Origin of the sequence: Sphingomonas sp. CD22 (assembly GCF_034556155.1) — a bacterium.
GTDB lineage: Bacteria > Pseudomonadota > Alphaproteobacteria > Sphingomonadales > Sphingomonadaceae > Sphingomonas.
This window is the reverse complement of the sequence record NZ_JAYDYX010000003.1, coordinates 112,806-170,476: the sequence shown is the minus strand read 5'-3', so window position 1 is coordinate 170,476 and position 57,671 is coordinate 112,806. Positions and strand designations below refer to the sequence as shown.

At 70.3% G+C, this 57,671-nt stretch carries 50 protein-coding genes (2 of these 50 cut by a window edge); 23 read left to right on the top strand and 27 right to left on the bottom strand.

Annotated features, from left to right (window positions below):
• Nucleotides 1-458: the 5' portion of a GDSL-type esterase/lipase family protein gene (locus tag SFC76_RS07120; RefSeq protein ID WP_322848794.1), read on the bottom strand. The gene continues 139 nt to the left of window position 1, outside the view; the window shows 458 of its 597 coding nt (coding positions 1-458); its start codon is at nucleotides 456-458; its stop codon lies off the left edge, out of view.
• A 103-nt stretch (nucleotides 459-561) separates the two neighbouring features.
• On the opposite strand from SFC76_RS07120, the gene SFC76_RS07115 reads away from it, so the two are divergent.
• The gene (locus tag SFC76_RS07115; RefSeq protein WP_416222401.1) at nucleotides 562-885 is read left to right on the top strand and encodes a hypothetical protein; all 324 of its coding nucleotides are present in this window, start codon (nucleotides 562-564) and stop codon (nucleotides 883-885) included.
• A complete protein-coding gene (locus tag SFC76_RS07110; RefSeq protein WP_322848792.1) occupies nucleotides 882-1,952 on the top strand; it encodes a spore photoproduct lyase family protein in 1,071 nt (356 codons plus the stop codon). Before SFC76_RS07115 ends, SFC76_RS07110 begins: the two co-directional genes overlap by 4 nt.
• Before the next feature lie 160 nt (nucleotides 1,953-2,112).
• Here the strand turns inward: SFC76_RS07110 and SFC76_RS07105 are convergent, their stop codons facing one another.
• Nucleotides 2,113-4,611, bottom strand: coding sequence for an ABC transporter permease (locus SFC76_RS07105; RefSeq protein WP_322848791.1), 2,499 nt, complete (start codon nucleotides 4,609-4,611; stop codon nucleotides 2,113-2,115).
• Nucleotides 4,608-5,270, bottom strand: a complete 663-nt coding sequence (locus SFC76_RS07100) for an ABC transporter ATP-binding protein (RefSeq protein WP_322848790.1) — start codon at nucleotides 5,268-5,270, stop codon at nucleotides 4,608-4,610. The genes SFC76_RS07105 and SFC76_RS07100 overlap by 4 nt, the downstream gene beginning before the upstream one ends.
• Before the next feature lie 29 nt (nucleotides 5,271-5,299).
• On the opposite strand from SFC76_RS07100, the gene SFC76_RS07095 reads away from it, so the two are divergent.
• The 10 genes from SFC76_RS07095 to SFC76_RS07050 all read left to right on the top strand — a co-directional run bounded on the left by SFC76_RS07095 (nucleotide 5,300) and on the right by SFC76_RS07050 (nucleotide 19,922).
• Complete coding sequence (locus SFC76_RS07095; RefSeq protein WP_322848789.1) at nucleotides 5,300-5,995, top strand: arylesterase; 696 nt, start codon at nucleotides 5,300-5,302, stop codon at nucleotides 5,993-5,995.
• A 57-nt stretch (nucleotides 5,996-6,052) separates the two neighbouring features.
• Nucleotides 6,053-6,304 (top strand): glutaredoxin domain-containing protein, encoded by a 252-nt coding sequence (locus SFC76_RS07090; protein WP_038662469.1) that lies wholly within the window; start codon nucleotides 6,053-6,055, stop codon nucleotides 6,302-6,304.
• 269 nt (nucleotides 6,305-6,573) lie between these two features.
• Complete coding sequence (locus SFC76_RS07085; RefSeq protein ID WP_322848788.1) at nucleotides 6,574-9,753, top strand: helicase-related protein; 3,180 nt, start codon at nucleotides 6,574-6,576, stop codon at nucleotides 9,751-9,753.
• Between the two features lie 197 nt (nucleotides 9,754-9,950).
• The gene (locus SFC76_RS07080; protein WP_322848787.1) at nucleotides 9,951-10,502 is read left to right on the top strand and encodes a DNA-3-methyladenine glycosylase; all 552 of its coding nucleotides are present in this window, start codon (nucleotides 9,951-9,953) and stop codon (nucleotides 10,500-10,502) included.
• Nucleotides 10,503-10,654: 152 nt separating this feature from the next.
• Nucleotides 10,655-10,906: a hypothetical protein gene (locus SFC76_RS07075; RefSeq protein WP_322848786.1), complete on the top strand. Its 252-nt coding sequence runs from the start codon at nucleotides 10,655-10,657 to the stop codon at nucleotides 10,904-10,906.
• 119 nt (nucleotides 10,907-11,025) lie between these two features.
• The gene (gene glgX, locus SFC76_RS07070) at nucleotides 11,026-13,137 is read left to right on the top strand and encodes a glycogen debranching protein GlgX (RefSeq protein WP_322848785.1); all 2,112 of its coding nucleotides are present in this window, start codon (nucleotides 11,026-11,028) and stop codon (nucleotides 13,135-13,137) included.
• Nucleotides 13,134-14,828 carry a malto-oligosyltrehalose trehalohydrolase gene (gene treZ / locus SFC76_RS07065; RefSeq protein WP_322848784.1) on the top strand — a complete coding sequence of 565 codons (1,695 nt, stop codon included), beginning with the start codon at nucleotides 13,134-13,136 and terminating at the stop codon, nucleotides 14,826-14,828. Before glgX ends, treZ begins: the two co-directional genes overlap by 4 nt.
• 379 nt (nucleotides 14,829-15,207) lie before the next feature.
• Complete coding sequence (gene malQ, locus SFC76_RS07060; RefSeq protein ID WP_322848783.1) at nucleotides 15,208-17,115, top strand: 4-alpha-glucanotransferase; 1,908 nt, start codon at nucleotides 15,208-15,210, stop codon at nucleotides 17,113-17,115.
• Nucleotides 17,112-19,412 (top strand): malto-oligosyltrehalose synthase, encoded by a 2,301-nt coding sequence (gene treY, locus SFC76_RS07055; RefSeq protein WP_322848782.1) that lies wholly within the window; start codon nucleotides 17,112-17,114, stop codon nucleotides 19,410-19,412. Before malQ ends, treY begins: the two co-directional genes overlap by 4 nt.
• A gap of 108 nt (nucleotides 19,413-19,520) precedes the next feature.
• On the top strand, nucleotides 19,521-19,922 hold the full coding sequence (locus SFC76_RS07050) for a hypothetical protein (protein ID WP_322848781.1): 402 nt from the start codon (nucleotides 19,521-19,523) through the stop codon (nucleotides 19,920-19,922).
• On the opposite strand, the gene SFC76_RS07045 is transcribed toward SFC76_RS07050, so the two are convergent.
• The 3 genes from SFC76_RS07045 to SFC76_RS07035 form a co-directional block, all read right to left on the bottom strand.
• Nucleotides 19,879-20,073: a hypothetical protein gene (locus SFC76_RS07045; protein ID WP_322848780.1), complete on the bottom strand. Its 195-nt coding sequence runs from the start codon at nucleotides 20,071-20,073 to the stop codon at nucleotides 19,879-19,881. The two genes, SFC76_RS07050 and SFC76_RS07045, sit on opposite strands and share 44 nt — an antisense overlap.
• 141 nt (nucleotides 20,074-20,214) lie before the next feature.
• Nucleotides 20,215-20,631 carry a cupin domain-containing protein gene (locus SFC76_RS07040; protein WP_322848779.1) on the bottom strand — a complete coding sequence of 139 codons (417 nt, stop codon included), beginning with the start codon at nucleotides 20,629-20,631 and terminating at the stop codon, nucleotides 20,215-20,217.
• A 64-nt stretch (nucleotides 20,632-20,695) separates the two neighbouring features.
• Nucleotides 20,696-20,914, bottom strand: coding sequence for a hypothetical protein (locus SFC76_RS07035; protein ID WP_322848778.1), 219 nt, complete (start codon nucleotides 20,912-20,914; stop codon nucleotides 20,696-20,698).
• A 188-nt stretch (nucleotides 20,915-21,102) separates the two neighbouring features.
• On the opposite strand from SFC76_RS07035, the gene SFC76_RS07030 reads away from it, so the two are divergent.
• From SFC76_RS07030 to SFC76_RS07000, 7 genes are all read left to right on the top strand, one after another.
• The gene (locus tag SFC76_RS07030) at nucleotides 21,103-29,592 is read left to right on the top strand and encodes a BapA/Bap/LapF family large adhesin (RefSeq protein WP_322848777.1); all 8,490 of its coding nucleotides are present in this window, start codon (nucleotides 21,103-21,105) and stop codon (nucleotides 29,590-29,592) included.
• Nucleotides 29,593-29,745: 153 nt separating this feature from the next.
• Complete coding sequence (locus SFC76_RS07025) at nucleotides 29,746-31,011, top strand: TolC family protein (protein ID WP_322848776.1); 1,266 nt, start codon at nucleotides 29,746-29,748, stop codon at nucleotides 31,009-31,011.
• Nucleotides 31,008-33,152 (top strand): type I secretion system permease/ATPase, encoded by a 2,145-nt coding sequence (locus tag SFC76_RS07020; protein WP_322848775.1) that lies wholly within the window; start codon nucleotides 31,008-31,010, stop codon nucleotides 33,150-33,152. Before SFC76_RS07025 ends, SFC76_RS07020 begins: the two co-directional genes overlap by 4 nt.
• Nucleotides 33,149-34,336: an HlyD family type I secretion periplasmic adaptor subunit gene (locus SFC76_RS07015; RefSeq protein ID WP_322848774.1), complete on the top strand. Its 1,188-nt coding sequence runs from the start codon at nucleotides 33,149-33,151 to the stop codon at nucleotides 34,334-34,336. Before SFC76_RS07020 ends, SFC76_RS07015 begins: the two co-directional genes overlap by 4 nt.
• On the top strand, nucleotides 34,333-34,800 hold the full coding sequence (locus SFC76_RS07010; protein WP_322848773.1) for a MarR family winged helix-turn-helix transcriptional regulator: 468 nt from the start codon (nucleotides 34,333-34,335) through the stop codon (nucleotides 34,798-34,800). Before SFC76_RS07015 ends, SFC76_RS07010 begins: the two co-directional genes overlap by 4 nt.
• 14 nt (nucleotides 34,801-34,814) lie before the next feature.
• Nucleotides 34,815-35,027, top strand: coding sequence for a hypothetical protein (locus tag SFC76_RS07005; protein WP_322848772.1), 213 nt, complete (start codon nucleotides 34,815-34,817; stop codon nucleotides 35,025-35,027).
• 72 nt (nucleotides 35,028-35,099) lie between these two features.
• Nucleotides 35,100-35,273, top strand: coding sequence for a hypothetical protein (locus tag SFC76_RS07000; protein WP_322848771.1), 174 nt, complete (start codon nucleotides 35,100-35,102; stop codon nucleotides 35,271-35,273).
• Between the two features lie 127 nt (nucleotides 35,274-35,400).
• On the opposite strand, the gene parE is transcribed toward SFC76_RS07000, so the two are convergent.
• Nucleotides 35,401-37,383 (bottom strand): DNA topoisomerase IV subunit B, encoded by a 1,983-nt coding sequence (gene parE / locus SFC76_RS06995; RefSeq protein ID WP_322848770.1) that lies wholly within the window; start codon nucleotides 37,381-37,383, stop codon nucleotides 35,401-35,403.
• Nucleotides 37,384-37,571: 188 nt separating this feature from the next.
• Between parE and SFC76_RS06990 the strand changes: the two genes are divergently transcribed.
• Nucleotides 37,572-38,408 carry an outer membrane protein gene (locus tag SFC76_RS06990; protein ID WP_322848769.1) on the top strand — a complete coding sequence of 279 codons (837 nt, stop codon included), beginning with the start codon at nucleotides 37,572-37,574 and terminating at the stop codon, nucleotides 38,406-38,408.
• Between the two features lie 509 nt (nucleotides 38,409-38,917).
• Here the strand turns inward: SFC76_RS06990 and SFC76_RS06985 are convergent.
• Nucleotides 38,918-39,646, bottom strand: a complete 729-nt coding sequence (locus SFC76_RS06985) for a GcrA family cell cycle regulator (RefSeq protein ID WP_322848768.1) — start codon at nucleotides 39,644-39,646, stop codon at nucleotides 38,918-38,920.
• A 64-nt stretch (nucleotides 39,647-39,710) separates the two neighbouring features.
• Here SFC76_RS06985 and SFC76_RS06980 point away from each other — a divergent pair, with 64 nt between their 5' ends.
• Both SFC76_RS06980 and SFC76_RS06975 read left to right on the top strand, forming a co-directional pair.
• A complete protein-coding gene (locus tag SFC76_RS06980; protein ID WP_322848767.1) occupies nucleotides 39,711-40,565 on the top strand; it encodes an ABC transporter permease in 855 nt (284 codons plus the stop codon).
• Nucleotides 40,523-41,842, top strand: coding sequence for a serine hydrolase (locus SFC76_RS06975; protein ID WP_322848766.1), 1,320 nt, complete (start codon nucleotides 40,523-40,525; stop codon nucleotides 41,840-41,842). The genes SFC76_RS06980 and SFC76_RS06975 overlap by 43 nt, the downstream gene beginning before the upstream one ends.
• Here the strand turns inward: SFC76_RS06975 and SFC76_RS06970 are convergent.
• The 4 genes from SFC76_RS06970 to SFC76_RS06955 are packed head-to-tail and all read right to left on the bottom strand — an operon-like array spanning nucleotide 41,828 to nucleotide 44,758.
• Nucleotides 41,828-42,376, bottom strand: coding sequence for a GNAT family N-acetyltransferase (locus SFC76_RS06970; protein WP_322848765.1), 549 nt, complete (start codon nucleotides 42,374-42,376; stop codon nucleotides 41,828-41,830). The genes SFC76_RS06975 and SFC76_RS06970 overlap by 15 nt on opposite strands.
• Entirely contained in the window at nucleotides 42,373-43,161 is a 789-nt protein-coding gene (locus SFC76_RS06965; RefSeq protein ID WP_322848764.1) for a LysR family transcriptional regulator, read from the bottom strand. Before SFC76_RS06965 ends, SFC76_RS06970 begins: the two co-directional genes overlap by 4 nt.
• On the bottom strand, nucleotides 43,158-43,556 hold the full coding sequence (gene apaG, locus SFC76_RS06960) for a Co2+/Mg2+ efflux protein ApaG (protein WP_322848763.1): 399 nt from the start codon (nucleotides 43,554-43,556) through the stop codon (nucleotides 43,158-43,160). The genes SFC76_RS06965 and apaG overlap by 4 nt, the downstream gene beginning before the upstream one ends.
• A complete protein-coding gene (locus tag SFC76_RS06955; RefSeq protein ID WP_322848762.1) occupies nucleotides 43,553-44,758 on the bottom strand; it encodes a trans-sulfuration enzyme family protein in 1,206 nt (401 codons plus the stop codon). The genes apaG and SFC76_RS06955 overlap by 4 nt, the downstream gene beginning before the upstream one ends.
• A gap of 354 nt (nucleotides 44,759-45,112) precedes the next feature.
• Between SFC76_RS06955 and SFC76_RS06950 the strand changes: the two genes are divergently transcribed.
• Nucleotides 45,113-46,345 carry a phospholipid carrier-dependent glycosyltransferase gene (locus SFC76_RS06950; protein WP_322848761.1) on the top strand — a complete coding sequence of 411 codons (1,233 nt, stop codon included), beginning with the start codon at nucleotides 45,113-45,115 and terminating at the stop codon, nucleotides 46,343-46,345.
• A 154-nt stretch (nucleotides 46,346-46,499) separates the two neighbouring features.
• Here the strand turns inward: SFC76_RS06950 and SFC76_RS06945 are convergent, their stop codons facing one another.
• The 15 genes from SFC76_RS06945 to SFC76_RS06875 all read right to left on the bottom strand — a co-directional run.
• Nucleotides 46,500-47,597 (bottom strand): glycosyltransferase family 2 protein, encoded by a 1,098-nt coding sequence (locus SFC76_RS06945; RefSeq protein ID WP_322848760.1) that lies wholly within the window; start codon nucleotides 47,595-47,597, stop codon nucleotides 46,500-46,502.
• Entirely contained in the window at nucleotides 47,594-48,637 is a 1,044-nt protein-coding gene (gene leuB / locus SFC76_RS06940; RefSeq protein WP_322848759.1) for a 3-isopropylmalate dehydrogenase, read from the bottom strand. Before leuB ends, SFC76_RS06945 begins: the two co-directional genes overlap by 4 nt.
• A 28-nt stretch (nucleotides 48,638-48,665) precedes the next feature.
• Nucleotides 48,666-49,397 carry a DNA repair protein RecO gene (recO, locus tag SFC76_RS06935; RefSeq protein WP_322849085.1) on the bottom strand — a complete coding sequence of 244 codons (732 nt, stop codon included), beginning with the start codon at nucleotides 49,395-49,397 and terminating at the stop codon, nucleotides 48,666-48,668.
• Nucleotides 49,398-49,451: 54 nt separating this feature from the next.
• Nucleotides 49,452-50,333: a GNAT family N-acetyltransferase gene (locus tag SFC76_RS06930; RefSeq protein WP_322848758.1), complete on the bottom strand. Its 882-nt coding sequence runs from the start codon at nucleotides 50,331-50,333 to the stop codon at nucleotides 49,452-49,454.
• Entirely contained in the window at nucleotides 50,330-51,280 is a 951-nt protein-coding gene (locus SFC76_RS06925) for a polysaccharide deacetylase (protein WP_322848757.1), read from the bottom strand. The genes SFC76_RS06930 and SFC76_RS06925 overlap by 4 nt, the downstream gene beginning before the upstream one ends.
• 42 nt (nucleotides 51,281-51,322) lie before the next feature.
• Entirely contained in the window at nucleotides 51,323-53,245 is a 1,923-nt protein-coding gene (uvrC, locus tag SFC76_RS06920) for an excinuclease ABC subunit UvrC (RefSeq protein WP_416222395.1), read from the bottom strand.
• A gap of 88 nt (nucleotides 53,246-53,333) precedes the next feature.
• On the bottom strand, nucleotides 53,334-53,753 hold the full coding sequence (locus tag SFC76_RS06915; protein ID WP_322848755.1) for a hypothetical protein: 420 nt from the start codon (nucleotides 53,751-53,753) through the stop codon (nucleotides 53,334-53,336).
• A 73-nt stretch (nucleotides 53,754-53,826) separates the two neighbouring features.
• Nucleotides 53,827-54,147, bottom strand: coding sequence for a DMT family transporter (locus SFC76_RS06910; RefSeq protein ID WP_322848754.1), 321 nt, complete (start codon nucleotides 54,145-54,147; stop codon nucleotides 53,827-53,829).
• 217 nt (nucleotides 54,148-54,364) lie between these two features.
• Entirely contained in the window at nucleotides 54,365-54,997 is a 633-nt protein-coding gene (locus tag SFC76_RS06905) for a hypothetical protein (RefSeq protein ID WP_322848753.1), read from the bottom strand.
• Nucleotides 54,990-55,484, bottom strand: coding sequence for an ATPase (locus SFC76_RS06900; protein ID WP_322848752.1), 495 nt, complete (start codon nucleotides 55,482-55,484; stop codon nucleotides 54,990-54,992). Before SFC76_RS06900 ends, SFC76_RS06905 begins: the two co-directional genes overlap by 8 nt.
• A 64-nt stretch (nucleotides 55,485-55,548) precedes the next feature.
• On the bottom strand, nucleotides 55,549-55,776 hold the full coding sequence (locus tag SFC76_RS06895; protein ID WP_038662560.1) for a F0F1 ATP synthase subunit C: 228 nt from the start codon (nucleotides 55,774-55,776) through the stop codon (nucleotides 55,549-55,551).
• Between the two features lie 42 nt (nucleotides 55,777-55,818).
• Nucleotides 55,819-56,610 (bottom strand): F0F1 ATP synthase subunit A, encoded by a 792-nt coding sequence (locus tag SFC76_RS06890; RefSeq protein ID WP_322848751.1) that lies wholly within the window; start codon nucleotides 56,608-56,610, stop codon nucleotides 55,819-55,821.
• 36 nt (nucleotides 56,611-56,646) lie between these two features.
• Nucleotides 56,647-56,967 carry an AtpZ/AtpI family protein gene (locus SFC76_RS06885; RefSeq protein WP_322848750.1) on the bottom strand — a complete coding sequence of 107 codons (321 nt, stop codon included), beginning with the start codon at nucleotides 56,965-56,967 and terminating at the stop codon, nucleotides 56,647-56,649.
• Between the two features lie 254 nt (nucleotides 56,968-57,221).
• Nucleotides 57,222-57,593, bottom strand: coding sequence for a YdbL family protein (locus SFC76_RS06880; protein ID WP_322848749.1), 372 nt, complete (start codon nucleotides 57,591-57,593; stop codon nucleotides 57,222-57,224).
• A 1-nt stretch (nucleotide 57,594) separates the two neighbouring features.
• On the bottom strand, nucleotides 57,595-57,671 hold the end of the coding sequence (locus SFC76_RS06875) for a YnbE family lipoprotein (protein ID WP_322848748.1). It continues 127 nt past the right edge of the window; only the last 77 of its 204 coding nucleotides appear in the window; its start codon lies beyond the right edge, outside the window; the stop codon is at nucleotides 57,595-57,597.

The following is a 57,671-nucleotide window of genomic DNA, read 5'->3' as shown; positions in this document are numbered from 1 at the left end:
GGAAAGAAGGCGCAGGTCGCCGCACCATGCTGCTCCGCCACCGCGGCGTGGATGCCGGCATAGCCCCGCGTCCGCTCGGCGAACACAGCGGGCGGCTCGATCGTGGTCATCAGCACGGCGATGCCGCACCGCGCGAACTCGGTCAGCATCGCATCGAGATTGGCGCGCATCCGCGCGGGCGCGATGCCCAGCAGCACGTCGTTGGCGCCGATCTGGACGATGGCGAGATCGGGCCGGTGCGACAGGCCGGCGAGCGTCCGCGGCAGCCGCGCGAGCGCATCCTGCGACGTGTCGCCCGACCGACCCGCGGCGATCACCGCCGCATCGGGCCAGTCGCTCCGCAGCGCCTGTTCGAGCCGGGCCGGAAAGGCATCGGCGGCCGCAAGGCCGTAACCGGCGATCAGGCTATCGCCATAAGCCAGCAGCAGGGGTTCGGCGGAAACCGGCGATGGAATCATCTCATGTCCTTGGAAGATCGTCCGTGATGTAGGCGGCGCCGGCGATCTTTCCACCTTGCGCCAATGGCTTGCGACGCGCGGCGGGTTGGTGCGTTGGACCCCGATGCGCGATGCCGACCCGCCGACGACCCCCGATGGCCGCTATATCGTGGTACGCGGACGCCTCTGGCGCCGCAGCAACCCCGCGCTCGGCGAAGATCGCCGCGCGGCGCTGGTCGCCGATCTGATGCAGGCCCGCCGCGACGTCGGCGCCGCGTTGCGCGCCGAGGATGCCGCTGCCGAGCGCGACGCCCGCAGCCGCGTCGACGCCGCCAAACAGGCGCTGGGCGAGCGCGGCCCGGTGTGGTGGGACGACGGCACGCCCGATCTCAACCGCCACATGGCGGCGAATACGCCGTACGCCGCCTGGTTCGAGGCCCTGCCGTGAGCGACATCCCGGCGACGCGCCCATGGCTGCCGCGGCGCGTCCTGATCACCCGCTCGGCGCTGGCGTGGGAGCACGGCCACGCCATTGCGGCGCGTGCGGAGGCGCTGGGCATCCCCGTCGAGCGGCTCGCCTCCGACCGGCTGGCGCTCGGCCTGCCCGACGAGGCCGCCGCCGCTTATGCCGCCGCCAAGAAGACGCTGGCGGTGGTCGTCGCGCCGCCGGGCAAGCTGCGCCTGCAACCGATCGCGCCCTCCGCCGACTGGCGCGTCGACCTTGCCGAGGGCTGCCCGGCGCATTGCAGCTATTGCTATCTCGCGGGCTCGCTGAAGGGGCCGCCGATCACCCGCGCCTATGCCAATCTGCCCGCGATCGTCGCCGCGCTGCCGCAGTATCTCGGCGAGGGAACGGTTACTTCGCGGTCCGCGGCGCGTGCCGACGAAGGGACGACCTATGAAGCGAGCTGCTACACCGATCCGCTCGCGCTCGAACATCTCACCGGATCGCTGTCGGCGCTGATCGCGGCGTTCGGGGCATGGCAGGCGCCGGTACAATTGCGCTTCACCAGCAAGTTCGACGCGGTCGAGCCGTTGCTCGCGCTCGATCATCAGGGGCGGACGCGGATGCGCGCCTCGATCAACCCGGCGCGCTTCGCCCGGTTCGAGGGCGGGACGAGTCCGGTTGCGGCACGGCTCGCCGCGCTCGCGCGGATGGGCCGCGCCGGCTATCCGATCGGCCTGACGATCGCGCCGATCATCGCCGCGCCGGGTTGGGAAGACGCTTATGGCGAGCTGCTCGCGCAGGCCGGTGCCGCGCTCGCCGGGGTGGCGACGGACTGCACGATCGAGCTGATCACCCACCGCTACACGCCGGGGTCGAAGGCGGTGCTGGACAGCTGGTATCCGGCCTCGAAGCTCGACATGGGCGCCGAGAACCGGGTGGAGAAGCGGACCAAATTCGGCTCGCTCAAATATGTCTACGACGCCGAGACAATGGGCACGATGAAGCGCTTCTTCGCGGCGGAGGTGGCGCGGCACCTGCCGCAAGCGCGAGTGCTATACTGGACATGACCAATTCCTCCCCCGCTAGGGGGAGGGGGACCGTCCGGCGCAAGCCGGATGGTGGAGGGGGAGGAAAGGGCGGGAGCCAAATAACGAAGCTCCCGCCCTTTCCTCCCCCTCCGTCACCGCTAAGCGGTGCCACCTCCCCCTTGCGGGGGAGGAATTGGGGTCACACCTCCCGCAGCGCCCGCGCCGGCCGCACGCTCAATATCGGCCACGCGCCCGCCAGTCCGATACCCAGCGTCACCCCCAGCCCCGCCAGCAGCGTCACGCCCACCGCGACCGGATCGGGCGCCCAGGCGAAGTCGAACATCCGCACCACGACATACCACGCCCCGCCCAGCCCGAGCGCCAGCGCCACCACCGTCACCACTGCGCCGAGCAGCAGATATTCGAGCGCCTGCGCCGCCAGCAACTGCCCGCGCGTCGCCCCCAACGTGCGCAGGATGACCGCGTCGTAGGTGCGCGCCTCGCGCGCCGCGGCGATCGCGCCGATCAGCACCGCGATCCCCGCCGCCACCGCGACTCCCGCCGCCGCGGCGATGGCCGCCGCGACCTGCCCGACGAGATCGCGCACCTGCGCCAGCACGCCGCGCACCTCGATCACCGACACCGACGGGAAAGGTGCCAGCAGCGCGCGCGTCACCCGCCCCTCGCGCCCCCGCGGCAGGTCGATCGTCGCCGCCAGATTGTGCGGCGCGTCCGCCAGCGTGTTGAGCGAGAAGACCAGCACGAAGTTGAACCCCAAAGTATCCCATTGGATCTGCCGGAACGACGCGACGCGCGCGGTGCGCTCGACGCCGAGCAGGCTGACCGTCAGCGGATCGCCGATCCGGAGGTCGAGCGCCTTGGCGAGCCGCGCGTCGACCGAGACCAACGGCGGCCCGGCATAGTCCTTCGGCCACCAGCGACCGGCGGCCAGCGTGCTCCCCTCGGGCAGGGCCGCGGCATAGGTCAGGCCGCGTTCGCCACGCAGCGCCCAGGCGCCCTCGGGCAGCGTCTTGAGGTCGGCGACGCGGATGTCGCGATAGCCGGTGATCGTGCCGCGCAGGATCGGCACCGTCTTGACCACCGCCGCCGGCACCGCCGCACCGACGATACGGCGGAACTCCGCCGCGCGCGGCCGCGGTACGTCGAGCGCGAACAGCGCCGGTGCGCGCGCCGGCACGGTGGTGGCGATATTGGCGTCGATGCTGGTGCGGATCGCGGCGAGCAGCACGAACAGCGTCAGCCCGAGCCCCAATGCCACCACCAAGGCTTCGGTGCGCGCGCCCGGCCGGTGCAGCGCGGCGATGGCGAGGCGCAGCAGCGGCCGGCGCGACCGCGGCAGCCGCCCCGCCGTCGCGCGCACCAGCCGGCCGAGCCCGGCGAGCAGCAGCAGCGCGCCCGCCACCGCGGCGAGGAAGCTCGCCGCCATCGCCGGCTGCGCCGAGGTGGCGATCGCCAGCGCGACCGCGGCGCCGCCGGCGACGAGCGCGATCCCCCGCCCCCGCCACGACGCCGCGCGCATCGGTGCGAGCGCGCCGCGGAGCAGCCCCGCCGCCGGCGTCGCCCCCGCCGCGGCGAGCGGCGGCGCGGCGAAGGCGATCGCGATCAGCAGGCCATAGGCCGCCGCGCGCAGCAACGGCCACGGCGCGATCGTCAGGTCCGGCACCACCGGCAGCGCGCCGGCGAGCGCCTTGCCGAGCAGCGGCACCGCCGCGATGCCGACCGCCAGCCCGCCGGCGATCCCCACCAGCGCCGCCGCGCCGATTTCGATCGCATAGAGGCGGGCGACATCGGCGCTGGTCGCGCCGAGCACCTTGAGCGTCGCGATCCCGCCGCGCCGCCCGGCGAGGAACGAGGCGACGCCATTGCCGACGCCGATCCCGGCGATCGCCAGCGCGGCGAGCCCGACCAGCGTCAGGAATTCGCCCATCCGGTCGACGAAGCGCGATGCCCCCGGCGAGGCCCGTTCGCGCGTCTTGCTCTCCCAGCCGGCGGTGGCGAAACGCGCCTCGAAGGCCTTGGCGATCCGCGCCGGGTCGCTGCCGGCCGGCAGGCGCAGGCGATAGCGCGTCTCGTAGAGGCTGCCCGGCTGGACCAATTGCGTCGCCGGCAGCGTCGTCATCGCGATGATCGCGACCGGGCCGAGCGTGAACCCCTCGCCGAGCCGGTCGGGCTCGTCGGCGATGATCCCGCCGACGGTCAGCCGCGCCGCGCCTACCATGATGCGCGCGCCGGGACGCAAGCGCAGCCGCTCGGCGAGCGCCGGCGCGATCCACGCCTGCCCCGGCGGCGGCGCGCCGACATGCCGCCCGCCCGCCAGCGTCACCCGCTCGTAGAGCGGATAGGCGGTATCGACCGCCTTCAACTGGATCGGCGCGGCGCTGCCGCCGGCGACCGCATTGGCCTGCATCCGCACCGTCTGCGACACCGCGCCGGCGCGCGCCAGCGCCGCATGCTCGGCCTCGCTCGCCGATCGCTGCGACACCGCGAATTCGACGTCGCCGCCCAGGATCACCGCACCCCGCGCCGCCAGTTCGCGACCCACCGCATCGGCGAGCCCGCCGATCGCCGCCAGCGCCGCGACGCCCAGCAACAGGCAGACGACGAGCAGCCGCAACCCCCGGAAGCGCCAGTCGAGTTCGCGCCGCGCCAGCCGCCACGCCGAGGCCCAGCCGCTCAAACGATCCGTCCGTCGGCGAGCGTCACCACCCGGTCGCAACGTTCGGCGAGGCTGCGATCGTGGGTGATGACCACCAAAGTCGCACCGATCGCCGCGCGGCGCACGAACAGCAGGTCCATGATCGCGCTGCCGGTCGCGGTGTCGAGATTGCCGGTCGGCTCGTCGGCGAAGACCAGCGGCGGCCGCGGCCCGAGCGCCCGCGCGATCGCGACGCGCTGCTGCTCGCCGCCCGACAATTGCGAGGGGTAATGATCGAGCCGGTGGCCCAGGCCGACCGCCGCCAGCTCCGCCGCCGCCCGCTCCCACGCATCCGCCGCCCCGGCCAGCTCCATCGGCACCGCGACATTCTCCTGCGCGGTCATCGTCGGCAGCAGGTGGAAGGCCTGGAGCACGATCCCGATCCGGCCACGCCGCGCGCGCGCCAGCGCATCCTCGTCGAGGCGGCCGAAGTCGAGCCCGTCGACGGTTACGCGCCCGCCGCTCGCCCGCTCCAGCCCGGCGAGCACCGCCATCAGCGACGATTTGCCCGATCCCGAGGTACCGAGCAGCGCGACGCTCTCCCCGCGCCCGACGGAGAGGTCGATACCGCGCAGGATCGCGGTTTCGCCGAGCGTCAGCGTGACATCGCGCGCGTCGATCACCATAGCGGGTTCGGTCATATCGGGAGGACAAGGCCTTGAAGGGGCTGATGATACGCTATGCGGCAGCGGCCGCGCTCGGCCAAGCCCTGATGCTCGCCGGCTGCGACCGGCCGGCGCAGACGCCGACGCCGGCACCCAGCGCGACCGCGACCGCGACGGCCCGGCGGCCGGCCGGCCCCGAACGGCTGGTACTCGCCTTCGGCGACAGCCTCTATGCCGGCTACGGCCTCGATCGCGGCCAGAGCCTGCCCGATGCGGTGCAGGCACGGCTGCGGCGCGACGGGATCAACGCGACGATCGTCAACGCCGGCGTCTCGGGCGATACCACCGCGGCGGGGCGGCAGCGGCTCGGCTTCGTGCTCGATAATCTGCCGCGCAAGCCCGACCTCGTGCTGCTCGGCCTCGGCGGCAACGACGTGCTGCGCCAGCTCCCCGCCGCCGAGACGCGCGCCAACATGACCGCGATGCTCGACGCATTGCACGAGCGCGGCCTGCCGGTGGTGCTCACCGGGATGAAGGCACCGCCCAATCTCGGCGCGGATTACGTCGCCGCCTTCGACCGCATCTGGCCCGATCTGGCGAAGCGCGACCAAGCCGGCCTCTACCCCTTCGTCCTCGACGGCGTGATCGGCGATCCGAAGCTGATGCAGGCGGACCGCGTCCACCCCAATGCGACCGGCGTCGCGCGCATCGCCGACCGGCTCACCCCGCTGGTCGCCGCCGGACTCAAACCCGGCGGCTGACGGAACGCACGCGACGCTGCCGCGCTATAGCCGCGAGTGTTCCCGAAAGGACCCGACATGGCCGACAGCCGCACCGCCACTTTGTACCGCATGGTTCTGCCCGACCACATCTGCCCGTTCGGCGTCCGCGCCAAGCAGATCCTGCAATCCGAAGGCTTCGAGGTCGACGACCAGATTCTCCGCTCGCGCGAAGAGGTCGAGGCGTTCAAGGCCGAGCATGACGTCGCCACGACGCCGCTGGTGTTCATCGACGGCGAACAGATCGGCGGCAGCGACGATCTCGAACGCTATCTGGCCCAGGTCGACTGACCCGAGCGGCCAAGCCCGATCGACGTTGATCGGCGCCGCGCCTGCGACACCCTTCAGTTCGTCACCCCGGACTTGATCAGGGGTGACGGAGAAGCGCAGCTTTGACTTCCATCATCGTCCGTAAAACGGCGAGGATATGCCGGCCCGCCCCGCCAAGTCCTTGAGTCGCGGCCGCAAATATCATCCACAGTTTTCGCACTGGCGGGGAAGGAACGTCGCCGCCGACCGGCCGTTCGGCAGCATTCCCTATCGAAAGGCAACATAGGTCTATGCCGGCCAAAGCCAGCCCTTCCCTCGCCGCCCCCCTGCTGGCTCCCGAACCGCCGCTCGCCGACCCGCTCGGCATTGCCGAAACCGCCGCCGCGCTCGCCGAACGGCTCGCTGCCGGCGATCTCCTCTACGCCGTCGCCGACGAACCGCGTGGTGTCGCGCTCAGCCATGCGCTCGCGCTCGCGATGCCCGACGCCGAGGTGCTGTTCTGCCCCGGCAGCGACGCATTGCCCGGCGACGCCGCCCCCGCCTCGCCCGGCAACGTCGGCCAGCGCGTCTCGGCGCTACGCCGCATCCGCCTGCTGCTCGACGCGGCCGAGCGGCCGCGCATCGCCTGCATCACCACCGGCGAGGCGCTCGCCCGCGCCTATCCCGCGCCGCAATCCTTCGCCGCCGCCCCGCCGCGCGTCGATGCCGGCGCGCCGATCGATCTCGAGGCGCTGTTCGCCAGCCTGACCGAGATCGGCTACACTCCGGACGAAACCGTCGACGAGCCCGGCGAGATCGCGCTCCGCGGCCAAGTGCTCGACGTCTTCCCCGCCGATGCCGGCCTGCCGCTGCGCGTCGAGGCCGGCGACGGCCACGTCGTCAGCCTGCGCTGCTTCGATCCCGGCGACCAGCGCACCACGGGGGACATCGACACGCGCGAACTCGGCCGCGTCGCCGAACCGCCGCTCGCCGACGAGGGCGTGCCGCTCTGCGACCACCTACCCGACGCACGCATCGGCTTCGAACCCGCCGCCGACGCCCGCCGCGCGCGCTTCCTCGCGCTTGCCGCCGACGCCGCCAAGCGCCGCCCGACCCGCGCGATCACCGACACGCTCGGCGACGCCCGCTGGCGCAAGGCGGTCGCCGACCGCGCGATGCCGCCGCTGGCGCGAGCCGGCGACCCGCCGCCGCGCTTCGTCGAGAGCAAGGCGCCGATGCGCGCCTTCGCCAAGGCGGCACGCGCCGCGATCGACGCCGGCGACCGGCTCGCGATCCTCGGCGGCCCGCGCGATCTGCGCTTCCTGCAACGGCGCATCGCCAAGACGCTCAAACTGCCCGTCGCCGAAGCCGGATCGTGGCCGGCGATCGTCGCCGCCGCGCCGGGCAGCGTCCACACCCTCCCGCTCGCCGCCGATCGCGGCTTCCACCGCGACGGCGTGCTCGCCATCGCCGCCGCCGACCTGCTCGGCAGCCGTGCCGAGCGCGACGATCCCACCACCCCCGTCGCCGACACCGGCCTGTTCGATTATGGCGAGATCCGCCTCGGCGACGTCGTCGTGCACGAGGAACACGGCCTCGCCGTGGTCAGCGGCCTGCAACCCCTGCCCGACGATGCCGGCGACGCCATCGCGCTGACCTATGCCGACGACGGCGTCCGCCTCGTCCCCGTCGCCGAGGCCGACCGCATCTGGCGCTACGGCGCCGATGCCGAGGCGGTGACGCTCGACAAGCTCGATGGCGCGAGCTGGCTCAAGCGGCGCGGCGCGATCGACGCCGCCATCGCCGAAAGCGCGCGCGGCCTCACCGCGCTCGCCGCCGAACGCGACCGCTGCGCCGCGCCCAGGCTCGTTCCCGACATCGCCGCCTACGAACGCTTCGCGGCGGGCTTCGCCTTTACCGAAACCCCCGATCAGGCACGCGCGATCACCGCGGTGCGCGACGATCTCGCCTCGGGCAAGCCGATGGACCGGCTCGTCATCGGCGACGTCGGCTACGGCAAGACCGAGGTCGCGCTCCGCGCCGCCGCGATCGCCGCGCTCGCCGGCCATCAGGTCGCGATCGCCGCGCCGACCACGGTGCTCGCGCGCCAGCATCTCGAAAGCTTCGCCGCGCGGTTCGAAGGGACCGGCGTGGTCGTCGCAGGCCTGTCGCGCCTCACCGCCGCCGCCGACCGCAAGCGGATCAAGGCGGGTCTGGCCGACGGATCGGTGCACGTCGTCGTCGGCACCGGCGCGGTCGCCGCCAGGGGCATCGCCTACAAGGACCTCGCGCTCGTCATCATCGACGAGGAACAACGGTTCGGTGCCGCCGACAAGACGCGGCTGCGCGACCTCGGCGCCGGCCACGTGCTGACGCTCAGCGCGACGCCGATCCCGCGCACGCTCCAGACCGCGCTGATCGGGCTCCAGCAGCTCTCGGTGATCGCCACGCCGCCGGCGCGGCGCCAGCCGATCCGCACCGTCGTCGGCGCGTTCGACGCGACCGTCGTGCGCACCGCATTGCTGCGCGAGCGCACCCGCGGCGGCCAGAGCTTCGTCGTCGTGCCGCGGATCGAGGACATGGCACCCCTCGCCGAGAAGCTCGCCAAATCGGTGCCCGAGCTCGATATCGTCCAGGCGCACGGCAAGATGCCCGCCGCCGAGATCGACGAGGCGATGGTGCGTTTCGCCGGCGGCGACGGCGACGTGCTGCTCGCCACCAACATCATCGAGGCGGGGCTCGACGTGCCGCGCGCCAATACGATGGTGATCTGGCGCGCCGACCGCTTCGGCCTGTCGCAGCTCCACCAGTTGCGCGGCCGCGTCGGTCGCGGCATCCGCCGCGGTCAGGTCCTGTTGCTCACCGACCCCGAGGCGACGATCGCACCGCGCACGCTCAAACGGCTGAAGACGCTGGAGGCGTTCGACCGGCTCGGCGCGGGATTCGCGATCAGCGCGCGCGATCTCGACATGCGCGGCGCCGGCGATCTGCTCGGCGAGACGCAGGCCGGTCATATGAAGCTGATCGGCATCGATTTGTACCAGCATCTGCTCGAAAGCGCGCTGCGCACCGCACGCGGCGAGACGGTGGAGCGCTGGAGCCCCGAGCTGCACCTCGGCATCGACGGCCGCCTGCCCGACGACTGGATGCCCGAACAGGAGCTGCGCGTCACCACCTACGCGCGGCTCGCCCGCATCGAGGACGTCGACGGCCTCGACGCTCTTACCGACGAGCTGGAGGACCGGTTCGGCGACCTGCCCGACGCGGTGCGGCTGCTGCTCGCCATCGCCCGCATCCGCGTCGCCGCGCGCGCGGCGGACATCCAGCGCATCGACGCCGGACCGGCCGCGATCGCGCTCACCCCGCGCAAACCGATCCCCCCGCCCGAGGGCTTCAAGGAGAAGAACGGCCGCCTGATCCTCGCCGAGCGGATCGAAGACGCCTCCGCCCGGCTCGAGCGGGTCGAGACGCTGCTGGAGGAATGGGGCTGACCCGCTGATCTTCTGCCCATGGCCGAAATCGCAGCGATAGTCCGCACGGGATCAGCCCAGTGCTCCTGCTTTCGCAGGAGCACTGGGGGCCTGTCGCAGAGATATTAGGTGGGCCGGGCTCCTTCCAATAAGTCCTTCCCTTGCAGGGAAGGAGACACGCTTGCGCCGCAACGCCTCCCCCGCCTAACCCCATCGCGATGCCGCTACCCCCAGCCTTCTTCGACCGCGACGTCGCGAGCGTCGCCCGCGACCTCATCGGCGCGACGATGCGGATCGACGGCGTCGGCGGCACGATCGTCGAGACCGAGGCCTACGACGCCGACGACCCCGCCTCGCACAGCGCGAACGGGCCGACGACGCGCAACGCGGCGATGTTCGGTCCCGCCGGCCACGCCTATGTCTATCGCAGCTACGGCATCCACTGGTGCCTCAATTTCGTCTGCCGTCCGGGCAGTGCGGTGCTGATCCGCGCGCTCGAACCGACCGACGGCATCGCGACGATGATCGCCCGCCGCGGGCTCGCCGATCCGCGCCTGCTCTGCGCCGGACCGGGGCGGCTCTGCCAGGCGCTCGGCGTCGACAAGGCGCTCGACGGCGCCGCGCTCGACCTGCCGCCGTTCGCGCTGGCCGCCGCCGGCGCCGCCATCCCGACCCACGCCGGCACGCGCATCGGCATCACCCGCGCCGTCGAGACGCCGTGGCGCTTTTGCGCGGTCGGCTCGCGCTTCCTCAGCAAGCCGGCGCGCTGATCCCGAGCTTCGGCGCCAGAAACCAGATGTTGGCGCGCCACGCGGCGCAAATCGCCCCGAAAACGCCCGCCGCCCTCCTATGAGGTGTTTGGCATGCATAATGCACTGCTACGGGTACAGCCACATCGGGCTGTGTCCTTGGGAGGAACATCATGCTCATCACCACCATCGCCGCCGCGCTCCTGTCCGCCACCGCCGCGCCGCAGCCCGCCTCGACACCCACCGCATCCGCCACCCCCGTCGCGACCGCAGCGGCCGCCGCCGCCGCGACGCTGGCGCGCCCGGACTATAACCCGCGCGTCTGCCTGGTCGACGACGTCACCGGTTCGCACATCCGCCGCCGCGAGTGCAAATCGCTCAGCCAGTGGCGCGCCGCCGGCTTCGACCCCCTCGCCAAGCGCTGACCCGAGCAGGCGCGCCGGCCCGACCGCCGGCGCGCCGCGCGCGCGTGAATTTTCGGTCGGGAGCTTCCATGCTGCACCTGCGTTTGGCGCAGCGAGATCAATATGGGGGTTCCTAAGACGTGCATTCCTTGCCCGACCGGCTCGAGCCGGGCTCGCCGTATCCGCTTGGTGCGACCTTCGACGGTCTCGGCGTCAATTTCGCGGTCTTCAGCGCCAATGCCGACCGTATCGAACTCTGCGTCTTCGATCCCTCCGGCAAGCGCGAGTTGCAGCGGATCACGCTTCCCGAATGTACCGACGAGGTGTTCCACGGCTATCTGCCCGATGCCGCGCCCGGCCTGATCTACGGCTATCGCGCGCACGGCCGCTACGAGCCCGAGAACGGCCATCGCTTCAATCCCAACAAATTGCTGCTCGATCCCTATGCCCGGCGGCTGCACGGCCAGATCAAGTGGACCGACGCGCTGCACGGCTACAAGGTCGGCCACGCGCGCGAGGACCTGAGCTTCGACAAGCGCGACAGCGCGCCGGCGATGCCCAAGGCGGTGGTGGTCGACGATCATTGGGACTGGTCGCGCGACACCAGACCGAACACGCCCTGGTCCGAAACCGTGATCTACGAGGCGCACGTCAAGGGCCTGACCAAGCTGATGGAGCTGGTGCCGCCGCGCGAACGCGGGACCTATGCCGCGCTCGGCCATCCTGCGGTGATCGCGCATCTCAAGCGGATCGGCGTCACCGCGCTGGAACTGCTCCCCATCCAGACCTTCACGCAGGACCGCTTCCTGCAAGAGAAGGGCCTCAAGAATTATTGGGGCTATAACACGCTCGGCTTCTTCGCGCCCGAACAGGCCTATATGTCGACCGACAGCCAGGACGAGTTGCGCCGCGCCGTCCACCGCCTGCACAAGGCGGGGATCGAGGTGATCCTCGACGTCGTCTACAACCACACCTGCGAAGGCTCGGAGAAGGGACCGACGCTGTCGTGGCGCGGGCTCGACAATGCGAGCTATTACCGGCTGGTCAAGGATCAGCCGCGCTATACGATCAACGACACCGGCACCGGCAACACGCTCAACCTCAGCAACGCCCGCGTCGTCCAGATGGTCGCCGATTCGCTGCGCTATTGGGCGACGAGCTTCGGCATCGACGGCTTCCGCTTCGATCTCGGGCTGACGCTGGGGCGCGAGGACGACGGCTTCGACCCCGGCGCCGCCTTCTTCGACGTGGTGCGGCAGGACCCGGTGCTCGGCCGCCTCAAGCTGATGGCGGAGCCGTGGGACGTCGGCCCTGGCGGCTATCAGCTCGGCAATTTTCCGCCCGGTTTCGCCGAATGGAACGACAAATACCGCGACACCGTCCGCCAGTTCTGGCGCGGCGACGCCGGCCAGCGCGCCGATCTTGCCGCGCGGCTCGCGGGGTCAGGTGACCTGTTCGACCGCCGTGCGCGGCGGCCGTGGGCAAGCATCAACCTGCTCTCGGCGCATGACGGCTTCACGCTCGCCGATACGGTGATGTACGAGGAGCGCCACAACGAGGCCAATGGCGAAGACAATCGCGACGGCCACGACAACAACCATTCGCGCAACTGGGGCCACGAAGGCCCGACCGACGATCCCGCGATCAACGACGCACGCGGCCGCGTCCAGCGGTCGATGCTGACGACGCTGCTCGCCTCGCTCGGCACGCCGATGCTCGTCGCCGGCGACGAATTCGGCCGGACGCAACAGGGCAACAACAACGCCTATTGCCAGGACAACGAGATCAGCTGGCTCGACTGGCAGGCGGCGGCGAGCGAGACGGGCCAGACGCAGATCGACTATGTCGCGCGCCTCACCGATCTTCGCCGCCGCTACCCCGTGCTGCGCGCCGCGACCTTCCTCTACGGGCAGGATTCGCCCGGCCACGGCATCAACGACGTCGAATGGTGGGACGAGCGCGGCGAGCGGCTGAGCCCCGAGGACTGGCAGAATCCGGAAGGCCGCGCGCTGATGATGCGCCGCGCCAGCCGCAACGACGCCGGCGAGGTCGAGGCGATCTCGCTGCTGCTCAACGGTTCGCCCGATCCGGTGACCTTCCATCTGCCGCCGCCGCATGCCGGCCGTATCGTGCTGATCGACAGCGCCAAGCCCGACCAGGGCGAAATCGCGATCGAGGACAGCTACGAGGTGTCGCCGCAGAGCGCGGTGCTCGTCACCTGGACGCTGCGCTTCGAGGACGACGCGGCATGAGCCGCCGCTGGGGCGCCGAGCTGCGCGACGACGGCCGCACCCGCTTCGCGCTCTGGGCGCCGGCGCGCGACGCGGTGATGCTGGAGATCGACGGCGGCGCGACGATTCCGATGACCGCGGACGGTGACGGCTGGTTCGCCGCCACCGCCGACGCCCCCGCCGGCACGCGCTACCGCTTCCGTATCGGCGACCTCGCCGTCCCCGATCCGGCGAGCCGCGCGCAATCGGGCGGCGTCCACGGCTGGAGCCTCGTCATCGACCCCGCCTACGTCTGGAGCGTGCCCGACTGGCGCGGCCGGCCGTGGGAAGAGACGGTGCTGATCGAGCTTCACGCCGGCGTCCTCGGGGGCTTCCGCGGCGTCATGGACCAGATCCCGACGCTCGCCGCGCTCGGCATCACCGCGATCGAGCTGATGCCGGTCAACGCCTTCGGCGGCACGCGCAACTGGGGCTATGACGGCGTCCTGCCTTATGCCCCCGCCGAGGCCTATGGCCCCCCCGCCGACCTAAAGGCGCTGGTCGACGAGGCGCATGCCTTCGGCCTCTCGGTCTTCCTCGACGTGGTGTACAATCATTTCGGCCCCGACGGGAATTACCTGTCGGCCTATGCCCCCGAATTCTTCGACGCCGACGTCCACACCCCCTGGGGCGGCGCGGTCGCGGTGAAGCAGGCGGCGGTGCATCGCTTCTTCGTCGACAATGCGCTGATGTGGCTCGGCGAGTATCGCATTGACGGCCTGCGCTTCGACGCGGTCCACGCGATCGACGATCCCGACTTCCTCGATGCGATGGCGGCGGAGATCCGCGCCGCCTTCCCCGACCGCCACATCCACCTCGTCCTCGAAAACGAGCGCAACGACGCCGAACGCCTCCGCGAGGGCGCCTATGACGCGCAGTGGAACGACGATTTCCACAACGTCGTCCACGTCCTGCTCACGGGCGAAACCAGCGCTTATTACAGCGACTTTGCCGACAATCCCGCCGAGCGGCTCGCGCGCTGCCTCGCCGAGGGGTTCGTCTATCAGGGCGAGCCATCGGCCAATCACGACGGCACGCCGCGCGGCACGCCGAGCGCGCATCTGTCGCCTACGCGCTTCGTCGCCTTCCTCCAGAACCACGACCAGGTCGGCAACCGCGCGCTCGGCGAGCGGCTCACCGTCCTCACCGACACCGCCCGGCTGCGCGCCGCGACCGCGCTGCTGCTGCTCGGGCCGCAGATGCCTTTATTGTTCATGGGCGATACGGAGGGCAGCGAGACCCCGTTCCTGTTCTTCACCGACTTCCACGACGACCTGGCCGACGCGGTACGCGAAGGCCGGCGCAGGGAATTCGCCAAGTTCGAAGCCTTCGCCGATCCCGCGGCACGCGAACGCATCCCCGACCCCAACGCCCCCGACACCTTCGAACACTCGCGACCCGAGCCCGGGCCGGACGCCCACGGCTGGAGGACGCTGATCCGCGACCTCATCGCGCTGCGCCAGCGCGCGATCGTGCCGCATCTCGCGGGCGCGCAGGCCATCGGCGCCGAAGCCACCGGTGAGGCGGCGGTCACCGCCCGCTGGCGGCTCGGCGACGGTAGCATCCTGACGATCGCGCTCGATCTCGCCTACGATCCGGCACCGCTGCCGGAAGGCGAAGGCGAACTCCTCCACGCCGAAGGCGAACGCTTCCGCGCCTGGATCGCGAAATGATCGGCGCGCAGAGGCGCGGAGGACGCAGAGGGGTCGCGGCCGGGACCGGCGGCGGGACTCCCGATAAGCCGGAACTGATTCACGCGGAGGCGCGGAGGCGCGGAGCAGGCCAGCATCCGCGGCAGCCCTCTTCTTCCCTCCGCGCCTCCGCGCCTCCGCGTGCACCGAACTTCATCGAGACACATGATAGGGCCACGACATCGGCCAAGCCGCACGCCCCCCTCCGCGTTCTCCGCGCCTCTGCGCGAATCCACCTCTTCTGTACCCCGGCGAAGGCCGGGGCCCAGTTGGGGGACGCAAAGGACAAAGCGCATCACGTCATAACCGCGGCCGCCCCGATCGGGCCACGGCCTTCGCCGGAATACCAAGGGCCGATGCGATGACCGACCTCGTTACCGAAGCCGCCGCCGCCGGGCTGCAGGTCGAATGGGAGGATGCCGACGGCCGCCAGCATCGCGTCGACGACGCGGTGCTGCGCGCGATCCTCGATACGCTCGACACGCGCGTCGACGGCGTGCCGTTCGTCACCGGCGACACCGGCCGCCCCATCGCCACATCCGCCGAACCCGGCGCGGCACGCCTGATCCTCGAAGACGGCACCACCCGCGCCGTCACCATCGCCGCGGACGGCACGATCCCCGCGATCGCCGAACCCGGCTATCACCGCCTCGACACCGCCACCGGCGCGATCACGCTCGCCACCGCCCCGCCGCGCTGCGTCGCGCCCCCGCCCGGCCATGGCTGGGGGCCGGCGGTGCAGATTCCCGCGCTGCGCGGGTCGCGCCTGGCGCCCTACGGCGACCTCGGCACGCTCGCCGAAGCCGCCCGCGCGATCGCGAACGCCGGTGCCGATACGCTCGCGATCAGCCCGACGCATGCGCTCTTCCCCGCCGACGCCACCCGCTTCAGCCCCTATGCGCCATCGAGCCGCCAGTTCCACCACGCGCTGCTCGCCGACCCCACGCTCGCCGGCCTGTCCGACACCGGTCCCGCCGGCGGCGCGCTGATCGACTGGCAGACCGCCTGGCCCGATCGCCTCGCGCAGCTCCGCACCGCCTTTGATCACGCCCCCGCCGGGCTTCGCGCCCGCTTCGATGCCGATCGCGCGACCCGCCCCGACTGGGACGAACACGCCCGCTTCGATGCGCTCCACGCGCATGTCTTCGCCACGACCGGGGCCAGCGGCTGGCAGGACTGGCCTGCCGAATATCACGACCCCGCCGGCCCCGCGGTCGCCCGCTTCGTCGCCGACCACGCGCAGGACGTCGCCTTCCACGCCTTCCTGCAATGGCTCACCGACGCCAGCCTCGCCCAGGCACAGCAAGCCGCCCGCGACGCCGGCATGCGCATCGGCCTGATCGCCGATCTCGCCGTCGGGATGGACGCGGGCGGCAGCCACGCATGGAACCGCCGCGACGACCTCCTCACCGGCCTGTCGATCGGCGCGCCGCCCGATCCGCTCGGGCCGCAGGGGCAGAATTGGGGGATCACCGCGCTGTCCCCCTTCGCGCTGCGCCGGACCGGTTTCGACGGCTTCATCCGCACCGTCCGCGCCGCGCTCCGCCACGCCGGCGGGCTGCGCATCGACCATGCGCTCGGCCTCAAGCGCCTGTGGGTGATCCCCGACGGCGGCAAGGCCAGCGACGGCGCCTATCTGGCGATGCCCTTCGCCGACCTCCTCCGCATCCTTGCGCTCGAATCGCACCGGGCGAAGGCGATCGTCATCGGCGAGGATCTCGGCACCGTTCCCCCCGGCTTCCGCGACACGATGGCGGACAAGGGCATGCTCGGCATGCGCGTCCTCCCCTTCGAACGCGACGACACGGGCTTCACGCCCTCCACCGAGTGGGACGCGCAGGCGGTGGCGATGACCGGCACGCACGACACCGCGACGCTGGCAGGCTGGTGGACCGGCCGCGACATCACCTGGAACCACAAATTGAAGCGCAGCAGCGGCGACGAATTCGCCGACCGTCTGCGCCGCATCGGCGAGAAGAAGGCGCTGTGGACCGCCTATCGGGGGGCGGGCGTCGCCGCCGGCCCGGTTCCCAACGATGCCGCCGCCGCGATCGACGCCGCGATCGCCTTCACGCGTCAGGCGCCGTGCCCGCTGACCATCGTCCCGCTCGAAGACCTGATCGGGATCGAGGAACAGCCAAATTTGCCCGGCACCACCGACGAACATCCCAACTGGCGCCGTCGCATGCCCGACACGACCGAAGCGCTGTTCGCCCGGCCCGAGGTCGCGCGCCGCACCGCCCTCCTTTCAGCAAAGAGCCAAGCATGACGCCCCGCGCCACCTATCGCATGCAGTTCCACGCCGGCTTCACCTTCGCCGATGCCGAGGCGCTGGTGCCCTATCTCGACCGGCTCGGCATCAGCCACCTCTACGCCTCGCCGATCACCGTCGCCGCCGCGGGGTCGACGCACGGCTATGACGTGATCGATCCCACCCGCATCAACCCCGAACTCGGCGGCGAAGACGGCTTTCGCAGCCTCGTCGCCGCGCTGAAGGCACGGGACATGGGCGTGATCATCGACATCGTGCCCAACCATATGGGCGTCGCCGGGGGCGGCAACGCCTGGTGGAACGACGTGCTCGCCAACGGTCAGGCGAGCCCTTATGCGCGCGCTTTCGATATCGACTGGTCGCAACCCCTGCTGCTGCCGGTGCTCGGCGACACGCTCGCCGCGACGATCGCCAACGGCGACCTCGCGATCGAGGGCGACGCGATCGTCGCTTACGGCGAACACCGCTTCCCGCTTCGCCCCGACGTGCAGGAAAGCGACCTTGCCACCCTGCTCGGCCGCCAGCATTACCGGCTGGCAAGCTGGCGCGTTGCCAACGACCGGCTCAACTGGCGCCGCTTCTTCACCGTCAACGACCTCGCCGGCGTCCGCATCGAGGACCCCGCAGTGTTCGAGGCGACGCACGCCCTCTATTTCCGCCTCTACGACGAAGGGCTGATCGACGGCGTCCGCGTCGATCATGTCGACGGGCTCACCGATCCGATCGGCTATTGCCGCACGCTGCGCGAGCGACTCGGCGCCGACGCCTGGATCGTCATCGAAAAGATCCTCGGCGCGGGCGAAGGCCAGCCGGTGGACTGGGGCGTCGACGGCACCAGCGGCTACGACTTCATGGAACAGGTCGCGACGCTGATCCACGAACCGCTCGGCGCGCTGCCGCTCGAGGAATTGTGGCAGGAGGTCAGCGGCCGCTACCAGGGCTTCGAGGCGGAGGAGTTCGAGGCGCGGCAGGATTTGCTCGCGTGGCAATTCTCCGCGCAGCTCGACGCCTGCGTCGCCGCCTTCGTCGCGCTAAGCGACGACGAGGCGGTCACCCCGGCGATGCTGCGTCGCGCGATCGAGCGGCTGCTCTGGGTGTTCCCGGTCTACCGCACCTATGGCACCGGCGACGCCGCCGCGCCGCAGGACGCCGCGATCCGCGGCCTCGTCCGCGAGCGCGTGTCGTGGCTGATCCCGCCCGGCGAAGCGCATGTCGTCGACCGCATCCTCGCCTGGCTCGCCGGCGAAGGGCCGCAGGGGACTTCGGGCGAAGCCGCCGACGCGGTGCGCCGCTTCCAGCAGCTTTCCGCGCCGATCGCCGCCAAATCGGTTGAAGACACCGCATTCTACCGGTCGGGGCGGCTGCTGTCGCGCAACGACGTCGGCTTCGACGCCACGATCCTCGGCATCCCCGTCGACGCCTTCCACCAGATCGTCGCCGATCGCGCCCGCGACGTGCCACACGCGATGCTGACCACCGCGACGCACGACCACAAGCGCGGCGAGGACGTCCGCGCCCGGCTCGCGGTGTTGAGCACGATCCCCGACGCGTGGCGCGCGCGCGTCGAGGCGTGGGAGGCGCTGTCCTGGGGCTGGGACCATGACGTCGACGGCGGCGACCGCTACATGCTGCTCCAGACGATCGTCGGCGCCTGGCCCGCCGAGGGCGCGGACGGCGACTTCGCCGACCGGCTGAAAGCGTGGCAGCAGAAGGCGTTGCGCGAAGCCAAGCTGCGCTCGTCCTGGGAAGCCCCCGACGAGGACTATGAAGCCGCCGCCGCGGCGCTGATCGACGCCTATCTCGCCGATCCCCGCTTCATCGCCGACGTCACCGCCTTCGTCGCCGAGATCGAACCTGCGGCGCGCGCCAATACGCTCGTCCAGACGCTGCTGCGCTATACGTTGCCCGGCGTGCCAGATCTCTATCAGGGTACCGAACTCGCCGACCTCAGCCTCGTCGACCCCGACAACCGCCGCCCCGTGGATTATGCCGAACGCGCCGCGTTGCTCGGCGACGATTCAGCGCCGGCCAAGCTGCGGCTGATCGCCGACCTGCTCGCGCGCCGCCGCGCCGATCCGGCGCTGTTCGCCGACGGCGACTATCGGCCCGCCACGGTCGAGGGCAGCGACCGCATCCTCGCCTTCACCCGCAGCGCCGGCGGCCGCAGCCTGCACGTCGCCGCGCTCGTCCGCGGCACCGCGGTGCCCGACGCGACGATCCGCTTCGCCGACGGCAGCACCCGCAGCGCCGCGGACGCCTTCGCGCAGGACGCGATCTGGTATGAACTCGCCTGATTGCGACAGCGTTAACTAAGTATTTGATCCACAACAGTTGTTATAGGTTGTTTCACCGCCCCGGCTCCGGCACGTAGGCGTCAGTTAGACAAGAGAGGACGGAAGGCCATGCGGCAATCGCGCCTTGTAGACTTCTGGGCAAGAGCGATCGCCGCCCGCTCCCCGGTGATGCTGGAGCAGTTGCGCGGCGCGGCGCGGGATCTGCTTGCCTCGCGCAACGCGCTGCGCTCGGTGATGCCGGCCGAGTTCGTCAACAACCCGCCGATCGACCTGCTGTACGCGCTGTTCGTCGCCGACGACCATACGATGACCATGCCGCCGCTGATCACCGCGACGGGGGTCTCGGCACCGGTCGCGCGCCGCTGGATCGACGTTTTGGTCGATCGCGATCTGGTCGCCGAGCACGGCGGTGCGATCACCCTGACCGAGGCGGGCTTCATGATGGCCGCCGACGCCTGTCAGGCGATCATTGAGTCGCAGACGGGCGCCGCGGGGGCGACCCTGAACTGAAGCGCAGCGCATCGGCCCGGCGCGTTACCGTGTCGAGCGCCTGCTCCAGCTCGGCCGCGGCCAGCGTCTCGTCCGCCGCGACGGCCAGCTCCAATGCCTGCGAGATCAGCTGCCGCGCCTCGTCGAGACGGTCGGCATTGTCGATAGCCATGCGCGAACCTCCGCTCCGATCGACACCCGTGCCGCGCGGTGGTGGATGCAACCAAGCCCGCTAAAAATCAAATGCCAATCGCTACCATCGAAGGGGTTGAGTCCCCCGATGGCGCGACATCTCTGAAGATCGTGTCCGGGCTTAATGCCCCACGGCATCCTTCACCGCGTCGACCGCCTTGGCGAGCAGCCCCTTCTCGGCCTCTTCCGCCTCGGCCTTGGTCTTGAAGGCGGCACCCTCCGGCTCCGCCGGGGGCGCGTAGACCGAGAACAGCTTGAGCGCGCCCGCGCCCTTGTTGACGATATTGTGCTGCGCGCCTTTCGGCACCACGACGAGGTGGTTGGGCGTCGCCGTGGTCGAATGGCCGTCGATCACCACCTGCGCCTCGCCGTCGACGATGAAGGTCGTCTGGTCGGCGGGATGCGTCTCCATGCCGATCTCCTCGCCCGCGGGGATCGCCATCAGCACGATCTGCACCTTGGCATCGCGATAGACCTCTTTCTGCCAAAGGTCGTTGCGACCGGCGAGTTCGACCATGTCCTTGTTGAAGATCGCCATTACCAAATTCGCTCCCATCCGTGCGTTCGCAGCATTGGACGAACGAGCGCCCGGCACGTTCCGCTCAATCCCACACCAGCCGCCAAAAGCTGCGCCACGCCCGCCACGGTCCGGGCACCGGCATCGCCACCGGCATCGGAGCCGGGCCAAGATCGGCGCGCCGCGTCGCATAGATGGCGGCAAGATGATGATGCACCCGCCGCGCCCGCTTGCACTGCGCCCGCCGCGCCATGTGCAATTCGTGCAATTCCCGGCGGCGCAAGTATTCGGCTTCGGGATTCATGGTCCTCGCCCCTCTCCTCTCTGTTCATCAGGCTAGAGTGTGGCGCGGAACCTACAACAGGATTTCAAACCGATATCGGTATCGAAGCAGCTTCGGGGTTTGACCCGACTTTACTAGCATAGAGCAAATCGCACCTCGGTCCAATACGGACAAATTCGTACAGCGAAGTGCCAGTAGAGGAATAGGCCATGAACGTCGAAGTGATCTCGAAGGCGAACGGCACCGTGAACCAGGTCGCGGGCAACAGCGTCGACCTCGACGCGCCGAGCATCGTCCGCCTCGATCTCACGCGTGCCCAGATCGCCGGCATGGATCGCCAGGGCCAGGATCTCGTCATCCGCCTCGTCGACGGTCAGACCGTGCGCATCGCCGATTTCTACCCCGCCAATGCCACCACGCCCAACGATCTCGTGCTGCGCGAACCCGACGGCCATCTCTGGGTCGCGCACGGCAGCGGCGGCGCAGCGCGGTTCGCATCGCTCCGCGATCTCGCCGATCTCACCGCAACCGCCAGCGAGGGCGGTTCGTCGCTCGCGCTTCCCGCGATGCTGCTCGGCGGGGCCGCGGCGGCGGGCGGCATCGTCGCGATCGCCAGCGGCGGCGGCAGCGACGCCACCGCCGCCGGCAGCGGTGCCCCGACGCCCGATACCGATACCGGCACCGGTACTGGCACCGGCACCGGCACGCCCGACACCACGCCGCCCGCCGTGCCGGTCGCCTCCGTCCGTGGCGACGGCAGCGCGATCACCGGCCGCGGCGAGGCCGGCGCCACCATCACCGTCCGCGATGCCGCCGGTACGGTGATCGCCACCACCACCGTCTCGGCCGACGGCAGCTATACCGCGGTGATCACCCCGGCGCGCATCGACAACGAGCGGCTCACGATCACCCAGACCGATACCGCCGGCAACGTCTCGCCCGCCGTCGTCATCCAGGCGCCCGACCTCACCGCGCCGACCGTCCCCACCGCCGCGGTCGATGCGACCGGCGCGACCGTCTCCGGCCGCGGCGAGGCGGGTGCCACAGTCACCGTCCGCGACGCCGCGGGTACCGTGCTCGGCACCGCTTTGGTCGCGACCGACGGCAGCTACACCGTCACTTTGTCGACGCCCCAGGCCAATGGCGGCGCGCTGAGCGTCAGCCAGAGCGACGCCGCCGGCAACCTCTCGCCGACCGTCGCGGTCGCCGCCCCCGACATCACCGCCCCCGTCGCACCGACCGTCGCGGTCGACGGCACCGGCACCGTCGTCACCGGCACCGGCGAACCCGGCGCCCGCGTCACGATCACCGATCCGGCCGGCACCACGCTCGCCACCGTCACCGTCGCCGCCGACGGCAGCTACAGCGCGACGCTCGCCACCGCGCAGGTCAACGGCGAGCGGCTCGACGCGCGCCAGACCGACGCGGCCGGCAACGCCTCGGGCACCGCCAGCACCGTCGCCCCCGATCTCACCGCACCGGGCCAACCGACCGCGGCGATCACCGCCGACGGCGCCTCGGTCAGCGGCGCCGGCGAGGCGGGTGCGCGCATCACGATCGTCAACGCCGCCGGCACCGTGCTCGGCACCGCGCTGGTCGGTGCCGACGGCACCTATACCGTCGCGCTGACCCCGGCGCAGGCGAATGGCGAGACGCTGACGGTGCGCGAGAGCGACGCCGCCGGCAACCAGGCGACGCCGCTGGCGCTGACCGCGCCCGACATCACGCCGCCCGCCGCGCCGGTCGCCACGCTCGACGCGACCGGCACCACCGTGACCGGTACCGGCGAGCCCGGCGCCACGATCGTCGTCCGCGATGCCGCCGGCACCGCACTCGGCTCGGCGACGGTCGGCGCGCAGGGCAGCTATGCGGTCGTCCTCGCCACGCCGCAGGTCGACAGCCAGAGCCTCGCGGTCACCCAGACCGACGCCGCCGGCAATGCCTCGCCGGCGACGCCGCTCACCGCGCCCGATCTCACCGCCCCCGCCGCGCCGACCATCGCCCTCGCCGCGGACGGCGCCAGCGTCAGCGGCGTCGGCGAGCCCGGCGCCGCGGTCACCATCCGCGATCCGCTCGGCACGGTGATCGCCACCGCCACCGTCGCCGCCAACGGCACCTATGCCGCCACGCTGTCCACGCCGCAGATCGACGGCGAGGTGCTGAGCGTCCGCCAGGCCGACGCCGCCGGCAACGTCTCGCCCATCGCCACCGCCACCGCGCCCGACCTGATCGTCGACGTCCTTCCCGCCGCGCCGACCGCGGCGGTGACCGGCGACGGCACCGCAGTCACCGGCGTCGCCGCCGGCGGCGCGGCGATCACGCTATATGACGCCAACGGCGTGGCGATCGGCACCGGCACCGCCGCCGCCGATGGCAGCTACAGCGTCGCGCTGACCCCGGCGCGGCTCGACGGCGAGACGATCCGCGTCACCCAGGCGGATGCCACGGGTGCGGTGTCGCCGCCCGCCACCGCGATCGCACCCGATCTCACCGCCCCCGCCGCACCGACCGCGGCGATCGACGCCAGTGGCCAGATCGTAACCGGCACCGCGGAGGCGGGCGCGACCGTCACCGTCCGCGACGCCGGCGGTGCCGCGGTCGGCACCGCCACCGCCAATGCCGCCGGCGAATATGCCGTGCAGCTCGGCACGCAGCAGGCCAATGGCGGCACGCTCGCCGTCACCCAGGCGGACGGCGCCGGCAACGTCTCGGCCGCGACCGGCCTCGCCGCGCCCGACATCACCGCGCCCGCCGCGCCGTCCGCCACCGTCGCGACCGACGGCAACAGCGTCACCGGCATCGGTGAGGCCGGCGCGACCGTCACCGTCCGCGACGCCGCCGGCAATCCGCTGGGCACCGCGGTCGTCGCCACCGACGGCAGCTACAGCGTCGCGCTGACCACGCAGCAGGGCAACGGCCAGACCGTCACCGTCACCCAGGCCGATCCCACCGGCAACGCCTCGCCCGCGACGACCATCGCCGCGCCCGACTTCACCGCCCCCGGCGCACCCACCGCGTCCGTCGCCGCCGGCGGCAGCACCGTGATCGGCACCGGCGAACCCGGCGCGACCGTCACCGTCACCGCCGCCGACGGCACCGTGCTCGGCACCGACACCGTCGCCGCCAACGGCAGCTATGCGGTCACGCTCGCCACGCCGCAGGCGAACGGCGAGGCGCTCACCGTCGTCCAGGCCGATCCGACCGGCAACACCTCGCCGCCGCTCGCCTTCGCCGCGCCCGACCTCACCCCGCCGCCGGCGCCCGCCGCGACGCTCGACGCCAGCGGCCGCATCGTCACCGGCACCGGCGAGATCGGCGCGACCGTCACCGTCCGCGACAGCGCCGGCGCGCTGCTCGGCAGTGCCATCGTCACCGCGCAGGGCAATTATTCGGTCACGCTCGCCACCCCGCAGGTCGATCGCCAGACGCTCGTCGTCGGCCAGGCCGACGGTGCCGGCAACGCCTCGCCCACCGTCGCGCTGACCGCGCCCGACATCACCGCGCCGCTCGCCCCCACCGCGACGGTCGGCGGCGACGGCCTGTCGGTCACCGGCACCGGCGAGGCGGGCGCGACCATCTCGATCCGCAATCCCGTCGGGCTGGAGATCGGCACCGCCATCGTCGCCGGCAACGGCAGCTATACCGCGACGCTGTCGACCGCGCAGGTCGACGGCGAGGTGCTCACCGTCCGCCAGACCGATGCGGCGAACAACGTATCGCCGGTGGTCAACGCCACCGCGCCCGACATCGCCCCCGGCGTCATCCCGATGCCGCCGTCGGCCACCGTGACCGGCGACGGCAGCGCGGTGACCGGCCGCGCGATGGGTTCCGCCGCGATCACCGTCTACAGCGCCACCGGCATCGTCATCGCCACCGGCACCGCGGCAGCCGACGGCAGCTACAGCGTCGCGCTCGCCACGCCGCGCGTCAACGGCGAGACCGTGTTCGTCACCCAGACCGATGCGATCGGCGCCTCGCCGCCGACCACCGCGATCGCACCCGACCTCACCGCCCCGACGGCACCGACCGCGACGCTCGATCCGACCGGCGCGGTCGTCACCGGCACCGGCGAGGCCGGCGCGACCGTCGTCGTGCGCGACCTCAACGGCGCGTCGCTCGGCACCGCCATCGTCACCACCGCCGGCAGCTATGCCGTCACGCTGTCCGCGCCGCAGGTCGACGGCCAGGTGCTCGCCGTCACCCAGGCGGACCGCACCGGCAACGTCTCGCCCGCGATCCCGCTGGTCGCGCCGGACTTCACCGCGCCGCCCGCCCCGGTCGCCAGCGTCGGCGTCGACGGCACCTTCGTCAGCGGCACCGGCGAGCCCGGCACGATCGCCATGGTGCGCGATGCCGCCGGCAACCTGCTCGGCACCGGCACCGTCGACGTCACCGGCGGCTTCAACGTGCAGCTCGCCACCGCGCAGGTCGACGGCGAAAGCGTCCGGGTGACGCTCACCGACGCGACCGGCAACGTCTCGCCGACCGTCACCGTCGTCGCGCCCGATTTCACCGCCCCCGCCGCGCCGACCCTCGCGATCAACGGCGACGGTACCGTGGTGACCGGCAGCGGCGAGGCCGGCGCCCTCGTCACCATCACCAACGCCGCCGGCGCCGCGCTCGGCACCGCGACGGTGGCGGCGGACGGCAGCTTCACCGTCACGCTCGCCACGCAGCAGAACAACGGCGGCACGCTGACCGCGACGCAGGAGGATGCCGCCCGCAACGTCTCGCTCCCCGGCACCGTCACCGCCCCCGATCTGATCGCGCCGGTGGCGCCGACCGCGATCGTCTCCACCGACGGCACCACCGTCACCGGCGCGGGCGAGGCCGGCGCGCGGATCGTCGTCACCGACCCGGCCGGCACGCCGATCGGCGTCACCATCGTCGCCGCCGACGGCAGCTATGCCGTCACCTTGTCCACGCCGCAGGCCAACGGCGAGCGGCTGCTCGCCACCCAGACCGACGGCGGCGGCAACGTCTCGCCGCCGGTCGCGGCGCTCGCCCCAGACATCACCCCGCCCGCCGCCCCGACGCTCGCCATCGCCGGCGACGGCACGCTCGCCAGCGGCGTCGGCGAGGCCAATGCGACCGTCACGGTCAGCGGCCCCGGCGGCTTCACCGCCACCGTGACGGCCGACGCCAACGGCAATTTCAGCGTCCCGCTCACCCCGGCGCGCCTGAACGGCGAAGGCTTCACCGCGATCCAGGTCGACGGCGGCGGCAACCCCTCGCCCGTCGCGACCGCGACTGCCCCCGATACCACCGCGCCGCTCGCCCCCAGCGGCACGGTCGCCGGCGACGGCGCCAGCATCTCCGGCCTCGGCGAGGCGGGCGCGACCGTCACCGCCACGAACGCCGCCGGCACGGTGCTGGGCAGCGCCGTGGTCGCGGCGAACGGCAGCTTCACGATCCCGCTTTCCACCGCGCAGATCGACGGCGAGCCGCTGACGATCCGGCAGGCGGACCCCGCCGGCAACGCGTCGCCCGGCACCGGGCTCACCGCGCCCGACCTCGTCGCCCCCGCCGCCCCCACCGCGACCGTCGCAATCGGCGGCGCCAGCGTCAGCGGCCTCGGCGAAGCCGGCGCGACCATCGTCGTCACCGCTCCGGGTGGCGGCGAGCTGGGCCGCACCGTCGCCGCCGCGGACGGCAGCTATACCGTGGCGCTCTCCAGCCCGCAGACCAACGGCGAGCTGCTCGGCGTCAGCCAGAGCGATGGCGGCGGCATTTCGCCGGTCACGCCGGTCGTCGCGCCCGACAGCACCGCCCCGCTCGCGCCGGTCGCGACGGTGACGGGCGACGGCGGCTTCGTCACCGGCACCGGCGAGATCGGCGCGACGGTGACCGTTACCAACGCCGCCGGCACCACGATCGGCACCGGCGTCGTCGGCGGCGGTGGCACCTATGCCGTGCAGCTCACGACCGCGCAGACCGATGGCGAGACGCTCACCGTCACCCAGCGGGATCCCGCCGGCAACGTCTCGGCGCCCGTCGTCGCCACCGCACCCGATTTGACCGCACCGGCAGGTCTCACCGCCGCCGTCTCGACCGATGGCGCGTTGGTCACCGGTGTCGGCGCGGCCAACGCGGCGATCACCGTCACACTCAACGGCGTCTCGCTCGGCACCGCCACCGCCGACGCCACCGGTGCCTATTCGGTCACGCTCAGCACCGCGCAACGCAACGGCGAATTGCTCAACGTCGTCCAGGCGGACGGGGCCGGCAACGCCTCGCCGCCGGTGCTCGCGCTCGCCCCCGATCTGACCGCCCCCGCCGCGCCGACCGCGACGGTGGTCGTCGGCGGCACCCAGGTGATCGGCAGCGGCGAACCCGGCGCGACGGTGACGATCCGCTCCGCCGGCGGCGTGGACCTCGGCACCGCGCTCGTCGCCGGTTCGGGCGCGTATCAGGTCACGCTGACGACGCCGCAGCGCAACGGCGAGTCGCTGACCGCGATCCAGACCGACGCCGCCCGCAACGTGTCGGCCGGGATCACCGTCGTCGCGCCCGACATCACCGCGCCGGCGGCGCCCGCGGCGCTGGCGGTCAACGCGACCGGCACGACGCTCAGCGGCACCGGCGAGATCGGTGCCCGCGTCGAGGTGCGCAGCGGCACGAGCGTCCTCGGCAACGGCGTCGTCGGCGCCGACGGCACGTTCACCGTCAACCTGCTCACGCCGCAGGTCGCCGGTGCGACGCTGGCGGTGACGCTGGCCGATGCCGCCGGCAACGTCTCGGGCGCCGCGACGGTGGTCGCGCCGTTCGATATCCAGGCGTTCGGCAACGCCGCCAATGCGACGATCGACCTGCTGCCGGTGGTCGCCGCCGCGCCCACCGCGGTCGGCAGCGCCAATTACCTCGCCCTGGTCTCCGCCGGCGCGCTCAACCTGCAGGCGCAGGTGTTGGGCACGCCCAGCGTCCGCTTCACGGTGCAGGACGGCCACAATCTCGCCGCCAGCTTCACCTATGACGCGACGCTCAACATCGGCGTCACCAGCGGCTATAGCGTCGTCGTCCAGCGCTTCGACGGCACGCAATGGGTCGCGGTCAACGGCGCACCGGGCGGCTCGCTGCTCGACCTCAGCCTGCTCAACGGCAATCTCACCGCCAGCCAGACGCTCGCATCGGGCGAATATCGCGCCTTCCTCACCTATCAGAGCGGCCTCGGCGTCGGCGCCGGCCTGCTCGGCAGCCTCGCGGTCAGCGGCACCGACATCGATTATACCGATGTCGGCGGCGTCCGGCCCGTCGCCGCCACCGGCAACGTCATCACCGACCCCGGCGTCGGCGGCGCGGTCGACGTGGTTTCGCCGGGCACGCACGTGACCAGCGTCACCAACACCGTCACCGGCGCGACGATCGCCGTCACCGCAGACGGCACCGTCGTCGACGGCGAATGGGGCACGCTGGTGATCAACCTCAACGGCAGCTACACCTACACGCCCGACGTAAACGCCGCGGCGATCGGCCATACCGACGTCTTCAGCTATGCGATCATCGACCCGAGCGACAATGAGGTGGAGAGCGCCAATCTGTCGATCACCGTCGGCAGCGGCGCGATCACCGGCGCCCCGGTCGCCGTCGCCGACGTCGCGTTCGCGCCGGTCACCTATGCCAACGTCGTCGAGACGGCAGCACCGATCACCTACAGCTTCACCACGACGCCCGCGGTACAGCTGCCGCTGCTGCCGGTCGCGGTCGGGTCGCACGGTGAGCGGACCGATACGTTCGTCGTCGCGCCCAACACCGATGCCGACATCACCATCCGCGCGTCGACGGCGGCCCTGCTCAGCGTTGCTCCCAATTATACGCTGACGCTGACCAATCTCACCGCCGGCACCACTCAGACGATCACCAACCTCGCGCTGGCCGGCGTCGGCGGTGCCAGCACCAGCTTCACGCTGAACGACCTGCCGGCGGGCAATTACCGCTATACGCTTGCCGCCGACGCGGTGGTCGGATCGGGCTTCTCCACCACCGTCACGCTGGCGCGGACGACGACGCTGCTCGACAGCCATGTCGTGGTCAGCCCGGCGCCGGTCGAGGGCAGCCTGCTCGCCAACGACGACGCCCATTCCAGCTTCGTCGCGGTCCGCGTCGGCACCGGCAACACCTTCACCGAGGTCGGCAACACCCCGCTCGTCATCAACGGCGCGCACGGCACGCTCACCGTCGATGAGGTCGGCCATTACGTCTACCAGCCGAGTGCGACGCTGGCTTACTCGATCACCGACCTGACCGATTCGTTCACCTACCAGTTGGTGCAGCCCAACGGAGTCGCGGCGACCACGACTCTGAACGTCACGATCGACGTGCCCGGCGACAATGCCTCGGCGATGGTCCATTATGCCGTCGCGCCGGTGTACAGTATCGAACCCGATGTGGTTTCACTGGATACGCACGCAATGACCGCCGACGCCCATCTCGCCACCGCGCCCGCGGTCGCCGCGACGGGCGACGGCACGGCGATCGGGCTCGCCACCTACCAGCTGTTCGAAGGCCGCGGCGAACTCGAAGATGTGCTCTCGCACTATCTCGCCACGCAGCAGAATGGCATCCACGCCGATGCGTTGAGCGCCGATCACAGCGCCGCGGTGGCGCCGGTCGCCGCGGCGGTCGTCGCCGACCCGCTCGACTATCTCGCGACGCTCGATGATCAGACGCATCATGGAACTACCGTCAATCATGTTGTTTAAGCACCTCAAACCGCGTCTAAAGTATTGATGGCGAAAGAGTGAAATCTACTCTTTGTTAAGCAACCGGGCCTCTTTTGCACGGCAAGAGAGGACCCGGTTGCAATGCTTTCCCCACGACGGTTACCCGGATTATTGGTCGCGACGGGCGCGGTGATGGCCGTCGCCCTCGCCGGCAGCGGCATGGCCGCGGATGCCCCCGCCCCCGTACCGGTCACGCTGGAAAGCGCCGCGCGCGACGCCGTCGCCTGGCATCCCTCGGTGATCGAGGCGGCGGGCACGCTCGCCGCCAGCGGCGAGGACGTCGCCGCCGCGCGCGCCGGCTATCTACCGACGATCAGCGGCGGGCTCGGCAGCGGCTATGACAGCCGCGTGTCCGGCACCTGGTCGCCCCGCCCGCAATTCAGCGCGTCGCAGATGCTCTTCGATTTCGGCAAGGTGTCGAGCGACGTCGCCGCCGCCCGCGCCGGCACCCGCGCCAGCCGCGCCGAGATGCTGCTCGCGGTCGATACGCTGGTCCGCGACACCGCTTATGCGATCATCGAATTGCAGCGCGCCACCGCGCAGCGGATCATCGCCCGCGACCAGGCCGATCGCATCCGCCAGATCAGCGAACTCGTCGGCCAGCGCTCGACGATGGGCGCCGCTACCCGGTCGGACGCCTTGCAGGCGCAGGCCCGCGTCGAGGCGGCCGAAGCCAGCCTCACCCAGGTCGAGGCGGAGGAGCGGCGCTGGACCAGCAACCTCGCCTTCCTGCTCGGCCATCCCGCGCCCGCCGGCGTCTCCGCCGACGTGCCCGGCTGGCTGATGCAGGGGTGCGCCGGCCCCGCGCCGTCGTGGCAGAGCGTGCCCGCGGTCGCCGCCGCCGACGCCGAGACCGAGCGTGCCGCCGCCAACCTGCGCCGCAGCCGTGCCGACCGCTATCCGACCGTGTCGTTCGGCGGCGACGCCTCGACCGACGTCAACTCGCCGTTCGGCGACCGCAGCATCTACAATTTCGGCCTGCGCGTCTCGAGCAACATCTTCGCCGGCGGGCTCACCAAGGCGCGGGTGCGCAGCGCCGCCTATCGCCTCGACGCCGCCGAGGCGAGCGCGCGGCGCATCCGCAACGAGAGCAGCCAGCAGCTCGCCGAGGCGCAGCAGCAGATCGACAGCCTCTCGCGCCTCGTCACCACTCTGGCCTCGCGCGAGGACAATATGCGCGAGACCGGCCGCCTCTACCGCATCCAGTATCTCGAAATGGGAACCCGCACCTTGGTCGATCTGCTCAACGCCGAACAGGAGCTGCAACAGGTGCGCTTCGACGCGGTCAACACCACCCAGAATTTGCGCCGCCTGCAAATCGACTGCCTGTACGTCTCGGGCCGGATGCGCGACGCCTTCGGCCTCTCGGGCACCTCGGTGCGCGGGGTGACGCTGTGACCGCCGCGATCGCCCCGGCGGCGTCCACCGCCGTCGACGGCTGGCTCGAACTGCTCGCCCGCGTCGCCCGCCACTATCGCCTGCCCGTCTCCGAACAGCGCGCGCGCCTCGCCGCGCAATGGGATCTCGGCGGCGACGAGAACGCGCGCATCCTCGCGCTCGCCCGCGCCACCGGCCTCACCGTCCGCTTCTCGACGCCGCAGGAGGTCAAGCTCAGCGGCTGGCGGCTGCCGATGATCGTCCGCCTCGCCGATGGCGAGATCGCCCTGATCGACGGCATCGACGGCGACGAGCAGGCGCGGTTGGTGTTGCCCGGCGACCGCGGCGGCCAGACCCGCCTTTCCCTCGCCGAGCTGCGCGCCGCCGCCACCGGCTTCGTCGTGCCGCGGCCGTCGCGCTCCTCGCCCGACGCGCGCGTCGACACCTATATCCGCCCGTTCGAGGATCATTGGCTGCGCCAGATCCTGATGCGCGACGCCCCCGCTTACGGTCATGTCATGGTCGCCTCGGTGGTCACCAATCTGCTCGGCCTCGCCGGCGTGCTGTTCTCGATGCAGGTCTACGACCGCGTCGTGCCCGCGGCGTCGATCCCGACGCTGACCATCCTGTTCGTCGGCGTGCTCGTCTCGATCGCGTTCGACTTCGCCTTGCGCCGGTTGCGCACCAACATCGTCGACGTGCTCGGCAAGCGCGCCGATCTGCGCATCTCCGACCGCGTCTTCGGCCACGCGTTGCGCGTCCGCAACCAGTCGCGCCCGGCCTCGACCGGGACCTTCATCGCGCAGCTCCGCGACCTCGATCAGGTCCGCGACATGCTGACCTCGACCACGATCGCCACCGTTGCAGACCTCCCCTTCTTCCTGATGTTCCTCGGCCTGCTCTGGTATATCGGCGGCATGCTGGCGCTGGTGCCGGTCGTCGCGCTCGTCCTGCTCCTGCTGCCCGGCCTGCTCGCCCAGCGCCGGCTGCGCATGCTGGCGACCGAATCGATGCGCGAATCCTCACTGCGCAACGCGATGCTGGTCGAGGCGGTGCAGGGGATCGAGGACATCAAGTCGCTCCAGGCGGAGGAACGCTTCCACCAGCAGTGGAACCACTACAATGCCGTCGCCGGCGAGGCGCAATTGCGCCTGCGCGGTCTCACCAACGGCCTGTCGGTGTGGACGCAGAGCGTGCAGAACGGCGTGTATGCCGCGATCATCTTCGTCGGCGCGCCGCTCGTGATTTCGGGCAGCATCACCACCGGCGTGCTCGTCGCCACCTCGATCCTCGGTTCGCGGATGATGGCGCCGATGGCGCAGGTGACGCAGTTGCTCGGCCGCTGGCAGCACGCCAAGGTCGCGATGGGCAGCCTCAACCAGATCATGGCCTTGCCGGTGGACAGCGCCGACGCCGACCATCGCATCCCGCTGCCCGCGGTCACCGGCGCCTTCACGCTGCGCTCGGCGGTCTTCACCTACGCCGATCCCAACGCGCCGCCCGCGCTCACCGTCGCGGGGCTGGAGATCGCCGCGGGCGAACGGATCGCGCTGCTCGGCCGCAACGGCGCCGGCAAGTCGACGTTGCTCCAGGGCCTGTCGGGCATGCTGCAACCCGTCTCGGGCGAGGTACTGCTCGACGGCCTCGCGCTGCACCAGATCGACCCCGCCGACGTCCGCCGCGACGTCGGGCTGCTCACCCAGTCGAGCCGGCTGTTCCACGGCACGCTGCGCGAGAATCTGACGCTCGGCGCGCCGTCGGCGTCGGACGCCGAGATCATGGCGGTGCTCGCCATGGTCGGCGCCGACGCGATGCTGCGCCGGATGCGCGACGGCCTCGGCCATGTCGTGCAGGAGGGCGGCCGCGGCCTGTCGGGCGGGCAGGTCCAGGCGCTGCTGCTCGCGCGGCTGCTGCTCCGCCAGCCGATGGTCGCGCTGCTCGACGAGCCCACCGCGGCGATGGACGAGGCGACCGAACGCCACTTCATCCAGCGCCTCGGCGAATGGGGCCGCGACCGCACGCTCGTGGTGGCGACGCACCGCATGCGGATGCTCGATATCGTCGAGCGCATCGTCATCATCGACCAGGGCGGCGTCGTTCTCGACGGCCCGCGCGACCAGATCCTCGCCACGATGCGTGGCACACGGAGTGCGGCGGCATGACCAGCATCACCGCTGACGACGACCATCTGTTCGGGGGCGACGGCGAGGCCACCCGCGTCACCGCCACCCGCCTGATCTGGCTGCTCGCCGCCCTGTTCGTCGCCGCGCTCGGCTGGGCGTGGTTCGCCGACCTCGACGAGGTCGCGACCGGCGAGGCGCGCGTCGTGCCGACCAGCCGCGAACAGGTGCTGCAATCGCTCGAAGGCGGCATCCTCGCCAAATTGCTCGTCCACCAGGACGACATCGTCAAACCCGGCCAGTTGCTCGCGCAGCTCGACCCGACCCAGGCCGGTTCGACCGTCGAGGAGAGCGCCGCGAAATATCGCGCCGCGCTCGCCAGCGCCGGCCGCCTGCAGGCCGAGGCCAATGGGACGCCGCTGCGTTTCTCGCCCGAACTCGACCGCTTCCCCGAGCTCAAGGCGGCGGAGACCAGCCTCTACGAGACCCGCCGCCGCAGCCTGCAATCCTCGATCGGGCTGATCGACCAGAGCCTCGCGCTGATTGGCCGCGAAGTGTCGATCGGCCAGTCGCTGATCACCGTCGGCGCGGCGAGCAACGTCGAGGTGCTGCGCCTGCAACGCCAGCGCGCCGAACTGGAGCTCAAGAAGGCCGACCTGCGCTCGCAATATATGGTCGAGGCGCGGCAGGATCTCGCCAAGGTCATGGAACAGGTCGATTCGCTCGGCCCGGTGATCCGCGGCCGCTCCGATACGCTGAGCCGCCTCACCCTGCGCTCGCCGGTGCGCGGCGTGGTCAAGAACATCGAGGTGTCGACGATCGGCGGCGTCATCCCGCCCAACGGCAAGGTCATGGAGATCGTCCCGCTCGACGAACGCCTGCTGATCGAGGCGCGCATCCAGCCACGCGACATCGCCTTCATCCGTCCCGGCCAGGCCGCCAAGGTCAAGGTCACCGCCTACGATTATTCGATCTACGGCGGCCTGGAGGGCGTCGTCACGACGATCTCTCCCGACACGATCCGCGACGAGGTGAAGCCCGATGTGCTCTATTACCGCGTCTTCGTCCGCACCAAATCGGATTCGCTGACCAACAAGGCCGGCCGCCGCTTCCCGATCACCCCCGGCATGGTCGCCACCGTCGACATCCACACCGGCAGCAAGACCGTGCTGCAATATCTGCTCAAACCCCTCAACCGTGCGCAGGAGGCACTGCGCGAACGATGAGCCCGCCCCTCGACCACGCCGCCTTCGCCGGCGCCACCCCGCTCGACGGCGATCCCGCCGCGACCTTCTCGCCGACGTTGCTCGCCCGGGCGCGACAGGCCCGCCAGCTTCGCGCGCGGATGAGCCATTTCCTGCCGCGCGACCTGCTCGTCGATCCCGCCTGGGACATGATGATCGACCTGTTCGTCGCCGCCGGCACCGGCGAGCGCCTGTACGTCAAGGATCTGACCTTGATGTCGGGCGAGAGCACGACCAGCGCGATGCGCCGCATCGACCGGTTGCAGGAGGCCGAACTGCTCTCGCGCCATCCCGACCCGACCGATCATCGCCGCGTCCGCGTCCGGCTTACCGGCAAGGGCTATACCGCGATGGCGGCGATGCTCGAACATCTGTTCGACACGCCCGACGGGACCGAGGCCCCCGCCGATCCGCGCACGTTCCGCCCCGGCCCGGTGCGGCGCTAGACGGAGCCGACGGCATGACCCAGCCCCCCGCCCCCGACCATCTCACCGATTTGCAGACCGCGTTCGAGGACGGCCGCCTGTCCGGCGTCGACGGCAGCACGCGCGATTGCCCGTTCGATCATCGCTCGGTGCTGATCCTCGCCGCCTGGCACGCCGGCTTCTCGCACGGCCGTCTCCAGGCCCGCGGTCTGCCACCGCTGCCGCAATGGCCGCCAGATCGGGGTTAACCGTTCGTCTTATTTAACCTATTTAAGTGGTTAACGGGTGGAACGGCGATAATCGGTTGGAGTTGGACGCGGATGATCGATCCCGCCGACTCTGTCTTCGCCTTCGAGGAAGGGGATCACCTCACCCGCATCCACCTCAAGCTCGCGCTCGAGGACATCGGCTTCGTCGTGTGCGAGGAGGACGAGACGATCCACCTGCTCCACAAAGCGGACTGCGACACACGGGACGGCGCCGACCGGCGCTAAGCGCGATCGACATTCATCGTCGTAGACAAATTCCTCCCCCGCCCAGGGAGAGGAATCGTCATCTCCCCTGACGTCTTCCACCGGACGCGACGGGTGGACCGGGCGACCAATCCGTCCGCCCGCCCGATCAGGCGTCGATCGCCTCCTCGTCCAGCCGCGCCGCATTCTCTTGGATGAACGCGAAGCGGTGCGCCGGATTGTTGCCCATCAGCCGGTCGACGAGGTCCTTCACCCCGGCGCGCTCCTCATATTCCTGCGGCAGCGTGATGCGGATCATGCCGCGCGTCTTGGGGTCCATCGTCGTCTCGCGGAGCTGGCCGGGATTCATCTCGCCGAGCCCCTTGAACCGCGACACCTCGACCTTCTTGCCCTTGAACGCGGTCTTCTCCAGCTCGGCGCGATGCGCATCGTCGCGCGCGTACAGCGACTTCGCCCCGACCGTCAGCCGATAGAGCGGCGGCTGCGCCAGATACAGATGCCCGCGCCGCACCAGATCGGGCATCTCCTGGAAGAAGAAGGTCATCAGCAGCGTCGCGATATGCGCGCCGTCGACGTCGGCGTCGGTCATGATGACGACGCGCTCGTAACGCAGCTGGCTCGCGTCGCAATCCTTGCGCGTCCCGCAGCCCAGCGCCTGGATCAGATCGGCGATCTCTTGATTGGCGACGATCTTGGCGCTGGTCGCGCTGGCGACGTTGAGGATCTTGCCGCGGATCGGCAGGATCGCCTGCGTCTTGCGGTCGCGCGCCTGTTTCGCCGAGCCGCCCGCCGAATCGCCCTCGACGATGAACAGCTCGGTGCCCTCGTTGCCGTCGTTGGCGCAATCGGTCAGCTTGCCGGGCAGGCGCAGCTTGCGCGCGCTGGTCGCCGTCTTGCGCTTGACCTCGCGCTCCTGCTTGCGGCGCAGCCGCTCGTCCATCCGTTCGAGCACATAGCCGAGCAGCGCCTTGCCGCGATCCATATTGTGGCCGAGCCAATGGTCGAAATGGTCGCGCACCGCTTTCTCGACCAGCCCGGCCGCCTCCGGGCTGGTCAGGCGATCCTTGGTCTGGCTCTGGAATTGCGGTTCGCGGATGAACACGCTGAGCATCAGCTCGCTGCCGACCATCACGTCGTCGGCGGTGATCTCCTTGGCCTTCTTCTGGTGGATCAGGTCGCCGAACGCGCGCAGGCCGCGCACCAGCGCCTGGCGCAATCCCTGTTCGTGCGTCCCGCCATCGGGGGTCGGGATCGTGTTGCAATACCAGCTATAGCTGCCGTCGCTCCACAGCGGCCATGCGACCGCCCATTCGACGCGCCCCTGTTCGCTCGGAAAATCCTGACTGCCCGCGAAGAAGTCCGACGTCGCGCATTCGCGGGTTCCCACCTGTTCCTTGAGGTGATCGGCCAGCCCGCCGGGAAACTGGAACACCGCCTCGGGCGGCGTGTCCGTCCCCTCGACCAGCTCGGGCGCGCAATGCCAGCGGATCTCGACCCCGGCGAACAGATACGCCTTGGACCGCGCGAGCTGGTAGAGCCGCTTGGGCTTGAACGCGAGTTCCGGCCCGAAGATCTCGGTATCCGGCGTGAAGGCGACCGAGGTGCCGCGCCGGTTGGGCGCCGCGCCGACATGCTCCAGCGGCCCCTGCGTCAGCCCGCGGCTGAACCGCTGGCGATAGAGCTGCCGCTCGCGCGCCACCTCGACCACGGTATCCGACGACAGCGCGTTGACCACCGAGACGCCGACGCCGTGCAGGCCGCCGCTGGTCGCATAGGCCTTGCCGGCGAACTTGCCGCCCGAATGGAGCGTCGACAGGATCACCTCCAGCGCGCTCTTGTCGGGGAATTTGGGATGCGGATCGACCGGAATGCCGCGGCCGTTGTCGGTGATCGTCAGCCGGTTGCCCGGTTCCAGCGTCACCTCGATCCGCGTCGCGTGGCCGGCGACCGCCTCGTCCATCGCATTGTCGAGCACTTCGGCGGCGAGATGGTGCAGCGCGCGCTCGTCGGTGCCGCCGACGTACATGCCGGGGCGGCGGCGGACGGGTTCCAGCCCCTCCAGCACCTCGATCGAAGACGCGTCGTAATTGCTGTCGGGCGCCGCGGCGGACGCGAAAAGGTCTTGGGCCATCAGCGGGAACCATAAGGGAACATCGCCGCCGATACCAGCGCCGGACCGCACCTGCCCGGCCGCGCGATGTTGCTCGGATGTGTCTGCGCTGATGCATGAAAACCACACTTTATGTGAATGCAGATGCTGATGCATATCAACGACATCCCGTACGTTCCTAGGGTGCTGCACACACTCCGGGAGAGACTATGCGTACCACCCTGCTGCTCGGCGCCCTCGCCGCCGCCACCTTCGCCACCGCCGCCCAGGCGCAGGACGCCGGCGATCCGGCCCCGTTCTCGGGCATCTACGTCGGCGCCGCCGGCGGCTATGACGTCCAGCCCAACGACACCGGTTCGACGATCCTGTTCGACCGCGGCTCGAACGGCAGCTTCGGTGACACGGTGATCGCGAACGGCGGCAACGCCTTCGCTCCCGGTTTCTGCAACGGCCGCGCCCGCGCCGCGACGCCGCTGCCGGCAAGCTGCGCCAACGACAAGGACGGCTGGTCCTATTACGGTCGCATCGGCATGGATTCGCAGGCGGGCAACATCGTGATCGGTGCGCTCGGCGAATTCGGCAAGACCGAGATCACCGACAGCGTCAGCGGCTTCTCGACCACGCCGGCCAATTACGTGATGACCCGCGAAGTGAAGTGGGAGGCCAGCATCCGCGGCCGCGTCGGCTATGCGCCCGGCACGACGCTGTTCTACGGCACCTTCGGTCCGGGCTATGCCAATATCGACCGCAGCTTCACCTCGACCAACACCGCGAACGCCTTCGCCCAGTCGGGCAAGCGCAAGCAGTTCGGCATCGTCGGCGGCGGCGGCGTCGAGCAGAAGCTCGGCGAGCATTTCTCGATCGGCATGGAATATACCTATCACCAGTATAACGACGACGACGCCCGCGTCCGCGTGACCCAGGGCACCGCGCCCGCGACCAACCCGTTCGTCGCGGTCGCCGGCGGCACCTCGACCGACTTCCGTCGCTCGGACGAGAAGTTCCGCTGGCATTCGCTGCGCGCGACCGCGGCGTTCCGCTTCTAGGCGCGGCGCCCACGCCCGACAGCCGAAGGGGGCTGGCTTCGCAGTAAGCCGGCCCCTTTTGCCGTGCGCGGCGCAGCGAGGGAATGATCGCCTGTCCTACACGGCGGGCGCGTGATATCTCCCGTGGTGACGCTCTTTCTCATCGCCGCACCACGATCACGACAGATTTGGAAACGATGGAAGTGGATCGTTTCCGTTAAGGTGTCCATGTTGTCCATGTCGCCCAACACCCAAGCACGTACCCCGGCGCAGGCCGGGGCCCAGTTGGGTGAAGCTTTGCAATAACTTACAACGGCCTTCCCAACTGGGCCCCGGCCTGCGCCGGGGTACACACGGTACTTTGCAGGGGCCTCGAACCAGTCCGACGCGACGGCCTTTGTGGATAACCCGTCCAACCGCAGCCACGGCGAGGCAGCGACGTACCGCGCCCGCGCCATGCCCCCCCCGGCCACGAAAAAGGCCGCCCCCCTCGCGGGAAGCGGCCTCCTTCACACCCGAGTCGCGATGCGTCAGCGCACGCGCGGGCCGCCGAACGGCAGCGGCGGCGGCGGACGGCGGTCGCGGCGCGGCAGCTGCGCCTGATAGGCATGGCCGCAATGCGCGACGCAATACGGGAAACCGGGGTTCACCTTGTCGCCGCAGAAGTGGAAGTCCGGCTCGCCGGGATGGCCGAGCGGCCATTTGCAGATCCGGTCGTTGAGATCGAGCAGCGTCGTCTTGCCGGCGATCTCGGGCGACGGCTTGGCGGGCACCAGCCGGCGCGGCGGCGCCGGGGTCGACGGCGGCTGCTGCTCGCCGGGCGACTGGCGGACGAACCCGCCCGGCCCGACCGAACGCAGGATCGGCTGCGGCTCGCGCTTGGGCGCGGCGACGACTTCGTCTTCCTCCTCGTCCGCATCGTCCTCGATCGCGTCATCCTCGTCCTCGTCGGGATCGGCCGCGGCGGCGACCGGCTCCGGCGCGGGCGCCGGGCGCGGCGGGGCCGGCGGCGCGGCGACCACCGGTGCCGGCGCGGGTTCGGGCTCGGCCTCGGGCAGCGGCACGACCGGCGCCGGGGCGGCGGCGGCCGGCTCGTTCGGCTTCACCGGCGACGGGCGCGACTGGAGGCCCAGGCGATGGGCCTTGCCGATCACCGCGTTGCGGCTGACGCCGCCCAGCGCCTCGGCGATCTGGCTGGCGGTCTGCCCCGCCTCCCACATCGTCTTGAGCGTGTCGATCCGCTCGTCGGTCCAGGACATTATCACGTTCCTTACACTTGCGCCGGGTTGCGGGCGGCTGCGGCTGCGGTTACCCGCTTCACCCATGAGCAGCCAGCCCCCAATCGGCGAGATCCAATCGGCAATCCGGTCCGCACCCGGCGTCCCGGTGATCCGGAACGTGAACTGGGGCGGCCTGAAGACCCTCTATGTGAAGGAGGTGCGCCGGTTCTTCAAGGTCCACCTCCAGACGGTGTGGGCCCCGGCGATCACCACGTTGCTGTTCCTCATCGTCTTCACCATCGCGACCGGCGCGAAAAGCCCGGTCGTGGTCGGCGGCGTCACCGTCCCCTTCGCCGATTTCATCGCCCCCGGCCTGATCATCAGCCAGGGGATGATGGGCCCCGCCTTCGCCAACGCCAGCTTCTCGCTGCTCGTCGGCAAGATCCAGGGGACGATCGTCGATTACCTGCAACCGCCTCTGTCGACGGCGGAATTGCTCGCCGCGCTGGTCGGCGGCGCGATGACGCGGGCGTTCATCGTCGGCTTCATCTGCTGGTGCGCGATGGCGCTCTATCCCGGCGTCCACGTCACCCCGACGCACCCGCTGGCGATCCTGTGGTTCGGCCTGCTCGGCGCCGCCTTCCTGTCGTTCCTCGGCGTGCTCACCTCGATCTGGGCGGAAAAGTTCGACCATGCCGCCGCGGTGACCAATTTCGTCATCGCGCCGCTGTCGCTGCTGTCGGGCACCTTCTACTCGGTCGACCGGCTCGCCCCCGCCTTCCGCGCGTTCAGCCACGCCAATCCCTTCTTCTACATCATCTCCGGCTTCCGATACGGCTTCCTCGGGACCGCCGATTCGCCCATCATGGTCGGCAGCATCGCGATCCTCGCGGTGGATATCGCACTGGGGGTATTATGCTATCAGCTGCTCAAGCGAGGCTGGAAGCTCAAGAACTGATCGCGCTGGCGGCGACGGCGCTGATCGCCCTGACGCCGCTCGCCGCATCGGCACAGACGCCCCCCGCCGTGGCCGCGACACCGGCGGCCGATCCCGCCGTCCGCACCCGCGCCACCGCGCTGATCCCGGTGCTCGCCGGCCGACCCGGCTACGACGCGCTGTTCACCGCCGCCTTCCGCCATGCGGTGCCGTCCGCGCAATGGACCGCCCTCACCGCGCAACTGCGCGCGACGCTCGGCGAACCGCGGAAGGTCACCCGCCTCGATCCCGTCGGCCGCTGGGCGGCGACGGCGGTGATCGACTATGACCGCGGCGCCGCGTCGCTGCGCCTGTCGCTCGACCCCGCCGCACCGCATGCGATCGCCGGCCTGCTGATCACCGGCACCGAGTTGCGCGGCGACACGCCCGCCAAGGTGCAAGCCGACCTCGCCGCTTTGCCCGGCATCGCGCAGTTCGGCGTCTACGCGCTCGACGGACCGCAACCCGCACCGCAAGCCGAAACCCGCGCCGACACCCCCGCCCCGCTCGGCTCCGCGTTCAAGCTCTGGGTCCTCGCCGAGACGGCGCGGCAGGTCGCGGCGGGCACGCGGCACTGGGACGACGTCGTGGCGGTCGGGCCGCCGTCGCTCCCCTCCGGCATCCTCCAGGCCTGGCCGCGCGCCACGCCGGTGACGCTCCAGACGCTGGCGACGCTGATGATCTCGATCAGCGACAATACCGCCACCGACACGCTGGTCCGCCTGCTCGGCCGCCGCGAGGTGGATGCGATGGCGGCACGTTTCGGCGCGACCGACCCGGTCCTGACGACGCGCGAGGCGTTCGCGATCAAGGCCGACCCGACGCTCACCGCCGCCTGGATCGGGCGCGACGCCACCGGCCGCCGCGCCCTGCTGCAAACCGAAGCCCCGCGCCTCGACGCCGCCCGCCTCGACCCGCTGATGTTCTCCTCGGGTCCGCTCGCCAGCGAGACCGTCGAATGGTTCGCCGCCCCGCGCGACATGGCGCGCCTGCTCGCCCATCTCCGCGACGCCGGCCCGGTGGTGCGCGATATCCTGTCGATCAACCACGGCGTCGATCCCGCAACCGCCGCGCGCTTCGCCTATGTCGGCTTCAAGGGCGGCTCCGAACCCGGCATCATCGCGCTCAACGTGCTGGCGCAAACGAAGACCGGCCGCTGGTACGCGGTCTGCGCGAGCTGGCACAGCGCCGACGGCGCGGTCGACGAACCCCGCCTGATGGCGCTGGTCACGCGGACGCTGGGGCTATTGGCGTCCTGACGGGGCGGCGTCGCGCTCGATCCACTCGCTGCGCAACATCCCGTAGATCAGCGTATCGCGGACCCCGATATGCGTCTCCCATTCGCCGCGCAGCCGCCCCTCGCAGGTGAAGCCGATCCGCTCCAGCAAGCGCGCCGAGGCGACGGCATCGGGATCGATGTCGGCGAAGATGCGCCGCATGCCCTCGCCGAACATCTGCGCCACCACCGCCTCCACCGCCTCGCGTGCCACGCCGCTGCCCCAGGTCGCCGGCGCGAAGAGATAGCCGATCTCGCCCACCCCGGGCCGCTTCTCGCCGATATAGACGAACCCGATCGCCGCACTCCCGCCCGTCCGCACCGCCGCCCAGACGCGCTGCCGGGCTCGCATGTCGGCGAAATATCCGCGCAGTTCCTCGACGGCGGCGAACGGCCCGCGCGACCACCAGCGCATCACCGCGGGGTCGCTCATCGCCGGAAACAGCGCCTCGGCATCGTCCGGCGTCAACCGCCGCAGCGTCAGCCGCGCCGTCGTCAGCGTCGGCGTATCGCTCACCCGGTCAGCGCGTCGACCAGCGCCCGCACCTTCGCCTGCCGCCATTGCGGCAGCGGCGCGACCAGCCAATAGCCGAAGCGCGACGGCTGCGGATCGCCGACCACCGCGACCTTGCCGTTGGCGATATCGCGCGCGGCGAGCAGCTCGGACACCGTCGCGCGGCCGAGCCCCGCCACCGCCGCATCGATCGCGAGGCCGGCATCGGCGACGCGGACCAGCGCATGCCCCTCGCCACCGGGGCAGCCCGGCCAGGCGATCAGCGTCTCCGCCGCACCGGGCGCGGCGATCGTCACCATGCCCTCCGACTCCAGCGCCTCGCCCTCATGCTCGCCCGGCCCCTCGCCCCAGCGGATCGCCAGGTCGAGGTTCGCTTCGGTGAAATCGACCGCATCGTCCGCCGCGATCAGCACGAAGCGCAGCTCACCGTCGCGCTGCGCGACCTCGGCGAGCCGCGGCATCAGCCATTTCTCGGTCAGGTCGCGCGGCGCGGCGATGGTCAGCGACTTGGACGACTGGCCCGCCTGCATCGCCCGGACCGCCTCCTCGAACTGGAGGAAACCGTCGCGCAGCGCGCCGAGTCCCGCCTCCGCCTCGGGGGTCAGCTCAAGGCCGCGCGTGGTACGGCGGAACAGCACGACGCCCAGCGTATCCTCCAGCGCGCGGATCTGCTGGCCGACCGCCGCGGGGGTCACCGCCAGCTCGTCGGCGGCGCGGGTGAAGCTCAGGTGGCGCGCCGCGGCATCGAGCACGCGCAACCCGTTGAGCGGCAGATGCGTGCGCTTCACGATTCGACCGCCGAGGCGAGCAGCGTGAATTTGGGGATGGCCGCGTCGAAGCAGGTGCCGTCCTCGTCGATCATCCGATAGCTGCCCTGCATCGCCCCGCTCGGCGTCTGCAACGGGCAGCCCGAGACATAATCGAAGCTCGCACCCGGCGCGATCAGCGGCTGTTCGCCGACGACGCCCTCGCCCTCGACCGAATGACGCGCGCCGCGCCCGTCGATGATTACCCAATGGCGGGTCAGCAATTGCACCGACCGCGCTGATTCGTTCTCGATGCGGATATGATAGGCCCAGAACCAGCGGCCGCGGCGCGGCTCCGACTGTTCGGGGAGATAGCTCACCGAGACGCGTACCGTCACGCCGTCGGTCGTCGCGGCATGCGGGAAGAATTCCTTCACAGACCGACCTGCCGCAGCGCCTGGTCGAGGTCGTCGATCAGGTCCTGCGGGTCCTCCAGCCCGACGTTGAGGCGCAGCATGCCCTCGCCGATCCCCATTTCGATACGCTTGTCCTCGGCGACGCCGGCGTGCGTGGTCGAGGCGGGATGCGTCATCAGCGAGCGCGAATCGCCGATGTTGTTCGAGATGTCGATCAGCGCCAGCGCATCGAGCAGGCCGTGCGCCTGTGCGCGATCGGCGACCTCGAACGCGAAGATCGGGCCGGTCGCCGACATCTGGCTCATCGCCAGTTCGTGCTGCGGATGGCTGGGCAGGCCGGGATGGAGGATGCGCGGCACGCGCCCTTCGAGGAAGCGGCCGACGGTGACCGCGCTCTGCGACTGGCGCTGGATGCGCAGGTCGAGCGTCTCAAGCCCCTTGAGCACCACCCAGGCGTTGAACGGCGACAGCGTCGGGCCGGTGTTGCGGGTGAAGGGAAGCAGGGTGTTGTCGATGAAATCCTTGCTGCCGCACACCGCGCCGGCGAGCACGCGGCCCTGCCCGTCCATCATCTTGGTCGCCGAATAAGCGGTGACGTCGGCGCCGAAGTCCATCGGCCGCTGGAGCGCCGGGGTGGCGAAGGCATTGTCGACGACGCTGACGATGCCGCGTTCGCGCGCGATGCCGCACACCGCGCGCAGATCGACGATATCCATCGTCGGATTGGCGGGCGTTTCGAAGAAGAAGACCTTGGTTTCCGGCCGCACCGCGTCGAGGAACGCCTGCGGATCGCGCGCATCGACCTGCGTCGTCGCGATGCCGAACTTGGGCAGCAACGTGTCGGTCAGCCAGCGGCACGAACCGAAGGCGGCACGGCCGCCGACGAGATGATCGCCGGCCTGCAACTGGCACAGCAGCGCCGCGGTCATCGCCGCCATGCCGGTCGCCATCGTCCGGCACGCCTCGGCGCCTTCGAGCAGGGCGATCCGCTGTTCGAGCATCTCGACGGTCGGGTTCTGCAGGCGGGAATAGGTCATCCCCTCCTGCTCGCCGGCAAAACGCGCCGCGGCATCGGCCGCCTTGTCGTAGGTATAGCCCGAGGTCAGGAACAGCGCCTCGCTGGTCTCGCCATATTCGCTGCGCGCGGTGCCGCCGCGGATGGCGAGCGTCGCCGGACGCCAATTGGCGGTGATCGAGCGGTCCTGTCCTGCCTTGCGCTTCATGCGATGCGCTTAGCCGGACGGGTGCGGGCGGTGCAAGCGTTGGCGACGCGGGACGCCGCGGCGGCGCCGCGCGCAACATGGACAAGATGGACACCTTAATGGAAACGATCACCCCCTGATCGTTTCCATTTCTGCACCGATCGCGGATCACACGTCGGCAGGTCATGCAGCAATGAGAAAGAGCGATGCGATGCCCCAGCCCTATCCCTATGCCGCCAGGTAGGACAGACCGGGGCAATTCGCCGTTCCCGATCAGCGGGATAGAGACGGCATCGTCCAACAGGCCGCGACCATGCCGGCATGCGGGCGCGTCGAGGCGCTTGCCAAGGCCCGCCGCCGCGAAGACAAGACGGGGTGCGCCTCCTCTCCCGCCCCCTCCCCGCCGCGCTCGCCATCGGCCTCGTCGCGCAAATATTGTTCTGCTGGCGGCTGACCACGCCGCACGTGCTCGTCTTCGACGAGGTCCATTACGTCCCCGCCGCGCGGATGCTGCGCGGGCTCGTCGGGCCGGTGAACATCGAACATCCCTTGCTCGGCAAGACGCTGATCGCGCTCGGCATGACGATCTTCGGCGACGGCCCGCTCGGCTGGCGCGCGCTGTCGACCGTCGCGGCGAGCGCGGTGGTGATGGGGGTGTTCGCGATCCTCTGGCTGATCTTCGGCCGGGTGCGCACCGCGAGCATCGGCGCGGTGCTGACGTTGCTCAACTTCACCGTCTTCGTGCAGGCGCGGATCGCGATGCTCGACGGGTTCATGGCGGCGTTCGTCGTCACCGGGTTCGCCGCGCTGCTTTGGGCGATGCGCGCGCGCGGCGCGGCGGTCTGGTGGCGGTGGCTGCTCGGCGCCTTGCTGCTCGGCCTGGCGGTCGGCACGAAATGGACCGCGCTGCCGTATCTGGGTTTCGCCGGCGCGACCTATCTCGTCGCGCGCCGGCGCCGGCCGGACCTTTGGCCCGGCCTTCACCCGCTGGTCGCGCTCGTCCTGCTCGGCGGCGTGGCGATGCTCGCCTATTTCGCCACCTTCTGGCCTGCCTTCCTCTATGCCGACCAGCCGCTGACGCTCGCGCGACTGCTCCCCTTCCAGCTCGACATGTACCGCCAGCAGACGCAGGTGCTGCCGCCGCACACCTATCAGTCGAGCTGGTGGACGTGGCCGTTCGACTGGCGGCCGGTCTGGTATTTCTACGAGCCCGCCGACGGCGCGCAGCGCGGCATCCTGATGCTCGGCAATCCGGTGGTGATGTGGGGCGGGCTGGTCGCGGTGGTCGCCGGGATCGCGGCGTGGGTGCGCGACGGCAATTCGCGGACCGGTGGTGTCGCCCTGCTATGGATCGCCAGCGTGGCGATGTGGGCGATCATCCCCAAGTCGCTGGGCTTCTATTATTATTACTATCTGTCGAGCATCTGGCTGGCGCTGGTCATCGCCGCGACGTTCGACCATTGGCGGCAACGCCTGCGCAATTGGGACGAGGCGTTCCTCGCCGCGAGCGCGGTGCTGTTCATCCACTTCCACCCGATCCTGTCCGCCGCGGCACTGCGCGGGCCGGGGTCGTTCCATGGCTGGATGTGGTTCAAGAGCTGGGTTTAGGCGCGCGGTATTCCTCCCCCGCCAGGGATTTTCCGAAGGCATGACGGAGGGGGAGGATACGGCAGGATTCGTCATTCGTGGAGACGCCCCCTCCACCACCCGGCTGCGCCGGGCGGTCCCCCTCCCCCGCTAAAGCGAGGGAGGAATAAGTCACTTAATACCGGCCCCACACGAATTTCGACGACAGCGCGTAATTCCACACCGCGCCGACCAGAATCCCGAGCAACGCGGACGCCGCCGCGCCCTCGTTGTGGACGTCGTGGACGAACGCCGCGATCCCGACGTTCGCGACCAGCCCGACCGAACAGACGACGCAGAACGACACCCAGCCGTCGAGCCATTGCCGCATGCCCTTCAGTCGCCGATCGCGATAGGTCAGCGCGTTGTTGAGCGCGAAGTTGAACGTCATCGCCGCCAGCGCGCCGAGGATCTGCGCGCCGAGGAAGGCCGCGCCGAACAGCATCGCGACGCCGAGCACCCCCATATGCACGCCGACGCCGAGCACGCCGATGCACGAGAACATCGCGAAGCGCACCGGCACGAACCGCCCGAACATCCGGTCGTAGAGCGCGATCAGATATTCCATCGCGACGACGTGATCGAGCTTCGACTCGCCCTCGGTCCGTACCCGAAAGGTATAGGGCAGTTCGGCGAAGCGCAGCGGCTCGGCGCTGGCGGTCATCAGGTCGAGCAGGATCTTGAAGCCGATCGCCGACAATTCCGGCGCGAGCCGCCGCGCATGCGCGGTGCGGATCGCGAAGAAGCCGCTCATCGGATCGCTGAGGTCGCCCTTGAGCACCCGGCGCGACAGGCGCGTCGCGAACGCCGATTTGGCGACGCGGTCGCGGTCCCAGTCGCCGGTCCCGCCGCCGTCGACGAAGCGCGAACCGACCACCACGTCGAGGTCGGCATCCGCCTGCAACAGGTCGAGCATTTTGGGCAGCAACGTCTCGTCATGCTGCAGATCACCGTCGATCACCGCCACCACCGGCGCGGCAGTCGCGCACATCCCCTCGATACACGCCGAGGACAGGCCGCGCCGGCCGATGCGGTGGATCACCCGCACCCGCGTATCGACCCGGCCGAGTTCGCGTGCCGCTTCGGCGGTACCGTCGGGGCTGTCGTCGTCGACGAAGATCGCCTCCCAGCGCCGCCCGGTCAGCGCCTGATCGAGCCGGGCGATCAGCGTCGGCACGTTGGCGCGTTCGTTGAACGTCGGGATGACGACCGCGATCTCGAGCAGCGCGCTCACAGGACGGCGAGGACGGCGTCCCCCATCGCGGAGGTGCTCATCGTGCCGCCGAGATCGGCGGTGCGCGCGCCGCCGCGGATCGCCTGCGCCACCGCCGCCTCGATCCGGTCCGCCGCCGCGCCGTTCCCGAGCGAATGGCGCAGCATCATCGCCGCCGACAGGATCGCGGCGCAAGGGTTGGCCTTGCCCTGTCCGGCGATATCGGGCGCCGAGCCGTGGATCGGCTCGTACAGCCCCTTGCCCGCATCATCGAGGCTCGCCGAGGGCAGCATGCCGATCGAGCCGGCGCACATCGATGCCTGATCCGACAGGATGTCGCCGAACAGATTGCCCGTGACGATCACGTCGAACTGGCCGGGATTGCGCACGAGCTGCATCGCGGCATTGTCGACGTACATATGGGTCAGCGTCACGTCGGGATAGTCCGCCGACTCTTCGATCACCACGTCGCGCCACAATTGCGAGGTTTCGAGCACGTTCGCCTTGTCGACCGAGCAGAGCTGGCCGCGCCGCTTGCGCGCCGTCTCGAACCCGACGCGGGCGATGCGCCGCACCTCGGTTTCGTCGTAGCTCATGATGTCATAGCCTTCGCGATGACCCGCGGCGGTGGTGCGGCGGCCCTTCTCGCCGAAATAGACGTCGCCGTTGAGTTCGCGGACGATGACGAGGTCGATCTGGCGCGCCACCTCGGGTTTGAGCGCGGAGGCGTCCTCCAGCCCTTCGAACAGGGTCGCGGGGCGGAGGTTGGAGAAGAGCGACAGATGCTTGCGCAGGCCGAGGATCGCCTGTTCGGGGCGCAGCGCGCGTTCGAGCGAGTCGCAGCGCGGATCGCCGACCGCGCCGAACAGCAAGGCATCCGCTCGCCGGGCAAGGTCCAGCGTCGCCTCGGGCAGCGGATGGCCGACGCTATGATAGGCGACGCCGCCGACCAGTGCCTCCTCATAGGTCAGGTCGAGATCGAGCGCGTCGAGCACGCGGCGCGCCTGGGTGATGACCTCGGGGCCGATGCCGTCGCCCGGCAGGAGTGCGATCAATGCCATGGCCGCTGCCTAGCCGCGCCGCCGTGCTTCACGCAACGGCCCTTTTCAGCATCGCGACCAGCCGTTCGCGCGCGACAAGCGGATCGGCGCGGCGATCGGTGAGCAGATCGCGCGCGAGGAAATGGCCGGTGATCGCGAGCCCCGAGAGGATATCGGGCCAGTCCGCCGCGCCGCCTTCGGTCAGGAAGGCGGGCAGCGCGAACAGCCGTTGCTCGTAACCGTAAGCCGCACCACGGCTGACCGCACCGCCGCTGCGGGGGGAGACGAAGCCGAGATCATGCTCGCCGCCGGTGACGACGCAGGCGGTGAGATCGAGCCCGAACCCGAGTTCGGCGAGCAGCAGCAATTCGTAGCGGACGAGCGCGGTCGCCCAGCCGCGCGCCGCCGGCGCCGCCTCGACCGCGTCGAGCACCGCGCCGAGCGCGTCGTAGAGCCGCGGATAGGGTTGCGCCTCGGGCAACGCCGTTGCGGTCAAGGCGGTGACCCAGGCGAGCGCCGCGGCGGGCAAGGGCTCGCCGTGCAACGCCGCGCGGCTGTGCAGCGGCTCGACGGTGAGCGCGGCGAGCTGTTCGCCGGTGCGCGCGCGCCATTCGCCGGCGATCGCATTGGCCGGCTGCAGCACGGGGCGCAGATGCCGCGACCGGCCGCCGCGGACATAGCCCGGCTGGACGCCGTCGCCGCGGGTCAGCGCGCGCACCACCGCGCCATGCTCGCCATGCGCGCGGATCGCGAGAACGATGGCTTCGGCGCGCAGATACATCATGGGGATATAGCCCCCCGGCCCTTTCCCGCCAGAGGCAGGACCGGCGGCACGCTACCGCCGCACCCTCTTCGCCAGCGCCGCCACCCGCGGATGCCCAGCCGCGCGTTTCGCCCGCGCCATCATCCCGTCGAACCCCGCCAGCGCCGCCAGCGTCGCCCGGTTCGCGAGCGTCGGACGCAGCAACAGCAGATCGACGCACGCCACCCCGTCCGTCGCGAACTGCCGCTTGTGCTGCCCTTCCCCCTCGGTGAAGTCGAAGCGCGCGAACCGGTCCTCGAACAGATCGCGCATCGCCGCCGCATGCAGCACCGTACCGGGCGACAGCTCGCTCCACGCCGGATCATGGCCGACATGATCGTAGCGCAACGCGGTCCCCTGCGCGGTGCAGCAGAGATAGGCGACCGGTGTCCCGCCGATCAGCAGCAGCCAGGCACGTAATTCGTCCGCCGCCGCCAGCGCCGACAGATGCGCCACCGACGCCGCATCTTCGGGCAGGCCGGCGTCGAGCAACCGTTCCTGATAGGTCGTCGCCGACACCGTCCGTGCCAGCGGGTAGAAAGCGGCGAACTCCGCCGCGGTCCGATAGGCGTGGATCGCCAGCCCCGCCGCCTCGATCTTCCGGGTCTTGCGCTTCAGCGTCGAGCGCGCCGAGCTCGACAGGCCCGCGATCCACGCATCGTGGCCGATGCTGAGATCGGTGTAGAAGCGCGTGTAGCGCTGGCGCTCCATCGCGACCCGGCCGCCGCGCTCCACCGCTCCGGCGAGCGATGCGGGCAGCGAGGTGATCAGATAGCCGTCGCCATCGGTTTCCGGCAGCACCGGCACCTGCCCCGCCAGCACCGCGTCGAGCGACAGCGCCACCCGCACCAGCCGTCGCCGCACCACCGCCAATGTCCGCGCCCCGACCTGGAACTTGAGCGCCACCGCCGTCATACGCCGCGTTCCGCGACCCAGTTCGACCAGAGCTGCTCGGCCTGCCGCAAGCGCCGGCGCAGCGCATTGGCGCCGAGCGGGCGATCGTCCTGCCCCAGCGTGAGCGGGGGACGATCGGCGAAATGCACCGTCGGCAGCGCGTCGGTGCGCAAGGCCAGCAGCCGGCACAAGGTATCGAAACGCCGGACGTGGACGCCGTTGGCGCGGGTGCCGAGACGGTTGGCGAGTTCGAAGCCATGGCTGACGATCGTCACCGCGGCATGGCCCTCCGCCGCGGCATGATCGAGCGCCGCCGCGGTCTCCGCCCCCGACAGCGCGCACAATTGGAAGGTGCGCCACATGCCCGGCGCATCCTCGATCACCGTCACCGGCACCTCGATCAGATGATGGTCGATCGGCGCGATCTGGGCGGGCGGCAGCGCGATCCGGCTCTCCGCCGCCTCGGCGCCATTGTGGCTGCTGTCATAGGCGAAGCCGAGTTCGGCGAGCGCGATCAGCGTATCCTCGTTCGCCGCATAGCCGCCGGCGCGGAACGCGATCGGCGCCGGCGCTCCTGCCGCGACCAGCAGTTCGACCGCGCCGCGCAGCAGGTCGCGCTGCTCGCCCAGCGTATATTCGTGCAGCTGGAAACGGGCGTAATGCGCGCCGCGATCACCGACCCGCGCCGCGGTCCAATTGGGGTGGAGATGAAGCTGCACCTCCTGCCCCGCGGCCAGGATGGTATCGACCATCCGCTTGACCGGCGAAAGGCCGAAGATCAGCGCCGGCATCGGATCGACGAAGAAGCACGCCTTCAACCCGTGCTCGGCGAGCAGATCGAGCTGATAGCTCAGCCCCACCCCGGCGGGTTCGATCGACCGCGCATAGATCGTCTCGACGTCGAGCCCGGCAGCATGATGCCGCCAGGCGAATTCGGTGTCGATCGTGAGGAAGACGCGGGTCGCCATGGCCCGGCCATACGGCAGGGACGTGAACAATTGGTAGGGCCATCACCGCGCGTGGTAAAAGTCGTACACCTGCTGCGCGACGCCGGCCGATACGCCGGGTGCCTTCTTGAGGTCCTCCAGGCTCGCGTTGCGCACCGCGCGGCCGGTGCCGAAATGCATCAGCAGCGCCTTCTTGCGCGCCGGGCCGATGCCGGGCACCTCGTCCAGCGGACTCGCACCGATTGCCTTGGAGCGCTTGTCGCGATGCGCGCCGATCGCGAACCGGTGCACCTCGTCGCGCAGCCGCTGAAGGTAGAAGAGCACCGGCGCGTTGACCGGCAACTGGAATTCGCGCCCGTCGAGCATGTGGAACACCTCGCGCCCGTCGCGGCCGTGGTGCGGTCCCTTGGCGACGCCGACCATGCACACGTCCTCGATGCCGAGATCCTCGAGCACCGCCTTGGCCGCATTGAGCTGCGGCTTGCCGCCGTCGATCAGGACGAGGTCGGGCCACGTGCCGTCGTCGCGATCGGGGGCCTCGTCGAGCTGGCGCGCGAAGCGGCGGCGGAACACTTCGCGCATCATGCCGACGTCGCTGTCGGTCGCCGCCTCGTTGCCCTTGATGTTGAACTTGCGATACTGGCCCTTGCGGAAGCCCTCCGGCCCGGCGACGACCATCGCACCCAGCGCGTTGGTGCCCTGGATATGGCTGTTGTCGTAGACCTCGATCCGGTCGGGCGGCTCGGGCAGGTCGAACAGATCGGCGACCTCGCGCAGCAGCCGCGCCTGCGTCGTGCTCTCCGCCAGCCGCCGTTCGAGCGCCTCGATCGCGTTGCGCTTGGCCTGCTCCATCAGCCGCCGCCGGTCGCCGCGCTGCGGCACCGACAACGCGACCTTGTAGCCGGCACGCTCGCCGAGCGCCTCGCCGAGCAGCGCACCCTCGCCCAGCTCGCGGTCGAGCAGGATCGTCTTGGGCGGCGGCACCTCTTCGTAGAATTGGGTCAGGAAGCTGGTCAGCACCTCCTCTTCCGGCACCTCGTTGGTATGCTGCGGGAAGAAGCTGCGATGGCCCCAATTCTGGCCGCCGCGGATGAAGAACGCCTGGATGCCCATCGTCCCGTCCTTGCAGGCGAGCGCGAAGACGTCGGCATCGCCGACCCCTTCCGCATTGATCGCCTGCGAGCCCTGGACGAAGGTGAGCGCCTTCAGCCGGTCGCGTAGCAGCGCGGCCAGCTCGAAATCCATATTCTCCGCCGCCGCCTGCATCTGCACGCCGAGCTTGGCCTGCACCTTGGTCGACTTGCCGCCGAGGAAGTCGCGGCAATCGTCGACCAGTTCCTGATAATCCGCCTTGCTGACGCGGCCGACGCACGGCGCCGAACAGCGCTTGATCTGATAGAGCAGGCACGGCCGGTCGCGCGTCTTGAAGAAGCCATCGGTGCACGAGCGCAGCAGGAACAGTTTCTGCAACGCGTTGAGCGTGTTGTTGACGCTGCCCGCGCTGGCGAACGGGCCGTAGTAATTGCCCGGCGCGCGCCGCGCACCGCGATGCTTCTGGACGCGCGGAAATTCGTGGTCGCCGCGCAGCAGGATGAACGGGAACGACTTATCGTCGCGCAGCAGCACGTTATACGCGGGGCGATAGCGTTTGATGAGCTGCGCCTCGAGCAGCAGCGCTTCCGCCTCGTTGTTGGTGGTGACGATCGTCATCGACCGCGTCTGCGCAATCATCCGCTGCAGCCGCTTGGTCAGCCCCTTGACCTGCGTATAATTGGCGACGCGCTGCTTGAGCGACCGCGCCTTGCCGACATAGAGCACGTCGCCCTTGGCATCCTGCATGCGATACACGCCCGAGCGGCTCGGCAGCGTCGCGAGCACGTTGCGGATCGCGGCGATCCCCGCGTCCAGATCCGGCGTATCGGACCCGCGGACGGTGAAAGTGGCGCGCTCTTCGTTGAATCGATCGGGAGGACCGTAACCGGACATGAGCGGCATGTAGGAGTCGCGGCGGTGCGGGGCTAGAGGGTTGCGACGAGGCGGCAAATTCCTCTCCCTTGCGGGGGAGGAATCGGGATTACCGCCCCGATGGCAGCGCGCGTCGGCTCTCGACCTTCTTCACCGGTGCCGCCGTCCCGTCGATCGCCGCGAGATCGGCGCCCACCTTCGCGAGCAGGGCCGGGGTCATCTGCCCGCCGCTGAGCGGTGCGAGCTTGCGCAGCGACAGCGCCTGAAACTTCGGCAGATTGGGATCGTCGCTCATCCCCGGCATGTCGCGGTCGAGGATCGCCTTCGCGCGCGGCTCGGCGATCAGGTCCGCGATCGGCGTATCGAGCGAATAGCCGCCCGCCGCCGGAGTCGCCGCGGCAACGGGCGCTACCGGGTCTGCCGGCGCGGCCGGCGTACCCTCCGCGGGTAGGTCGAGCGCGAATTTGTCCGCGGCTTGCGACGCCGGCGAGGATTGCGCGACCATCAGCGCAGCGAAAAGGATCGACATCGGGCCACCTCGACACGGCCGCGCACCGGCGCGCGACCCGGCCTTGTAGCAGCCTCGCGCCGCCGCGAAAGGGTCAGGCCTGCGCGAACATCTTGGTGCCGACGATGCCGATGACGGTCAGCGCCATGAAACACGCCTGCACCACGCCGACCTTGTCGCCGAACAGCAGGACGCCGCCGATGATGACGCCCACTGCGCCGCAGCCCGTCCACACCGCATAAGCGGTGCCGGCGGGCAGGCCGCGCATCGCCAGCGCGAGCAGCCCCATGTTGACGAAGGACAGGATGATCGGGACGCTCGACGCCTGCCACGTCGCGGCGGTCGCCGCCCATTTGAGGCTGAGCGCCCAGCAGATTTCGGTGAACACGGCGATGCCCAGGATGAGCCACGACATGGATGTTACTCCTGTACGGGCTCGTAAATGCAGGACGGCGCCGGAAACCCGGGAAGAGACGCGCGTCGGAGATATCAATCCTCCCCGGCACGGGGAGGTGGCAGCGCGTCAGCGCTGACGGAGGGGGGCTTCGACAAGCGCTGTGCGCGTGGGGAACCCCCTCCACCACCCGCTGGCGCGGGCGGTCCCCCTCCCCGCGAGCGGGGAGGACTGGTCTTTAGTTCACCCGCCCCAGGCTGGCGATCGAACGGTCGATCATCGTGCGGTCCGCCTGTGCGTCGAGCTGTTCGGCGATCAGCACCTCCGCCGCCTTAGCCGCGGTCTCGGCCGCCAGCGCGCGGACTTCGGCGATCGCGGTCCGCTCGGCGGCGGCGATCTTGTCCTCGGCGCGCTTGGTGCGGCGGGCCATCAGCTCCTCCGCATCGTGCTTCGCCTTGGCGATGATCTGATTGGCTTCCTGCTGCGCGTGATGACGCATCGTCACCGCATCCGCCTCGGCCGCCTTGGCCTTCGCCTCATATTCGTTGCGCAGCACCTCGGCCTCGGCGCGCAGCTTCTTGGCCTCGTCGAGCTGCTGGCGGACCGCGGCGATCTGCTTGTCGAGGCTCGCGGCGATCTTCGCCGGCACCTTGACGATCAGCATGCCGATCAGCACGACCAAGGCAGCGATGCCGACCCAGCCGGTGGTGTTGAAGCCCAGCGCGGTCGCCTCGGCGACGTGCTCGGCACCGGGTTCGGAGACGTTGGCGGTCAATTGGCTGCCGTCCCGCACGTTCTGCGGCTGCATCGCTTCGGACGATGCCGCATCCGACAGATTGGCGGCGACGAGACTGCTGGCGGGATTAGCCATGCGCATTGCTCCGGCGCACCGCATCCGCGGCGGCATCGATGCTGACGGTCAGGCCCGACACCTTGGCGACCAGATCCTGCGCAACTTCAGCCGCAACCGCCTGGAGATTGAGCATCGCCTGCGACTTGGCATTGCCGACCGCGAGGTCGTGATGCGCAAGGCGTTCGGCGAGTTCCGCATCGGCGGACCGGATCTGGCTTTCGGATGCCTTGGCGGCCTGCGCCTTGGCGGCGGTGGTTTCGGCGAGCGCCGCGGCGCGTGCCTCGTCCATCTTCAGGCGCCACGCCGCTTCGACCTGGTCGGCGGCGAGACGGGCCTGTTCGGCCGCGGCGAGGTCGGCCGCGATCTGGCCTTCACGCGCGTCCACGGTCGCGATGACCCGTGGCACCATCACCTTGCCGATCCCGAAATACAGGATGCCGAAGGTGACGAGCAGCCAGAAGATCTGCGAGGCGTAGGTAGCAGCGATCTGCGAAATCTGAGGCATTTAGGACCTTTTGCGCGACCTCGAAGAGTCGCCGGGCGCACCCGCCCGGCGAACACGTCCGATGTTAAGCGACGAAGAGCAGGATGATCATCGTCACGAAGGCGAGCAGGCCGAGCAGCTCGGCGCCCGCGAAACCGATGAACAGACGGCCCTGCTGGCTGTCCGCCGCACCCGGGTTGCGCAGCGCACCCTCGAGGAACTTGGCGAACACGTTGCCCACGCCGAGCGAGGCGAGGCCCATGCCGATCGCGGCCAGACCGGCACCGATCATCTTGGCGGCTTCTGCGTCCATGTCAAAACTCCCGTATCAATTCAGTAGGTTGGAACGAAAAACTCAGTGCAGGTTGACGGCGTCGTTGAGGTAGACGCTCGTCAGCAGCGCAAAGACGTAAGCCTGGATGGCGGCGACCAGCAGCTCGAGCAGCGTGATGCCGATCATCAGCAGGAAGCTGGGCAGCGACACCAGCAGGCCGTAGCCGATGCCGAGGTTGAGGCCGCTGATCACGAAGGCCGCCAGCACCTTGAGCAGGATATGCCCCGCGGTCATCGCGACGAACAGTCGCAGGCCCAGCGAGAAGGGGCGTACCAGGAAGCTCATCAGCTCGACGACGAAGATCAGCGGGATCATCAGCTTCGGCGTGCCGTGCGGCACGAACAGGCTGAAGAAGTGGAAGCCGTGCTTGCCGAAGCCGACGATCAGCACGATCGCGAAGCTGATCACCGCGAGCACACCGGTGACGGTGAGGTGGCTGGTGATGGTGAACGGATGCCAGCCCGGCACGATGCCGACCGGGGTCAGGCCCCAGATGTTGGCGAACAGGATGAACATGAACAGCGAGAAGACATAGGGCACGAAGCGCTTGCCCTGCGGCCCGATGTTCGAGGTCAGCATGTTGGAGACGAAGCCGGTGAAGCCCTCGACCGCCGCCTGCCAGCGGCCGGGGACGAGCTCGCGCTTCATCCCGCCGAGCATGAACAGCCACAGGCTGGCGAGCGTGATCACCATCCACAACGCCGAGTTGGTGAACGAGATGTCGTATCCCGCGACGACCCAATGCCGACCGAACAAAGGTTCGATCAGGAACTGGTGCATCGGATCGATCTTGCTGCCCGATTCTGCCGCCACTTGGCCCGTTCGCTCCCTAATACGACAAACGCCCGGTTATTCCGGGCGTTCGCCTGCAATCCGAATGATCTGCCTGAACGCGACGGCGATTCCGAGGAACAGCATCACGATCAGCGCCCAGGGCGTCGTGGCGAACCAGCGGTCGATACACCAGCCGATCAGCGCACTGCCGACGAGGCTTCCGATGAGTGCAGCGAGCACGCGATTGCCGAGCGAATATCCCGCATCGGCCGTCGGCGCCCCCTGCCCCGTCCGCAACGCTTCGGCATGCCGGGCTTCCTTCAGCCGCTCGTCGAGCGCGGAAAGCCGCGGATCGTCCGCGCTGGTGAAGTCTCGTCCAGGTTCCTCGTCCGCCACGCGCCATCCCTCGCCTGTTTCGTTCAGCCGGGGGAGAAAACGCGCGGGGCGAGCGATCCCGCCAAGGCCCGGTCCGTTTAGGTGGGGGGTGCCGGGGTGTCAACCGTCTGGTTCCCGCACCATTCCTCCCCGGCACGGGGAGGTGGCAGCACGTCAGTGCTGACGGAGGGGGGCTTCCGCAAGCGCTACGCTGGTGGCGAGCCCCCTCCACCAGCTTCGCTGGTCCCCCTCCCCGCAAGCGGGGAGGAATCGGGTTACTTACACCGCGGATCGAGCTCCGGCGTGCCGCTATTCTCCTTCCACTGGCCCGACGGCGTCTTGTACATCTCGCCGCGGCCCACTTTCGCCACGAGGTTGCAGCCGCTGGTGAAGGCGAATTGCTCCACCGTCGCGCCGCTCGCCTGCGCGCTGGCGGTATAGGCGGCCTTGCGCTTGATGTTGATGTCGCGGACCAGCGCCTGCACCGACGCGCCGCCGCTCACCACGCCGAGATAGCCGTCGGGCTGTTCGCCGACCTGCTTGGCTTCGCGCGCGGCGGCATAGGCCGGGTCGCGCTGCGCCATCGCCATCGTCGACAGCCCCAGCAGGGCCACCGCACCGGCAACGATCAAAAGCTTCGTCTTCATATCAGAATATCCCCGGATTCTGCTGGATCAGCGACTTCGCCTCGCCATCGAGACGATAGACCACCTCTTGCGTGACGC

Excerpts from the sequence above, each read along its gene's own strand:
- SFC76_RS07115 (WP_416222401.1), top strand. The coding sequence starts at position 562 with ATGCGCGATGCCGACCCGCCGACGACCCCCGATGGCCGCTATATCGTG.
- SFC76_RS07100 (WP_322848790.1), bottom strand. The coding sequence starts at position 5,270 with ATGACCGAACCCGCTATGGTGATCGACGCGCGCGATGTCACGCTGACG.
- SFC76_RS07095 (WP_322848789.1), top strand. The coding sequence starts at position 5,300 with ATGATACGCTATGCGGCAGCGGCCGCGCTCGGCCAAGCCCTGATGCTC.
- SFC76_RS07090 (WP_038662469.1), top strand. The coding sequence starts at position 6,053 with ATGGCCGACAGCCGCACCGCCACTTTGTACCGCATGGTTCTGCCCGAC.
- SFC76_RS07085 (WP_322848788.1), top strand. The coding sequence starts at position 6,574 with ATGCCGGCCAAAGCCAGCCCTTCCCTCGCCGCCCCCCTGCTGGCTCCC.
- SFC76_RS07080 (WP_322848787.1), top strand. The coding sequence starts at position 9,951 with ATGCCGCTACCCCCAGCCTTCTTCGACCGCGACGTCGCGAGCGTCGCC.
- SFC76_RS07075 (WP_322848786.1), top strand. The coding sequence starts at position 10,655 with ATGCTCATCACCACCATCGCCGCCGCGCTCCTGTCCGCCACCGCCGCG.
- treZ (WP_322848784.1), top strand. The coding sequence starts at position 13,134 with ATGAGCCGCCGCTGGGGCGCCGAGCTGCGCGACGACGGCCGCACCCGC.
- malQ (WP_322848783.1), top strand. The coding sequence starts at position 15,208 with ATGACCGACCTCGTTACCGAAGCCGCCGCCGCCGGGCTGCAGGTCGAA.
- treY (WP_322848782.1), top strand. The coding sequence starts at position 17,112 with ATGACGCCCCGCGCCACCTATCGCATGCAGTTCCACGCCGGCTTCACC.
- SFC76_RS07050 (WP_322848781.1), top strand. The coding sequence starts at position 19,521 with ATGCGGCAATCGCGCCTTGTAGACTTCTGGGCAAGAGCGATCGCCGCC.
- SFC76_RS07045 (WP_322848780.1), bottom strand. The coding sequence starts at position 20,073 with ATGGCTATCGACAATGCCGACCGTCTCGACGAGGCGCGGCAGCTGATC.
- SFC76_RS07040 (WP_322848779.1), bottom strand. The coding sequence starts at position 20,631 with ATGGCGATCTTCAACAAGGACATGGTCGAACTCGCCGGTCGCAACGAC.
- SFC76_RS07035 (WP_322848778.1), bottom strand. The coding sequence starts at position 20,914 with ATGAATCCCGAAGCCGAATACTTGCGCCGCCGGGAATTGCACGAATTG.
- SFC76_RS07030 (WP_322848777.1), top strand. The coding sequence starts at position 21,103 with ATGAACGTCGAAGTGATCTCGAAGGCGAACGGCACCGTGAACCAGGTC.
- SFC76_RS07025 (WP_322848776.1), top strand. The coding sequence starts at position 29,746 with ATGGCCGTCGCCCTCGCCGGCAGCGGCATGGCCGCGGATGCCCCCGCC.
- SFC76_RS07015 (WP_322848774.1), top strand. The coding sequence starts at position 33,149 with ATGACCAGCATCACCGCTGACGACGACCATCTGTTCGGGGGCGACGGC.
- SFC76_RS07010 (WP_322848773.1), top strand. The coding sequence starts at position 34,333 with ATGAGCCCGCCCCTCGACCACGCCGCCTTCGCCGGCGCCACCCCGCTC.
- SFC76_RS07005 (WP_322848772.1), top strand. The coding sequence starts at position 34,815 with ATGACCCAGCCCCCCGCCCCCGACCATCTCACCGATTTGCAGACCGCG.
- SFC76_RS07000 (WP_322848771.1), top strand. The coding sequence starts at position 35,100 with ATGATCGATCCCGCCGACTCTGTCTTCGCCTTCGAGGAAGGGGATCAC.
- parE (WP_322848770.1), bottom strand. The coding sequence starts at position 37,383 with ATGGCCCAAGACCTTTTCGCGTCCGCCGCGGCGCCCGACAGCAATTAC.
- SFC76_RS06990 (WP_322848769.1), top strand. The coding sequence starts at position 37,572 with ATGCGTACCACCCTGCTGCTCGGCGCCCTCGCCGCCGCCACCTTCGCC.
- SFC76_RS06985 (WP_322848768.1), bottom strand. The coding sequence starts at position 39,646 with ATGTCCTGGACCGACGAGCGGATCGACACGCTCAAGACGATGTGGGAG.
- SFC76_RS06980 (WP_322848767.1), top strand. The coding sequence starts at position 39,711 with ATGAGCAGCCAGCCCCCAATCGGCGAGATCCAATCGGCAATCCGGTCC.
- SFC76_RS06975 (WP_322848766.1), top strand. The coding sequence starts at position 40,523 with ATGCTATCAGCTGCTCAAGCGAGGCTGGAAGCTCAAGAACTGATCGCG.
- SFC76_RS06955 (WP_322848762.1), bottom strand. The coding sequence starts at position 44,758 with ATGAAGCGCAAGGCAGGACAGGACCGCTCGATCACCGCCAATTGGCGT.
- leuB (WP_322848759.1), bottom strand. The coding sequence starts at position 48,637 with ATGGCATTGATCGCACTCCTGCCGGGCGACGGCATCGGCCCCGAGGTC.
- recO (WP_322849085.1), bottom strand. The coding sequence starts at position 49,397 with ATGTATCTGCGCGCCGAAGCCATCGTTCTCGCGATCCGCGCGCATGGC.
- SFC76_RS06930 (WP_322848758.1), bottom strand. The coding sequence starts at position 50,333 with ATGACGGCGGTGGCGCTCAAGTTCCAGGTCGGGGCGCGGACATTGGCG.
- SFC76_RS06925 (WP_322848757.1), bottom strand. The coding sequence starts at position 51,280 with ATGGCGACCCGCGTCTTCCTCACGATCGACACCGAATTCGCCTGGCGG.
- uvrC (WP_416222395.1), bottom strand. The coding sequence starts at position 53,245 with ATGTCCGGTTACGGTCCTCCCGATCGATTCAACGAAGAGCGCGCCACT.
- SFC76_RS06915 (WP_322848755.1), bottom strand. The coding sequence starts at position 53,753 with ATGTCGATCCTTTTCGCTGCGCTGATGGTCGCGCAATCCTCGCCGGCG.
- SFC76_RS06910 (WP_322848754.1), bottom strand. The coding sequence starts at position 54,147 with ATGTCGTGGCTCATCCTGGGCATCGCCGTGTTCACCGAAATCTGCTGG.
- SFC76_RS06905 (WP_322848753.1), bottom strand. The coding sequence starts at position 54,997 with ATGGCTAATCCCGCCAGCAGTCTCGTCGCCGCCAATCTGTCGGATGCG.
- SFC76_RS06900 (WP_322848752.1), bottom strand. The coding sequence starts at position 55,484 with ATGCCTCAGATTTCGCAGATCGCTGCTACCTACGCCTCGCAGATCTTC.
- SFC76_RS06895 (WP_038662560.1), bottom strand. The coding sequence starts at position 55,776 with ATGGACGCAGAAGCCGCCAAGATGATCGGTGCCGGTCTGGCCGCGATC.
- SFC76_RS06880 (WP_322848749.1), bottom strand. The coding sequence starts at position 57,593 with ATGAAGACGAAGCTTTTGATCGTTGCCGGTGCGGTGGCCCTGCTGGGG.